We start from the raw sequence: 55,636 nt of genomic DNA, 5'->3' as shown, positions 1-55,636 counted from the left end.
GGGATCTTCGAGCGCTTCCAGTCCCTGCCGATCGCGCGGTCGGGCGTGTTGTGGGGCCACGTGCTGACCTCGCTGGTCGCCAACCTGATCTCACTGGTGATCGTCGTGGGCGTAGCCCTGCTGATGGGCTTCCGCACCGGCGCAGGAGTGGCGGCCTGGCTGGCGGTGGCCGGAATCCTGGTCCTCTTCACCCTCGCGGTGACCTGGCTGGCCGTGGTAGCGGGCCTGTCCGCCAAGTCGGTGGACGGCGCGAGCGCGTTCTCGTACCCGCTGATCTTCCTGCCGTTCCTCAGCTCGGCGTTCGTGCCCACCGAGACCATGCCCGGTCCGGTGCGCGCCTTCGCCGAGAACCAGCCGGTGACGTCGATCGTCAACACGATCCGCGCGCTGTTCGCCGAGCAACCGGTCGGCTCTGACATCTGGATCGCCCTTGCGTGGTGCGTCGGTCTCCTGCTCGCCGCCTATGCCTTCGCGGTCGCGCTGTACCGGCGCAAGATCAGCTAGACACCCTCACTGGTCGGTGTCTGGAGCGTGTCAGCCGCGTGTCAGGGCGGTCGGCAATCGTCGTACGCAACAACTATGCGTCTTTGCAGGCAACAAATTCCCGAAAGGACCCGAGCATGTTCGCACGACTGGGGTCGCTGGTCGTTCGCCATCCGTGGCGGACGATCGGCGCCTGGGTGGTGATCATCGTCGCGGTGGTCGCGACGGCCCCGGCGCTGACCGCGACCACCGACCAATCCGATTTCCTCCCTTCGCACTACGAATCGATCCAGGCAGCCAAGCTGCAGGAGAAGGCCTTTCCGAACGCCGCCGCGCCCGCCGCGATCGTGGTGTTCGAACGAACCGACGGCGCGCCGCTGAGCGCGCCCGACACGGCAGCGGTCGGATCGATCGCCGACCAGCTGAACCAGGCACACCTGAAGGATGTCACCGGAATCCAGGCGGTCCCGCCGTCGGAGAACCGGCTCATCCAGATCGCCGCGGTACAGATGACCAAGGTCACGAACCCCAGTGACACCAGGCAGAACGACGCGGTCAAGGCTCTGCGTACGGCGTTGCAGGACAACCTGCACGGCACCGATCTGAAGGCCGGCATCACCGGTTCGGCCGCGCAGACGCTCGACGCGCAGGAGTCGTCGACCAAGGGCCTGGCCATCATCGGGATCGCGACCGTTGCACTGATTCTGGTGCTGCTGCTTCTGATCTTCCGCAGTCCGGTGATCGCGCTGTTGCCGATCGTGGTCATCGGCGCGATCTCGACCGTCGTCAACGGACTGATCGCCACGGTGAGCAAGGCGTTCGATCTGAAGATCGACAGTTCGGTCAGTACGATCCTGCTGGTGGTGCTGTTCGGGGTCGGCACCGACTACATCCTGTTCCTGATGTTCCGCTACCGGGAACGGTTGCGGGCCGGGGAGGATCCGAAGACCGCGATGGTCAGCGCAGTCACTCGGGTCGGTGAGGCGATCACGTCCGCGGCCGGCGCGGTGATCATCGCGTTCATGGCGCTCACGCTGTCCACCCTGGGCTTGTTCCGCGCGCTTGGACCGGCGCTGGCGATCGCTGTGGCGGTGGCGCTGCTGGCCGGCCTGACTCTGGTGCCGGCGATCGTTTCCCTCTTGGGCACCAAGGTGTTCTGGCCGTCGAAGGCGTGGCGTGTGGAGCCGAAGGGTGCCTTGTTCGCCGCACTGGGCCGCGGGCTCGGCCGCCGTCCGGCGGTGTTCGCGGCCGCGTCTGGCGGCGTGCTGATCGTGCTGGGTGTGTTCGCGATCGGGTTCAACCCGACGTTCGACCTCACCTCCGGCTCGACCTCCAACGCCTCCGAATCCACGGTGTACAGCAAGGAACTGCTCAAGGGCATGCCGGCCGGCGTCACCCAGCCGTCCGATGTACTGCTGCAGTCGCCGAACCCGCTGAACAAGACCCAGCTCGACGCTTATCGCACCGAGCTGACCCGAGTGGACGGAGTCGGCGAGGTCTCGGAACCCGCGCTGTCGCGGGACACAACGGTCGCGCACTTCCAGGTCACGCTGAAGAGCGCGCCCGAATCGGACCAGGCGATCGAGACTGTCCGGGGACCGCTCCGTACTGCGGTCCACGAGGCCGCACCGCCCGGGACCACCGCGGTGGTAGGCGGTCTGACATCGGTGTTCGTCGACTTCCAGGACGCGATGAACCACGACTACGCGGTCGTGTTCCCGGTGGCGGCGATCCTGATCATGATCGTGCTGGCGCTGTTGCTGCGGAGCCTGGTGGCGCCGTGGTACCTGATGGCCTCGGTGTTCCTGGGGTTCGGGGCCACGCTGGGTGCGACCGTCATGGTGTTCCAGCATCTGCGCGGTGAGAGCGGGCTCATCTTCACCCTGCCGGTGATCATGTACCTGTTCGTTGTTGCCCTAGGCACCGACTACAACATCCTGATGGTGGCCCGATTGCGGGAAGAGGCGCGGGAGGGCCGCAATCCCAGGGAATCCGCCGCCCTGGCTCTGCATCACACCGGGCCGACCATCGCCGCGGCCGGTGTCATCCTGGCGGGCACCTTCGCCTCGATGATGCTGGCAGGCAACTCGACGCTGGCGCAGATGGGCTTTGCCATCTCGGTCGGCATCGCGATCGCGGCGTTCGTGATGGCGATGTTCTTCACCCCGGCGCTGACCGCCCTGATCGGCCACCGCGCCTGGTGGCCGGGCCACGGCGACACCCACCAGAAGCCCCGGCAAACCGAAAACCGAGAGCCGGTGAGCATCAGCTGATCCCACCTCCCGGATGCCGGGCTGTCCTCCACGGGCAGCCCGGCTCCGTCACGTTTACCCAACGGTGCGCCCCGACGTACTCGCGGCCTTCCTGAGCTCAGGCTCGTTGGGCGGCGAGTTTGATGCCTAGTAGGACCATGACCGTGCCGGTGGTGCGGCGGGTCCAGGTGTGCCAGCGGGGGCTGCCGCGGATGCGGCGGCCGAGCAGGTCGCCGGCGAAGGTGATGATCACGTTGAAACACAGGCCGATCGTGCAGAACACCACACCGAGGACGAGGAACTGCACGATCACCAGACCACGTGCGGGCTGGACGAACTGGGGCAGGAAGGCGAGGAAGAACAGCGCGACCTTCGGGTTGAGTACGCCGATCATCACCGCCTGCCGATAGTTCGTCGCCCACCCAGCGTCCGGAGCCGCATCACCAGAACCATGTGATGCCGATCGACCGAAGAGGGATCGGAGCCCGATCCCGATCAGGTACGCCGCCCCGATGACCTTGACGACAACGAACGCCACCGGGACCTGGGCCAGGACAGCGGACAGGCCGAACGCCGCCAGCAGGCAGTGCACCATCGTGCCGGTCTCGAGCCCCAGCGCCGTGGCAAAAGCCGCGGATCGTCCCGCGCCGACGCTCTTCGCGATCATCACCGCCTGCCCCGGTCCGGGGACGACCGTGATCACCGCGACAGCCGCGACGTACGCCGCCACGAGCGAGATCTCAGGCATGCCCAGATCCTGCCGCGGCCTCTCACGGCCCCGCCAACCTTTCAGCCACGCCTGAATCCACAGGACCTTGACACTCGGCGCGGCCCTCGCCCAGCCTATGTGTTCCATAAACGGCGCTGGGTTCAGCATTCTGAACAACGGAGGTTGCACTCGTGAAGCTGCCCGTGTTCGCGTACCTGTCGCGACCTGGCAGGACGCCCCGTTCTTCACCGGGGCCGAACGAGTCGCACTCGAGCTCATCGAGGCAGTCCCCACTCCGAACCCGTTCGGCGAACGAGTCTCCGACGAACTGTTCGCCAAGGCATCCGCCCTGTACGACGACGAGGAGCTCTGGACCATCACCATGGCCATCGGCCACTTCGGCATGTTCGTCCCGGTCGCCCTCATCGCCAAGCCCATCCCCGGCCGGCCCATCGGCAAGAACTACAGCAGGTAGCACCAACATCCTCAGGCCGGCGGGGTCGTCGGGCGGCTCGACTCGCGGACGATGATCTCGTGGGGGACGGTGTAGACGCGGGCGGGGTCCCGGTTGCCTTCGATTCTGCTGATCAAGGCCTCGAACGTCTTGTCCGCAAGGAGATCCAGGTCGGTGGCGACGCTGCTCAGACTGGGGGACAGGTAGCGTCCGTCGATGATGTTGTCCCAGCCGATCACGGCCACGTCGTCGGGGACCCGGACCTGGTGCTCGATGAAGGTCCGGATGGCGCCGATCCCCAGCAGGTCGCTGGCGCAGACCAACGCGTCGATCTCGCCGATCCGGGGCAGTAGCTGCTCGGCCACCGCCGAACCCGACTCCCGGCTGTACCGGTCGCAGCGGAGCAACCAGTCGTCACGGCTCTCCAGGTCCAGCTCCCGCACCGCGGCGCGGTAACCCTCGAGTCGTAACTGGCCGACGCTCGACGGCCGGGACGGATTGCCACCGACGTACGCGATCCGCCGCCGGCCGCCGTCGGCCAGATGCCGGACGACGTCCCGGGCGGACTGCTCGTTGTCGATCGCGACGTAGTCCGCGGTGCCCTCACTCAGGTGCTCACCGAGCAGCACCATCGGGGTGAATCGGCTCATGTCTGCCATCCGTTGCGGATCCACGGCCAGCGGGCTGTAGATCACCCCGTCGATGCTGTGGCCGGGGTACCCGCCGGCGGCGCGCAGTTCGTGCTCGTCGCTGCGCCCGGTTTCGTCGGTGAAGACGGCGTACCCGTGCCGCTCCCCGGCCATGATCAACGCGTGCGCCAAGGCGCCCAGGTACGGCTCGTCGATGCGCGGTACGGCGAGCGCGACGATGTTGCTGCGGCCGCTCTGCAGTTGCCGGCCGACCAGTGAAGGGGTGTAGCCGAGTTCGGCGATCGCGGCCTTGACCCGGGCCCGGGTCTCGGCCTTCACGTGCCGCCGCTCGTGGACCACGTTGGTCACCGTCTTCAACGACACCCCGGCCAGCTCCGCGACGTCCTTCAGCCGGGCCGGACGACCCGGTAGGCCGTTCTCAGGCGTCATCGTTCTCCCTTCGACTACATCAGCCACATCTTGACAGAGCCCACGAGCCCGGTCAGCATACTTCTAACGTTAGAACTTCTAACGTTAGAAACGCTTCCGATGCAGTGCCGCCGCCGACAGGGAAGTGGGCTCGTGAAGAAGATCGCGTACGTCGCCTCGATCATGCTGACCACCGGAGCACTCTTCGCCAGCGCGGCCTGTACCGGCGGCGCGCCAGGCACCGGGTCCGGGACCGTCGAGCAGGACACCGGCAGCCGGCAGGAGATCCGGTACATGATCGGGCAGCCGGAGGATCCGGCGGACCTGGAGTTGATCAAGTCCGACCTGAAGACGTTCGAGTCGAAGAACCAGGGCATCACGGTGAAGCTCGACGTCATCCCGAGCGAGAACGTCCGGACCGTCCTGCAGACCCAACTGCGCTCCGGTGAGGGTCCTGACGTCTTCGGATACGACACCGGACCGGGCTTCGCCGGCGCCCTGGCCAAGGCAGGGCTGGTGTACGACCTGACCGGTGCGTACGCCGAGCACAAGTGGCCGATCTACGACTTCGCCAAGAAGCGCGTCACCTTCGACGGCAAGATCGTCGGGGTGCCGAGCCAGATCGAGGAAGTCGGCATCTTCTACAACAAGACCCTGTTCGCGAAGCACGGGATCGCCCAGCCGCAGAACCTCGCCGACCTGACCGCCGCGGCCGAGAAGCTCAAGCAGAACAACGTCGTCCCGTTCGCCGTCAGCGACAAGGAAGGCTGGCAGGGCGGCCATCTGCTCAGCATGGCGCTGTCCAGCGCGGTCGGGTCGAAGGGCATGGACGACCTGCTCAACGGCCGTACGTCGTGGAACACCCAGCCGGTGGTGGATTCGCTGGCGGTCTGGAAGCAGTGGAACGACAAGGGTCTGCTGACTCCCTCACCGGCAGCGGTCAGCTACGACAACGCGAACGCGCTGTTCTACTCCGGCAAGGCCGCGATGGACCCGACCGGCAGTTGGCTGGCTCTGGACATCGAGCGGAACGCCAAGTTCGACGTCGGCTTCATTCCGTTCCCGGCCCAGGACGGAGCGGGCATCTTCAGCGGTGGTCTCGGGGCGGGCACGTTCGTCTCCGCGTCGACGAAGAAAGCGGACGCGTCGATCAAGTTCCTGGACTACCTGCTCACCGCCGAACACGGCCGCTGGGCCGCCGAGAAGCTGCAGGACATCCCGGCCTATCCCATCGACACCGCCGGCATGAAGGCGTCGCCGTTGTTCAAGCAGGTCCTGGACGACTCGGCCAAGATCGCCAACGGCACCGGTGACTTCGGGTACAACATCGACGTCCTGACCACCGACGTGTTCAACAACGCCATGTGGAAGGGCATCCAGGGCATCCTGAGCGACCAGTCCGAGCCGGCGAAGGTCGCCGCCCAGCTGCAGACGGCGTACGAGAAGTCGGCGAAATAGGATGGGTGCCGTCAGCAACGTTCCTCCGGTCACCCGCAGGGCCCAGGCGCGACTCGGCATCCTGCTCGCGCTTCCGGTGGCGGTGATCACCGCGGTGTTCTTCGTGTTCCCGATGGTCAACGCGCTCTACTACGCGGTGGTCGACTTCGACGGCCTCGATCCAACCCCGCCGTTCGTCGGGCTGAACAACTTCACCGAGATGTTCACCGACTCCGCGACCTGGCACGCACTGGGCAACAACGCGATCTGGATCGGGATCGGCACCGCCGCGCCGATGATCATCGGGCTGCTGGTGGCCGTCCTGATCTGGTCCAGTCGCGGCGGCGGGGCGGCGTACCGGCTGCTGTTCTTCCTGCCGTTCATGCTGCCCGGGGTGGCGATCGGCATCGTCTGGGGCTGGATCTACGACCCGGTCAACGGCTGGATCAACCGGGTGCTCGGGGCCGTCGGTCTCGGCAGTTGGAGCCGCGGCTGGCTCGGGGATCCGGACACCGCGATCTTCGCCGTCCTCGCCACCGCGATCTGGGCGACCTGCGGCTTCGTCATCATGATCATCCTGTCCGCGCTGCGCAACGTCGACGTGGAACTCGTCGACGCCGCCCGGATCGACGGTGCGAACGCCGGCCAGCGGCTGTGGCACATCCTGTTGCCGCAGATCATGCCGGTCTTCCTGATGGTTCTGACCCTGACGCTGGTCGGCGGGTTCAGCGTCTTCGACATCATCTTCATCATGACCGGCGGTGGACCGGCCGATGCCACCGAAGTACTCGGGACGTACGCGTACTCGAGCGCGTTCCAGCTCAACCGGATCAGCTACGGCACTGTGCTGGCGCTGCTGATCACGGTCCTGGCTGTGCCGTTCACCATCATGCTGAACCGCCTCCAGCGACGGCTGTCCCTGCAAGGGCTGGGGGCTTGATGGCCGATCTGCCTGTCGCCGTGTCCCGCCGCAGTCGATCCAGCGAGCAGGTGGAGTTCCGCCGGCATGCAGTCCGCCGGTCCACGGATCTCGCGGTCCGTCACCTGGCGCTGATCGCGATGGCGGCGCTGACACTGTTCCCGGTGCTGCTGATCATCTCCACGGCACTCAAGACACCGCAGGACGTACGGAGCGATCCGTTCGGATTGTTCTCCTCGTTCTCACTGGAGAATCTGCGCTCGGCCTGGACGGTCGGGGGGTTCAGCAGCTATCTGCTCGACAGCGTGCTGCTGACCGTGCCGAGTACGGCGGTCGTGATCGTGATCTCGACGATGGCCGGCTACGCGTTCGCCCGCCTGCCTTTCCCGGGACGGACGGTCGTCTTCTATCTCGTCGTACTCGGGCTGCTGGTGCCGTTCTTCACCTACATGATCCCGCTGTACTTCCAGCTCCGGTCGATGGGCCTGCTGGACAGCCTGGTCGGCGCCAATCTCGTCCTGATCTCGACCAACCTGTCGTTCGGGACGTTCTTCATGCGGGCCTTCTTCTCCGATCTGCCCGAAGAACTGGAGCAGGCGGCGCGGATCGACGGCGCCTCCGAGAGCCGCATCTTCGCGCAGGTGATGGTGCCGATGGTGAGCTCGGGTGCCGCCGCGCTGGCGGTCTTCACGTTCCTGAGCAACTGGAACAACTTCCTGGTGCCGTTGCTCTACCTGCCCAGCGGGAAGTACCGGCCCCTCACGGCCGGTCTGTACAACTTCACCGGCGGCCGCTCGATGGACATCGGACCGCTCGCGGCCGGCACCTTGATCACCATCGTCCCGGTGATCGTGATCTTCGTCGTCCTCCAACGCCAAGTCACGCAGGGATTCATGTCCGGCGCCGTCAAGGGCTGACCCATCGCACAACGCAGTTCCGAAGGAGACCTATGCCATCCCTGGTCAGATTCAGCTCACCCCGCGTCGCGGAGGTCGTGCCCGACATCGAGCGCACCCCGCAACCGGACGAGGTCCTGATTCGCACCCTGTACTCCGGTATCTCCGCAGGCACCGAACTGACGGCGTACCGCGGCAGCAACCCGTACCTGAACAAGCGATGGAACGACGACTCCCGGCTCTTCGTCGAGGGGGACACGTCGGTCAGCTACCCCGTCGACGGTTGGGGGTACGAGGAGGTCGGCGAGGTCGTCTCGCTCGGTGCTGCGGCTGAGGGCGTCAGCGTCGGCGACGTGATCTGGGGAACCTGGGGACATCGCAGCCATACGGTCAAGAAGGCGGCCTGGGCCGCGCAGCGGATTCTCGACGCGACTGTTGATCCGCGAGTCGGAATCTTCAGCCAGATCGGTGGGATCGCGCTGAACCTGGTGCTCGACGCCGACATCCACATCGGCGAGACGATCGCGGTCTTCGGCCTCGGCGTACCCGGGCAACTGGCTGCTCAGCTGGCCCGGCTGAACGGCGGCCGGGTGATCGCGGTCGACGGACTCCCGGCCCGCCGTCAACTGGCGCTGGACCTCGGCGCCGATGCTGTGCTCGATCCCGCGGATGGTGGGGTCGCCGAGCGGATCCGTGACCTGACCGAAGGCCGCGGCGCCGATGTGTGCCTAGAGGTGTCGGGCAGTTACCACGCCCTGCACGAGGCGGTCCGGTCGGTCGCCTACAGCTCCCGGGTCTGCGTCGCCGGCTTCATGCAAGGCGAGGGCGCCGGCCTGCGGCTGGGCGAGGAGTTCCACCACAACCGAGTGTCACTGATCGGCTCGCAGATCTCGGGTGTCGCGCCGGCGTTGCAGCACCGCTGGAACTACGACCGACTGGCAAGAACCGCGATCCAGCTCGCCGCGGACAAGCGGCTGAACGTGACCGACCTCATCACCCACACTGTCCCGATTGCTCAAGCCGCGGAGGCCTTCCAGATGCTCGATGAACGTCCACAGGATGCGTTGCAGGTCGTGCTCAGCTTCGACCAGGAGGTGACCGCATGAGCTTCCGGCTCGCGGCCGCCGAGCTGACGCTGCCCGGCGAGACGCTGGAGGAGAAGTTCGCCTTCGTGCGGACGGTCGGCTTCGACGGCATCGAACTGTCCGCCCGCGGCGACGGGATCTTCGGAGCCCGGATCGACGAACTGCGACGGGCCCGTGACGCCGGCGTACAGATGCCGACCGCGGTCGTTCACATGGACCACTTCATCGGCGACTTCGACGCCGACCGTCGCCGTGATGCGATCGAGCAACTCAAGATCCAGTTGAGCACGATCGTGGCAGCGGGCGGCACCGGCATCGTGTCGCCGCACGCCTTCGGTCTGTTCTCCCGGCGGTTGCCGCCGTTCGTCCCGCCGCGCTCGGTGGAGGACTCGCGGACGGCACTGGTCGAGGCGTTGCGTGAAGTGGGTGAGCACGCCGAGTCCGTCGGCGCCAAGGTCTACCTGGAACCGTTGAACCGGTTCGAGGACTTCGTGATCAACCAGTTGGCCGATGCGGTCTCGGTGGTCGAGGAGGTCGGATCGCCCGGAGTCATGATCACCGCGGACACCTTCCACATGTCGATCGAGGAAGCCCGCGTCGGCGAGTCGATCAGGCGGGCCGGTTCGCGGATCGGCCACGTCCAGCTCGGCGACAGCAACCGCCTGGAGCCCGGTGCCGGTCACTACGACTGGCCGGAAACCCTGCAAGCTCTGGAAGCCATCGGCTACAGCGGCTGGCTGGCGATGGAATGCGGCCTCAGCGGACCGGTCGACCAGGTCCTGCCAGGGGTTGCCAAGCTGCTGTCCCGCTGACCATCTTGTTGTTCTAGGCAACAAAGGGGAAATGACACGGTTTTCCTTCCGGTTGAAGTTAATGCCGGTCCGCAGGGATGTCAACCCTTGGCGCCAGTGGTTGACAGGGTCGGTGCGGGGAATTAACTTCAGCTGGAAGTAAAGCCGCTGACCCCCTGACAAGGTGAGACGTGTGACCGACCGTCTGAACGTGCTCGTCGTCATGGCTGACGAGCAGAGCTGGAACACGATGGGCTGGACCGGCAACCCCGCGGCGCGGACGCCGTACCTGGACGACCTGGCGGGGGAGTCGACCGTCTTCGACGCGTGCTACACGCCGTTCCCGCTGTGCTGCCCGGCGCGGACGAGTCTGTGGACCGGCCTGATGCCACGGCATCACGGCGTACTGGGGAACTGGCGGCCGATCGAGCCGCAGTTGCGTACCGCGGGCGTCGCGCAGGCGTTCGCCGCCGCGGGCTATCACACGCACTACAACGGCAAGTGGCACGTTCCCGGTACGACGCCGGAGCAGATGGGGTGGGCGGACAGCAGTGCGATTCCCGCCGTACTGCGTGGTCAGGATCGTGGCCGGTACATCGAGGAGTACCGCTCCTGGGCGGGCGAACGAGGGTATGCGTTCGACCCGGACCACATCGAGAACCTGACCGCGCCTGACCTCGAGGCGCTCGCCGAGCGGCCGTACGCGACCTCGAGTGTCCCGCTGGAGTCCTTCCTCGAGAACTGGCAGTGCGACACGTTCCTGGCCGCGCTCGACCAGCGTCCCTCGGACAAGCCGTGGCTGGCCGTGTGTTCGTTCAACGCTCCGCACTTCCCGATGCTGGTGCCGAGCCCGTACGACAACCTCATCGATCGCGATCAGGTGCGGCTCCCAGAGAGTTGGTCGACGGGTACGGCGACCAAGCCGCGCGAGGTACGGGAGTCACACTTCGCCCGCGACTTCGAAGACCTCACCGAACAGGACTGGATCGAGGTCACCAGCCACTACCTCGGGCTGTGCGCTCTCGTCGACAGCCAGTTCGGCCGGATCCGCCAATACCTCGAGGACGCGGGCGAGTGGAACCGGACGGTCGTCGTCTTCACGTCCGACCACGGCGACCTGATGGGCGCACACCGGCTGATGGAGAAGGGCCACTGGCTGCACTACGAGGAAGACCTGCGGGTGCCGTTGATCGTCCGTCACCCGGACGGCCGGCAGAGCCGCAACGCCAACTTCGTGTCGCTGTGCGACATCGGACCGACCTTGACCGAGGTCGCCGGCGTGCCCTGGCACGAGGTTCACGACGGGCGTTCGTTCGCGGCGATGCTCGGCACCGACTCCGCGGCACCGACGCGCGACTACGTGACCGCCGAGACGATGCTGCACGACGGTCGTCCCGGTGGAAACGGAGACCCGTTCCATGCAAGCGACTGGCAGTACCCGAGAGACAGTCTGAACCTGTCCGTCCGCACTGCCGATCATCGCTACATCTTCCGGTCTCACGACGAGGCCGAGCTGTACGACCTGGCTGCCGACCCCTGGGAGCAGCACAACATCGCGGCCACGGCCGAAGGAGCACCGACGGCGGCGTCGCTGGCCAAGCTCCTCGCGGACGAGGTGGCCGACGTACTTCCCGACGCCGCGGCCCTGGTCCGCGCCGGCTCATCGAAAGCGAAGGCCACATCATGACCCGCACACACCTGTCCCGGCGTACCTTCCTGCAACTGGGTGCCGCGGCGGCCGGAGTCGCCGCCGTCTCCTCCTGCTCCCGCGGCCTCGGTGGTTCCTCGTCGGGCGGCGGCGGATCCAGTTCGGCGCTCGAGGTGATGTTCTGGGGCGAGGGCGACCAGAACAAGAAGCTGATCGAGGCCCTCGACGTCTACCAGAAGAGCGAGGGTGCGGCGAAGGTCAACCCGCAGTACTCCGGGTTCTCGGGGTACTACGACAAGCTCGCCACCCGAGTTGCCGGCGGCAACCCGCCGGACGTGTTCCAGATCCACCTGCCGTACCTGATGGAGTACGTCAAGCGCGGTGCGGTGCAGCCGCTGGACCAGTACAAGGACGACCTCGGCCTGGACTCGATGCCGGACTACGTGTCGACGACGATCAAGGCCGATGACAAGTACTACTTCGCCCTGCTCGGCGCCGCGACGCAGCCGGCCATCATCGTCAACACCACGAAGCTCAAAGCTCTCGGCCTGGCCGCGCCGAACCCCGACTGGACGCTCGACGAGTACAAGGCCACGATGGCGGAGGTCTGGGGCAAGAGCGGTCACAAGCTGGCCGGTACGGCGGATCAGGGCGGCAGCCCGATCGCCCTCGAGTCCTTCCTGCGCGGTCGCGGCAAGGCGCTGTTCGGTGACGCCGGCTCGCTCGGGTTCAGCCAGGACGACATGGCGGCCTGGCTGCAGCTCTGGCAGGACCTGCGGGGCAACGGAGCCGCTGTCCCGATGGCTCTGACGGCGGCGGCGACCGGGTTCCAGAACGACCCGGTGACGGTCGGCAAGGCGGCGTACACCGGTACGGCGACGTCGCGAGGCCTGCCGTCGATGCAGAGCCTGACGAAGGACACGTTGAGCCTCGGGACGTTCCCGTCCGGTGGTGCGGGCTCCCAACCTGGCACCAACATCATCCCGGCCGGCTGGTTCGCGATCTCGCCCAAGTCCAAGAACATCGAGGGCGCGGTGTCGATGCTGAAGTTCCTCACCAGCAAGCCGGAGGCGGCCAACGCGATGGGCTTGGCCCGCGGCGTCCCGATCCCCGAGGACATCCGCGCCACGATCGCGAAGTCCGCGACAGGCCTGAACAAGCTGGTGCTCGAGAACTACGCGCTCGTCGCGTCGAAGGGCCCGGCGGCACTGCAGATGTACCCGCCCGGCGCGAGCAAGCTCCTGCAGACCTCGCTGCCGAACGCGAACCAGGTCGTCGGCTTCGGCAAGAGCACGGTGGCGCAGGCGGTGACCAAGTTCTTCGCGGACGCTCAGGCCGCGCTCAAGTGAGCACTGCCTGCCAGGGCCGGCGGCTGCGGTCGGCGCAGCCGTTCGACGTCCGGCAGCAGAACTACTCGGCGATCCTGCGTGCGGTGATGCAGCACGGCCCGATCGCACGGTCGGAGCTCTCCGGGCTCACGGGGATGGCGACGGGCACGATGACCAAGCTCACCGGGCTCTTGTCCGAGGCGGGTCTGCTGCGTGAGTTGCCGGCCGAGTCCGGTCAGGGCGCGCTCGGCCGGCCGCGAACCCCGATGGTCGTCGACGACCGGGATCATCGGGTGGTCGGCGTACATTTCGGACTGCGCCGTACGACCGTCTGCCTGCTGGATCTGCGCGGCGCGTTGCTGGCGGAGGTACGGCTCCCGCATCGCCGGCGTGGCTTCGAACCGCTGGTCGCCCAGGCGGTGGAGGGGATCCAGGAGCTGACGTCGCGAACCCCTGGGAGGATTCTGGGTGTCGGAGCGAGCACCGGCGGCTGGGTCGATCGTGAAGCCGGTGTGGTGCGTGACCATCGAGTACTGCGGTGGCACGACGCCCCGCTGCGAGACGCGCTGGCGAGCGGTCTGGGGTTGCCTACGGAGGTCGACTCCAGCTTCCGGGCGCTGGCCATGGCCGAGCGGTGGTTCGGTGGCGCCCAGGGTGTGGACGATCTGATCGGGCTGTTCGTCGGGAACGTCGTGGGTGCCGGGTTCATGCTCGGCGGCCGGGTGTTCCCGGGGTACTGCGCAGCCGCGGGAACTGTCGATCACCTGTCGGTAGGTGTGACGGCCGACGAGGCCTGTTCCTGTGGACGGCGAGACTGCCTGCACGTGGCGGCCAGCGATCTCGCCGTACTGGCGCGGGCCCGCAAGGAGGGCTTGATCGGGACGCGGGGGACGCTGGAGCGTCTCGTCCAGGCGGCAAGGGACGGCGATATTCGTGCTGATGGTCTGTTGGTCGCGAGGGCGGAGCTGGTGGGTGTTGCGGCTGGCACGTTGATCGACATGCTCGACCCAGAGGTGGTTGTCGTCAGCGGCGGCGTGGTCGATGCACCGGAGTACCTCGAGTCCGTCCAGCGGGGAGCCCGCGCTTACCTGCGGGACAAGCGCCCGGTGGATGTCGACTCGGTGGTGCGACTGAGCGCGTTCGGCACGGACGGCGTCGCGGTCTCGGCGGCGAGCGTGATCCTTGATCGAATCTACGCGGCACCGGCGGAGTTCGTCCCCGGGCTGCTCGAGCTGCGCTATGGGTGACGTCGACTCGGTGAACGTGTGGTCGCACCAAGCGTCGCGGCGCAGCACGTGGGTGCTGGTGGAAGTAGTTGCCGACGGCACCCGAGGTGTCGGCGAACTTTCCGACGGAGCGCCGCTGGACGCCTTGGTGAACGCCGCGTGCTCGGTCAGCTCGGTGGTGATGGGGCTTCCGCTGGACGTGGCCCGGACGACCCTGCGTCGGCAACTGGAGAAGCTGAGGACGGCCGGTGAGAACGCGTTCCTGTGGTCCACCGTCCTCGGTGGCTACGAGGCTGCCTTCGCGGACCTGCAGGCACGCCTCGAGGGCAGACCGCTCTCGACGTCCCTCGGCCTCGGCGAACCGCAGCCCGTGCGCCTGTACGCGAACCTCAACCGCCGGTACGGCGGCGACGGTCCGGACGCGATCCTCGCGGCGGCAGCAGATGCCGTGAGCAACGGATTCGCCGCCGTGAAGGTCGCGCCGTTCCTGGACAACCACGCCCGCGGCATGACCGGTGCCCAGTTGGTTGATGCAGGCATCGAGCTGGTCGCACTCGTCCGGGACGCGCTTCCGAGCGGCGTACCGCTCATGGCCGACTGTCACCACTTGGTCCCCGCCGATCTGCTGAACGTCGTCGTCCGGGAGCTGGCGCCGATGCGACTGCACTGGGTCGAGGACCTCGTGCAGATCGGAGACCGGTCCGGGATGGAAAGCGCGGCGGCCGGCGGACTCGCGCTGGCTGCGGGGGAACACATCTGGGATCCGGAGATCGCCGCGGCCGCGTGTGCCAGTGGCGCGCTCCGGTACTGGCTGGTCGATCCCAAGCACGCCGGCGGACCTGTCGGCGTCGTACGGATCGCCGAAGCGGTTGGAGCTGCGCAGTTGACCTTCCACAATCCGAGCGGCCCGGTCGGTACCGCGCACGCGGCTCATCTCGCCGGACTGGCCGGTACGACGACCTGGCTCGAGTACGCGTGGGGAGAAGCGGATCGCACCGCCTTCCTCGAGCCTGCCGAACCCGTGAACGACGGATTCATCCGGCCGACCGGCCCCGGCATCGGCTGCCGGCCCCGTTCCCGCCGAAAGGAGTGATCCATGGCAATCACCTATCCGACGATCCGCGGCGAGCGGAAACGTCGTACCCGCTATCAGAACGGCTGGGCGCTGGCCTTCCTCGCACCATGGCTGGTGGGCTTCCTGGCGTTCACCGCTGGTCCGATGCTGATGTCGCTGTATCTCGCCTTCACCGACTACGACCTGTTGTCGGCACCGAAGTGGATCGGCGCGGGCAACTTCAGCCGGATGTTCGGGGCCGACCCGCTCTTCCTGCAGTCCCTGAAGGTGACCGCGATCTATGTCTTCGTCGGTACGCCGCTCAGTCTGACCTTCGCCCTCGCGGTCGCGGTGGTCCTCAACCGGGGACTGCGCGGTCTCGACTTCTATCGCTCGGCCATCTACCTCCCGTCGCTGTTCGGTGGGAGCGTGGCGATCGCGGTGCTGTGGCGGAAGGTCTTCAACGGCGACGGGCTGGTCAACCAGATGCTGGCCCTTGTCGGGATCCACGGTCCGTCCTGGATCTCCGAACCACACACCGCGCTGGGCACGTTGATCGCTCTCGAGGTGTGGCAGTTCGGTGCACCGATGGTGATCTTCCTGGCCGGGCTCCGGCAGATACCGCGGGAGTTCTACGAGGCTGCCCAGGTCGACGGTGCGAGCCGGTGGCGTCAGTTCTGGAGCATCACGATGCCGTTGCTGAGCCCGATCCTGTTCTTCAATCTCACCCTGCAACTGATCCGGTCGTTCCAGGCGTTCGCGCCGGCGTTCATCATCAGCGACGGTTCGGGCGGGCCGGCCGACTCCACGCTCTTCTACTCCCTTTACCTCTATCAGGAGGGGTTCGTGAACTTCGACATGGGCTACGCGGCGGCGATGGCCTGGATGCTGGTGCTGCTGGCCGGCGCGGTCGTCGCGGTCAACTTCATCTTCAGCCGGTACTGGGTGCACTATGGCGACTGAACGACTCGCCGCGATCCGGGACGACGCCGACAGCCGTCCGGCCGTCCGCCGCTGGGCGCCGGGACGGCGCCTGCTCGCCCACTTCGCGCTCATCGTGGTCACACTCGTCATGCTCTATCCGCTGGTCTGGATGGTGGCGAGTTCCTTCAAACCGACCGACGAGATCTTCTCCCAGCCCGGCCTGATCCCGCGGCACCTGCAGCCGTCGAACTACGCCGAGGGCTGGCGGGGAGTGTCCACCGCGTTCAGCATCTTCATCGAGAACTCTCTGCTGATCTCGCTGTTCGCCATCGTCGGCAACGTGATCTCGTGCAGCCTCGCCGCGTTCGCGTTCGCGCGGCTCCACTTCATCGGGCGGCGGATCGCCTACGCGACGATGTTGGTGACGCTGATGCTGCCGACCCACGTCACGCTGGTGCCGCAGTACATCTTGTTCAACAAGCTCGGTTGGGTGAACACGTTCTACCCCTTGTTCGTGCCGCACTTCTTCGCCGTCGACGCGTTCTTCGTGCTGTTGATGGTGCAGTTCATCCGGTCGCTGCCGCGGGAGCTGGACGAGGCCGCCCGGCTGGACGGCTGCAATCCCTGGAAGACGTACCGCTACATCGTGTTCCCGTTGCTGCGGCCGGCCTTGGTCACCACCATCATCTTCACGTTCATCTGGACGTACAACGACTTCTTCAAGCAGCTCATCTACCTCAACGACGTCGAGCTGTTCACCGTGCCGCTGGGGCTGCGCCAGTTCCTCGACTCGACCGGCGACTCGTCGTGGGGGCCGATGCTTGCCATGAGCACCGTTGCCCTGTTGCCGCCGCTCGTGCTGTTCATCACGTTCCAGCGGCGGATCGTCGACGGAGTCGCCACCTCGGGCCTGAAGGGATGAGATCCGTCGCCCTGGTGACCGGTGCCGGCGGCGGCATCGGCTCCGCGGTCGCCTCGACTCTCGCGGCCCGGGGTTGGGCGGTGGTCGGCGTCGACCTGGTCGAGCGGCCTGCCTGCCTCGATGCCGCGGATGCGGTGGAGTGGGTTGTCGGTGACGTCCGCGACGAGACGAGCGTGATCCGTGCAGTCGAGTCGGCGGCTGGCTTGGGACGGTTGAGTGGCTTGGTGACGGCGACGTTGACCGAGCATCGGGGTGCACTCGAGAGCCTCGACCGGCGTGCCCTCGCGGAGGTGTACGACGTGCAGGTCGCCGCGGCCTGGGCCTGGAGTACGGCAGTCGCCGCTGCGGCGTCGGGCGACGGATCGATCGTCCACATCTCGAGCGTGCACGCGCGGCGGGCAGCACCTGGCATGGCGGCGTACGCGATGGGCAAGGCCGCTCTGGACGCTCTCGTCCGGGCCGGCGCGGTGGAGTGGGGTCCGCAGGGTATGCGCTGCAACGCCGTCCTCCCGGGCTTCGTGCCGGTGCAGCGGAACAAGGAGCGGTGGTCCGATCCGAGTGCTGCCGAAAGTCTGCTGGCCGAGCATCCACTCGGCCGTTTCGTCACCGCCGAGGACGTGGCGCAGGTCGTTGCCTTCCTCCTCGGACCGTACGCCCGAGGAGTGACAGGGGTGTCGCTGCCGGTCGACGGAGGAATGCTCGCCACCTTGCCACGGTGGGCCTGATGCGAACACCTGAACTCTTGGAGGATCTGCGATGGAAACGAATGTCCTCATCATCCTCGTCGATGACATGGGGTACTCCGACATCGGCTGCTACGGCGGCGAGATCGGTACGCCGAACATCGACCGGCTCGCCGCGAACGGCGCCCGCCTGACGAACTTCTACAACACCGCGCGCTGCAGTCCGTCGCGCGCGTCGCTGCTGACCGGCCTGCACCCGCACCAGACCGGCGTCGCCGAGCTGGTGAACAACGACGGTCCTGGTGGCTATCCGGGCAGCCTCACCGAGCGGTGCGCGACGTTGGCCGAGACCTTCCGGGCCGCCGGGTACCACACGCACATGACGGGCAAGTGGCACCTGTCCAACGAACGCGAGCAGCCGGATCAGAGCTGGCCGACGCGTCGTGGGTTCGAGCGCTTCTGGGGGACGATCAGCGGCGCCGGCAGCTACTTCCAGACCACCACGTTGCACGACGGCGAGACGCCCGTACCGCTGTCCGAGCTCGGGCCGGACTTCTACTACACCGACGAGATCGGTTCGCACGCGGCGGCGGCGATCCGCGACGCGGCCGAGGGCGAGCGACCGTTCTTCGGGTACGTCGCCTTCACCGCGCCGCACTGGCCGCTGCACGCGAAGGAATCCGATCTGGCCGACACCCGCGGCCTGTTCGACGAGGGCTGGGACGTCCTGCGGACCCGCCGTCGGCAGCGCCAGCTCGACGCCGGCATCTGCACGGAGGACGCGACGCTCGACCGCCGCGATCCGGCCGTTCCGGCGTGGACGGACGAACCGGAGCAGAAGTGGCAGCTCGAGAGGATGGAGGCGTACGCCGCTCAGGTGCGCGCCATGGACCGAGCCGTCGGCACGATTCTCACCGCGCTGGACGAGACCGGACAGGCCGGCAACTCGATCGTGCTCTTCCTGTCCGACAACGGAGGCTGCGCGGAAGAGCTCCGCAGCGATCCCGAGGGCGCGGCCCGGTTCCGGCAGCACCACCTGATCATCCCGCCCAGCGCGCCCGACGGTACGCCGATGCGCGTGGGCAACTCACCGGACATCAGCCCGGGAACCGCGGACACCTACACCAGCTATGGACAGGCCTGGGCGAATCTCTCCAACACGCCGTTCCGCCTGTACAAGCGGTGGGTGCACGAAGGCGGCATCTCGACCCCGCTGATCGTGTCCTGGCCGGACGGTGGCTTGTCCGACGGCGTGGTCGACGCGCCGCACCAGCTGACGGACATCGCGCCGACGTTGCTGGAGGCAACTGGTGTCCCGCCGCTTGCCGAGCGCGACGGGCACGCGATGCCCGCACTGCCAGGCGTCAGCATGCTCGATCTGCTCCGCGGTGGCGAGGCCGAAGCACACGACCTCTGCTGGGAACACATCGGCAACGCGGCGATCCGCTCCGATCGCTGGAAGCTCGTCCGCGAGTACGAAGGACCGTGGGAGCTGTACGACCTGGCGGCCGACCGGAGCGAGAGCAACAACCTCGCCGACGCGCAGCCCGAACGAGTCAAGGACCTGGCGGACCGGTGGCAGAGCTGGGCGAACACAGTCGGAGTCATCCCGTACGGCGACGTACTCGCTGCCCGCGCGACGAGGCCCAACCAGCCCGCCTGAAGGAGGTGCAGACATGAGGAGAACGACAGGGGCGATCGTCGTCGTACTGGTCGCCGCCGGACTCACCCAGGCTGCCGCCCGACCGCCGAGTCGGGTGGAGATCCGGGTCGATCGGGCGCCACTGGTGATGGCGGACGGAATGCCCGCGCCGAAGATCGAGCCGGAGATCTTCGGTGCCAATGCTCGGTGGATCGACGACGAGCTCGGTGCCTGGGATCCGGCGACCCAAGCGCCGGCGGCTGGGTTCCCCGACGCGGCCGCGGCGGCGCAGCTCAACCTGATCCGCTACCCAGGTGGAACGGTCGCGAACTTCTTCGACTTCAAGTCGGCGATCGGGCCGGTGGGGCAGCGCGGGTGCCAGACCTCAGGCGGCTTCGCGGCGGTTCGCTTCGGTGCGATTCCCGGTGCGCGGAACGGGTTCGGGCCGGACGAGGAGCAGACCCTGGTCTCGGCGATCGGCGCGAAGACCATGGTGATGGTGCCGTCGATCAACCAGACGTCGGCGGACGCGGCCGACTACGTCGAGTACATGAACTCACCGAGCGACGGTACGGCGACCAATCCCAACGGCGGTACCGACTGGGCCGAAGTACGCGCTGCGAACGGCCATCCGGCGCCGTACGGGATCAAGACCTGGGAATACGGCAACGAGCCGTTTCTCGACGGTCAGCGCTACTGGCGCGACGAGGACCAGCAGGTCCGGGTGAAGCAATTCATCGAGGGTGGATGGAGCCGGCAGACAGCGGCGTCGGTGACCTACCAGAACGACGACGGGCTGTTCACGGGCTGCGATCTGGTGAACCGGCGATCCGGTACGGGGGCGGCTGATCAGACCTACCGAACGCGCTACCGGCCGATCGCGTTGCCTGCGGATGCGACAGCTGAGTCCGGCCCGATCGCGGAGCCGGTGCTGACCGTGAACGGCGTGCAATGGACTCGGGTGGGTTCTCTGGCGGCGGCCGGACCGAGCGAGCAGGTGTACAGCATCGGGGAGGCCGACGGCACCGTCAGCTTCGGCGACGGGGTCCACGGTGCGGTGCCGCCGAAGGACGCCAAGCTGAGCATCGAGTACACCACCGGCCGTCAGGACGGCTTCCTCGACTTCGTCCGCGCGATGAAGGCGGTCGATCCGAAGATCACGGTCTGCTCCGGCTGGGGCAAGGCGGAGTTCGTCGATGCCATGGGCAACCGTCCGTACGACTGCCTGGGCATCCACTCCTACACCGATCAGCAGGGTGGTGACGCCGACGGCGCCTACACGCCGACCGAGCTCTATCAGCGCTTGATGAGTGTGAGTGACGTCCCGACCCAGGAGCTGACCGATCTGCGCAAGCAACTCGGCCAGTACTTCCCCGATCCCCGCAAGCGGCCCGCGCTTGCCGTCACGGAGTACGGCACGATCAGCCAGAACGGTCCGACCGGAGTCAGTACGCCGGGCAACTTCGCGGCGATGCAGATGCACAACGTGTACGAAACCGCGTTGCTGATCGGTCAGCTCACCAACGGCGTACGCCTGTCGATCAACTCGAACCTGAACGGTGGGCCGAACGCCGATCCGGCGAAACGGGACTGGGGCAACATCCTGGCGTCACCGCCGGGCTTCGGCATCACCGGACGGGCGCTGTCCCTTACGCTCGCCGCGCCGATGATCGGCGCCGCGCCGCGGAAGGTGACGATGACGGGCAATCCGGTGCCGCCCGGCCAGGACTACTCGGCCGTTGTCGCCGCGGCGACCCGGACGAACGACGGCGTTCAACTGCTGGTCGTCAACCGGAGCCTCGACCAGACAGTCCCGATCACGGTCGATCCGGGCGGCGGTCCGGCGGTGAAGTCGGCACGTCGTACCACCGTGACCGACGACGACATCACGGCGTACAACAACGACGTGGCGCAGCCGGTGCAGCGGACGACGACGCCGCTGCATACGAAGGGGCAGAAGGTCGATGCCGAGCTGCCGCCGCACTCGGCGAACCTGATCGAGCTGACGTATCGGTGAGTCAGCTAGTGCCCCGGGTCACTTGCGGTGGCGGTCAGCGCCGGCACGAAGGCCTCAGGGGAGCGGTAGACGGCGTCCAGCATGATCGCGCCGGCGGCGATGCCCAGAGCGTGTGGTCCGAACGCGCTCGCCAGGATCCGCGCTGTGGCATCGCCGCCCCGGCTGGCCGCGAGCCTGTCCTGCGCGGCGTCCCGCACGACCGCGACGTGGTCGACCGGGGCGCTGACCCCACCACCGATGACGACGAGCTCGGGATCGAGGAGCTCGATCAGGGTGGCGGTCGCCGTCCCGACCACGCCGGCGCGATCCTGGAGCAGCCGTCGCGCCTGCGGATTGCCGGCCACCGCCAGTGCGAAGACGTCGTACACCTCCTGATCGTCGGTGATCAGTCCGGCGGCGCGGGCCCGGCGGGCGGTTTCGAGGTCTCCGGCGACCATCGCGAAGCAGCGCCGGCTGCCGCAGACACAGGTCTGGCCGGAGCGGCCGGTGACCGGCAGGTGATCCAGCCCGCCCGCGGCCGAGTGCGCTCCCCGGTACGGCGACCCGTTGAACACGAAGCCCGCGCCGACGACGTTGCCGACGAACAGGTGGATGAAGTTGTCCACGCCGGCCGCCGCGCCGAACCAGTGCTCGGCGAGCGCCAGCGCCCGCACCTGCGAATCGACGAGCACCGGCAGGCCGACCAGGTCGTGGAGCGCCTCCGCCAACGGGGCCTCCTGCCACCCCAGCACTGGCTGGGTGTGCACCTGTCCGCTCGAGCTGTCGACCCAGCCACCTGTGCTCGCGCCGACGCCGAGAACAGTCAGGCCGTGGCTGTCGATCATCTTCCGCACCGATCGGGCTGCGCCCCGGAGCAAGGGTTTGAGGTTCGTCGTGCGCTCGGTCGCCGGGAGCTCTGCGACGAGCTGTCCGCGCAGATCGATCAGGCAGGTGTTGATCCGGTGCAGGCCGAAGTGCACGCCGATGACGCCGTACGTCGACTCGTCGATGGCGACCGGGACCTTCGGCCGGCCCATGCCACGCGGAGCGGGCTCCGCCGCCTCCTTGACGAGCCCCGCCCGGGCGAGTGCACCGGTGAGCCTGGTCACCGACCCCGTGGACATCCCGATCGCGGACGCGAGATCCGTCCGGGCTGTCGGTCCGGACCGCATGAGCTCACGCATGATCGTCGAGTAGTTCTGCTGCCGGACATCGCTGAGCTGGGCAGAACGCATGAGCTCCTTCATGCCGTCGGTTCTAGCACTGCCCGAGGGGTTCGGCCAACTGTTGACACGCAGGCACGGGATATTTATCTTCAAGGCAGAGATAAGTCGACGAAGGGACTCCTGCCGGTGAGTACACCAGCGACGTTCAAGCTGCGGGGAACTGTCAACGGGACGATCCGGCCAGAGATCTACGGGCAGTTCCTGTCTCGCCGTCGCTGGGTGGCCGACGAGGCCCTGCACAATCCCGGTCATCCCGACGCGGACGAGTCAGGCCTGCGACGGTCCGTCGTCGACGCGATCGGCGAGCTCGGGGCACCGGTCGTCCGCTGGCCGGGTGGCTGCACCGGAACGTCGTACGAGTGGGAGCGCGGCGTCGGTCCGAGCGAGCAGCGCGCGCGGACGGTCGACTGGCACTTCGGGTACGACGTCGGCAACGGCTTCGGTACGGCGGAGTTCGTCGCGTACTGCCGGCGGATCGGTGCCGAGCCGCAGATCAACCTGACGACCGGCACCGGGTCCTTGCGCGAGGCGCTCGCGTGGATCGAGTACTGCAACGGCACCGGCGACTCGGTGTGGGCCAACCTGCGGCGCTCCCACGGGTACGACGAACCCTTCGATGTCCGCTACTGGCAGATCGGCAACGAGGAGTGGGGGTCGTGGGAGCTCGGCCAGGTGGGTCCGCAGGACAACGCCGTACGCTGCCGCGAATGGGCCAAGGCGATCAAGCGACTGAACCCCGAGCTGAAGGTGCTCGCGATCGGGTGTTTCGAGCCGTCGCAGGCACTCGACTGGAATCTCGCCCTGCTGCGCGAGGCGTGGGATCACATCGACTACCTGACACTGCACACGTACTGGCCGTTCGATCCCGAGGCTGAAGGTGGCGACTACGCGCGGGTCCTCAGCGGTCCCTACCGCACGGAGAGCGCGATCGTCGCGATCCAGGGACTTGTGGACCTGGTGGCGCGGGAGAACCCTGGTACGCCGAAGCCGGAGCTGGCGTTCACCGAGTGGAACTGCGCGGACGCGACCCGGTTCGAGATGAGTCCGAAGTGGCGCCCGACCGACACGCGCTACCGGACGGTCGATGCGCTCGCGGTCGGATCGTTCCTCAACGTCATGCAGCGGCAGGCCGACAGCGTCACGCTGGCGAACTTCGCCCAGACCATCAACGTCGTGGGGGCCCTGGTCGTCACCGATGACGAGTTGGTGCGCGAGACGGTCTACTGGCCGCTGTGGATGCAGCGTCGGTACAGCGGTGGGATCTCGCTTGCGGGTGACACCATCTGCTCCACCATCGCCGGTGAGTCGCTCGAACGTACTGCGATCGAACTACCGGCCGTCGACGTGAGCGCCTCGACGGATCGGGCCGGAACGACCGTCTGGTTGTCGGTGGTCAACCGGGACCGCGACCAGTCGGTACGCCTGTCCGTCGAGCTAGGGCAGCCGCTCGCGACCAACGTGGTGCGCGTCCATCAGCTTCACACGGAGGATCCGCTGGACCGCAACAGCCTGGCCGAACCGAACCGCGTGGCTCCGCGGTCGGACGAGGTCAAGCTGGACGACGACCTGGCCCTGGTCCTGCCACCAAGCTCCTACTCGATCATCGAGCTGACCACAACCGCGCCTCTATGTACGTCATAGGGCGTACGCCGGGTGCCGCCGCCGAGCCGATGCGGCGGCACGGTGGTGCGACGGACTCTTGGATGGATGCGACGCGGTCCGGCGTCGCCACCGGAAAGGAGGAGGGTCATGAGTCAGCATCACGTCAGCCGGCGCTTCCCGGCCACGGATCTGCCGACGTGGCTGATGCTTGTGCTGGTCGCGCTCGCGGTGCCGCGGACGGTCCTGGAGGACCTGGGCGTCGTCGAACCGGAAGGCTCGTTGTTCTACTACTTCCTCGCGTTGGTGCCGTTCGCGGTCTGGCTGGTCGTGGCGGTCGTGCGCAGGAGTGGTCGCCCGTTCCTGGATTTCCTGATGGTCGGCGTCCTCTACGCACTGTCCCTGGTGCTTGTTCACCAAGTGCTGTGGAACGTCGGGCCCTCGCTCGGCCACAACCCACCCGCCGGTGCGGTCGCCTTCGCCGACCACTTCAGCGCAGGCTGGCAGGACCTCGCGCTGCGCGGGTACACCACCGGCATCGCCTTGATGATCGGCATCGGCTCGGGGCTGGTTGTCGGCATCGTTGCTCTGGGCGCCAATGCCTGGAGGTCGAGGCACCGGTCACGCGCGAACGTCGCGTGACACGAGCCAGGACTCCAGTTCACTCTGAAGATTCTGGCAGGTCGCTGCATGTTCCGGGCGACCTGCCAGATCAATGAGTTCGAACGGATCGGTCGACAGGTCGAAGAGCTGGACGGTGCCAGCTGCGCCGGCCAGCAGCTTCCACCGGCCGGACCGGACCATCCGCCGTACGCCGGCTTGGGTCACCTCGTTGACGGTGTCGATCGCCACCCGCCCGTCCGCTCCCCGTCGTACACCGGGTGTCCGGTCGCCGAGGTCTTCCTCGCGGTACGGCGCACCGTACCCCTGCTCGACGTACACGCTGGAGAAGTCGCTCGTCTGATCCGGATCGCGCAGCAGCGGAACGAGGCTGCGTCCTTGGACACCGGACGGGACGGGCGTACCGATGAGTTCGCAGATCGTTGGCAATATGTCGGCGATCGATACGTGGGCCGGGCTGGGACCGCGATCCGGACGGATACCCGGACCGTGGAACACCATCGGGATCCGGGCGAGTACTTCGGGAAGTCCGGGGCCCTTCCGCATCAGGCCGTACTCGCCGGCGAAGTCGCCGTGGTCGGCCAGGTGCACGAACAGCGTCGTCGCGAGCCGACCGGTCCGCTCGAGGTGGGCGACGAGCCTCGCCAGTTGGTCGTCGACGAGCCGGAGCATGCCGACGTAGTTCGCTCGCGCCCGGGCCAGGACGTCGGGCTCGGCCTCCCCGCTCTGCTCGGCGAGCTTGCCCGCGTAGCGCCAACTGAAGTCGCGGTCTGCAAGGGCGTCAGCGGTCGTCGCTGCAGGCGGCACGGTCTCATAGGTAGAGAAGTACGGCTCAGGCACCTGATAGGGAACGTGCGGCTCGGGAATCGACAACCAGAGAAAGGAGCGGTCGTCCGGACCGGCGGTGTCCAGCCAGGTGATCGCCTCGTCGACGATGCGTGCCGGCAACTGGTGCTCCAGCGGGAACGGGCTCGGGGTTGTCGTCGTACCAGGATGGGCGCGTAGCCAGTCGTCGAACTCGCGGTCGGTGCCCGTGGCGGCCGACGGTGGTACGCGACCGAAATGGCCGAACTCGACCCAGTGATCCAGCCGTTCGGGCGTCAAGTGGGAGTGGTTCTTGCCTACGAGCGCAGTACGGAATCCGGCGGCGCCCAGTACGTCGATCAGGTCGTCACCGCGGGCCGGATCGTCGTACCCGCTGTTGCCGAGAACTCCGTGTGCACTGGGAAACCGGCCGGTCAGCAGACTGATGCGGGCGGGGACGCAGAGCGGTGTCGTGGTGTAGGCGCGGTCGAACCAGCGGCCGCCGGCGGCCAGGCTGTCGAGGGTCGGGGTGCAGTCCCTGGGGAATCCTTCCCGCGCCGTGAGGTCCGCTCGCTGCTGGTCTGTCATCACGAGGACGATGTCTCTGGGCGTCGGGTCGGTCATCCTTCGGTGCTCTCCCGGACCTCGAGGTGGAACCCGGCGATGAACTCGCGGGGTGCGGACGAGAAGCTCCCCTTCAGCCGGTCGGCGAGCAGGCCGACCGCGGTTTCGGCGATGTGCCGCTTGTCCGGCGCGACGGAGGTGAGGCTGGGCCGGCTGAACCGGCTCTCGGCGATGTCGTCGATGCCGACCACCGCGACATCGTCCGGCACTCGTACGCCGTGGTCGTGCAGCGCCCGGAGCGCGCCGAGGGCCAGCAGGTCGTTCGAGCAGAACAGCGCGTCGGGCGGCCGGCTCAGGGCGAGCAGACGACCGACGGCCTCGACGCCGCTCTCGTGGCGCCAGCGTCGCTGCGGCACCACGAGCCTGGCCGACGGCCGGTGACCGGCGGCGACGAGGGCGTCGTGGTATCCCTCGTACCGGCCGCGGGAGACGGCGTCACCGCTGGGGGTGGCACCGACGGCGGCGATCCGGGTCCGGCCGAGGTCGATCAGGTGCTCGGTGGCGGCGCGGGCCGCCGCGTAGCTGTCGATGGCCACCCGATCCGCGACTCTCGTCAGCCGTTCACCCAGCAGAACCATCGGCGTGGTGTCCGTCCGGGCGGCGAAGTCGTCCGCGCTCAACCGGCCGGGCACGAACAACAACCCGTCGATCAGATGCGACCGGATCCCCTGCAGCACCAGGCGTTCGCGATCCGGGTCGGCGTCGGTCTGATCGATCAGAACCGTCCAGCCGTAGCCCTCGGCGGCCTTCACGACCAGCTCGGCCAGCTCCGCGAAGTACGGGTTCCCGATCTCCGGTACGGCGAGCGCGATCACGCCTGACCTGCCGTGCCGCAGGTTTCGCGCCGAGACGTTCGGACGGTAGCCGAGCTCCTCGATCACCCGCTCGACCCGGTCCCTGGTCTCGGCTCCGACCCGGCCGGTGCCGTTGACGACGTTCGACACCGTCTTGATCGAGACGCCGGCGCGCGCCGCGACATCGCTCAGTGTCGCTGCCATCGGCACCTCCCATCCCGCTGGATCGTCGCATCGAACGATACAACGTTAGATCGCCCTGACCCGCATCTCGCCGCCGGATCTCGACCGGACTCTGTACAGCTGGCCCCAGTTCTTGGTACAACGTTGTACCGCGCGGTCGACCGCCCACCGCTCCTCGAGGAGGACTCATGATCAGCAGACGAAGGTTCCTCGGCGCATCCGCCGGCGGCGTGCTCGGCGCGCTCGCCGCGAGTGCGTGCAGCACCGCCCCGAGCGGCGGCGGTCAGGCCGCCGGCGCGAAGTCGCTGCGCGTCTGGGACCACTTCCAGCCCCGCGAGGACCTGCACAAGAAGCTGTTCGCAGACTTCCAGAAATCGTCCGGGACCGCCGTGGAATACACCGTCTACAACCCGAACCAGCAGGGCCAGGCGCTGCAGCTGGCGTTCGGCAGCAAGCAACTTCCGGACATCTTCACCACGGCCGGCGTGAAGTTGCCGCAGGCCCGGTTACGCAAGGACGGCTGGATCGCGCCGATCCAGCTCAGCAAGGAAGACCTTGCCGCGATGCCGCAGGACGCGTTCCTGAACGGCTTCACGCACTTCGACGACAAGCTCTACTCGCTGCCGATGGTGAGTTTCCGGCAGTACGGGACGCTGACCTGGTACAACGTGGAACTCGCGGAGAAGGCCGGGCTGGACCCGGACCGCGACCTGGCCACCTGGGACGGGTTCCGGGCGGCGGCCGCCAAGATGGAGTCGGCCGGCGGCGACGGCGTCTCCGGCTGGATCGCTCCGTTGCAGTTCGCGGAGCGGATGGGTGAGCACGTCACCGATCTGGCCATGGCGGCCGGTGGCTCCGGCGCCACCGACCCACGCACCGGCGAGTACTCCTACGGGACCGACCCGTACGTGCACGCGATCGAGTTCCTCGTCTCGCTGAAGAAGGACGGACTGCTGTTCCCGGCCTCGTCGTCGCTGGACGCACGGACGGCGCGGGCGCGCTGGTCGACCGGAGTGGCCGGCCTGTTCTTCGACGGCCCGTGGAACATCGGAGTGGTCAAGGACCAGTTCAAGCCGTTCGTGGACAAGGTCGGCGTCACCTCGATGCCGTCGTCCGAAGCGGGCCGGCCGATCTTCGTCTATACCCCGCCGAAGGCCGGCGACTACTGCTTCGCGGCCACGTCGAAGCAGCCCGAGGCGGCCGCGGAGTTGCTGAAGTTGTTCACCACCAAGGAGGTCATGCTCGCCGAGACCGAGCAGATGGACGGGATGCCGGTCGATCTGTCCCTGGTGGACAAGGCGAACGTCCACCCGACGTACAAGACGGCGGCAGCGATCTTCGGTCGCCAGATCAAGCTGCGGCCCGCGCCCGAGGTCCGCAATCCGGGGATCAGCGAAGTCGTCGCGGAGATGAAGCAGATCCAGCCGGACCTGGGTTCGATCGTCCAGGGCGTGCTGAGCGGTCAGTTGCCGGATGCCCGCAAGGCGCTGACGGACCTCGACCGCAAGCTGACCGCGGAGCGCGAGCGAGCGATCAAGGCGGTTGCGGCCAAGGGCGTCAAGGTCGCGGCCGGCGACTGGGCATTCGACAACTGGACCCCCGGTCAGGACTACGGCCGGGACAAGTACAAGACGTCGTGAGGATGGGAAGAACCTGTGGCTGTCACCGTTGTCCCCGACGCGCCGCCGGAACGCCGCAGCGGCTCGGCGCGCCGTACCTCGATGAACGGCAGCGGTCCGCGACTGGGCCGCAACCGGCTGTGGGTGTGGCTGTTCCTCACCCCGACCATCGTCCTGTACGGCGTCTACACCATCTACCCGGTCGTCGCGAGCTACTGGTACTCGTTCGTGGAGTGGAACGGCTTCGACGCCGCGAAGACCTGGGTGGGCCTGGCGAACTACCGCGCGGTGGTTGCCGATCCGCTGTTCTGGAACTCGTTCAAGATCACCGTGCTGTTCATGGTCGCGGTGGTGCCGGTGAAGGTCCTGCTGACGTTGCTGCTGGCGCTGGTGCTCAACTCGCCGAAGCTGCCGCTGCGGACGTTGTTCCGGACCGCGTTCTTCCTGCCGGTGGTGACCACGACCGCGATCGTCGGAGTGGTGATGCAGTTCGTCTTCGACCCGGCGTCCGGTCCGGTCAACGTCGTACTGCGCAAGCTCGGTGTTGTTGCTGACGGCATCAACTTCCTGGGTGACCCGAAGGCGGCGTTGTGGACGGTGGTCGGGGTCTACATCTGGAAGTGGTTCGGCGTCACGTTGATCTACTGGCTCGCGGCGTTGCAGACGGTGCCCGACGAGGTCTACGAGGCCGCCGCCATCGACGGTGCCGGACCGTGGGGCCTGCTCCGGCATGTGACGCTGCCGCTGCTGAAGCCGTTCGCGGTGATCATCACGTTGCTGACGCTGGAGAGCACTCTGAAGATCTTCGACCTGATGCTCACGATGACCAACGGCGGCCCGTTCTACGCCACCGAGGTGGTGGAGATCTACATCTACCGGTGGGCGTTCGCGGCCACGGTTCCGCAGTTGGGCTTCGCCTCGGCCGCTGCTGTGGTGTTCGGGTTGTTCGTCGGACTGATCGGCGTACTGCAACTGCTCGGGATCCGGGCCGCCCGCAAGGCGAGGAGTGAGCGATGACGGACGTCCTGATCGGCCGCACGCGCGGCAACCGGTGGAGTCCCGGCCGGATCCTGCGCAGACTGCCCTGGTGGGGAGCGGCCGTCGTGATCGGGATCGGCGGGCTGCTCTGGATCTATCCGTTCCTGTGGATGCTCGGTGCGTCGTTGAAGGACCCGCTCGAGGTGTTCACATCTGGTCTGTCCCTGCTGCCGAAGCACGCGGAGTGGGGCAACTACAGCCGGGCCTGGGGTGACGCCGGGTTCGGCAAGTACCTGGTCAACACGGTCATCGTGACGGTGACGACGGTGGTGCTGGTCGTCCTGCGGTGTGCGATGTCGGGCTACGTCCTGGCCAGGCACCAGTTCTTCGGCCGGAAGATCGTGATGGGCATCCTGATCGCCACGTTGTTCGTGCCGACGGGGTACACGATCATTCCGGTGGTCGAGGTCTCGCAGCGGCTCGGGCTGCTCAACTCCCTGACCGGGATGGTGCTCGCCCTGTCCGGCGGTGCCCACGTGGCGTCGGTGCTGCTGTACCTCGGCTACTTCCGGCAGTTGCCGCGCGAACTCGAGGAGTCCGCCGTCATCGACGGTGCCGGGTTCCTCAGCATCTTCGGGCGGATCATGCTGCCGCTGGCCAATCCGGTCACCGCCACCGTCACGCTGCTGACGTTCCTGGGCACCTGGAACGCGTTCTTCCTGCCGCTGGTGTTCACGTTCTCGCGGCCGGATCTGCGCACACTGAGTGTCGGGATGCTGGCGTTCGTCGGGGAGAATTCGACCGACTGGTCCGGTATGGCCGCGGCCGCCTCGATCTCGCTGCTGCCGGTGGTCGTGCTGTTCGTCGTACTCCAACGCTACTTCGTCGAGGGAATCGCAGGAGCCATCAAGTCATGAGATCCGAACGCCCGAACATTCTCCTGATCTGCACGGACCAGCAGCGCTACGACACGATCGGGGCCTACGGCAACGAGCATGTGCAGACACCGAACCTGGACCGGCTGGCCGCCGACGGTGTTCTGTTCGAGAACTGCTACGTCCAGAATCCGGTCTGCTCGCCGTCGCGCGCAACGCTGATGACCTCGAGATATCCGCACGCGCACGGCTTGTGGGCCAACGGCGTCCAGCTGCCCGATCACGAGCAGTTCTTCACCAAGACGCTCGCGGACGACGGCTATGACTGCGGACTCGTCGGCAAGCTGCACCTGTCGGCCTGCAAGGGCGGCCGGCTGGAGCCGAGGCACGACGACGGGTTCCGCGTGTTCCGGTGGGCGCACGACCCGTACCCGGGCTCGTCGGAGAACCAGTACCACCGCTGGCTGAAGACAGCCTTCCCGCACCTGTACGCCGAGGCGCAGGAGCCCGACCGATCCGGGTTCGACAACCTGCCGACCGAGGCGCACTACAGCCGCTGGATCGGCAACGAGACGATCGACTTCCTCCAGTCCTCGCGGGACCGGTCGAAGCCGTTCTGCTTCGTCGCCAACTTCTTCGACCCGCACCACGGCTTCGGTGCGCCGAAGGAGTACCTCGAGCGATACCAGCCGGACGAGCTGCCGCGACCGGTGACGCGGGCCGGGGAGTTGGACGAGAAGCCGCCGATCCTGACCGAGGCGTCGAAGGAGTCGTACGGCGGTCATGCGCGCGGCTACCTCTCGTACAGCGAGGACGAGCTGCAGCAGGTCAAAGCGGCGTACTGGGCAATGCTCAGCCTGGTCGACGACGAGGTCGGCCGGATCCTGGCGGCGTTGGAGGCGGAGGGGCTGGCGGACAACACGATCGTTGTGTTCACCAGCGACCACGGCGAGATGCTCGGCGACCACCAGCTGATGCTCAAGGGCCCGATGATGTACGACTGCGCCGTACGCGTCCCGCTGATCGTGCGGTGGCCTGGGCAGCTGCCCGCGGGGGAGCGGCGGTCCGACCTCGTGCAGTGGATCGACCTGGCGCCGACGTTCCTGGAAGCAGCCGGTGCTGCACCGCTACCCCGCGGTCAAGGCACGAGCCTGCTGCCCCTGGCTCGTGGCGATCGGGACGCAGTCACCCGCGGCTGGGCCCTCTGCGAGTACCGCAACAGCGGCCACCCGTACGACCCCGCCGTACACACCACCATGCTGCGCACCGACCACTGGAAGCTCGTCGTCTACCACGGCCGCCCGTCCACCGACCGCGACCGATCCGGCGAACTCTACGACCTGGCAGCCGACCCCCAAGAACTGGACAACCTCTGGGACACCCCCGACCACGCCCCCACCCGGCTCCGACTACAGGAAATGCTCATCGACGTCGTGGTGGCCACCGAAGACCGTACCCAACCTCGCCTAGACCACTTCTGACCTGGTTGGCGCCTGTGATGGGGTGAGGGCATGAAGATCGAGGAGATCGACCTGGTGGCGTTGCCGGCCGCCGACGACTGGCCGGCACTGGTGGCAGTGGTCAGGACCGACGACGGTCTGACCGGCCTCGGCGAGGTGGGGATGCGCGGCCGCGAGCGGGCCGCGGCAGGTTTGGTGGAGGACCTGCGCCCGCTGCTCGTCGGGGTCGACGCGACCAGGATCGAGCACATCTGGCAGCTGGGCTTCCGGTCGGTGTTCTTTCCCTCCGACCGCCACCACGCGTCGGTGCTGGCCGGGATCGACATCGCGCTGTGGGACATCCGCGGGCAGTCGCTCGGCGCACCGGTGCACGAGCTGCTGGGCGGGCGGTCGCGGGACTACGTTCCGGCGTACGCGCACGTGCGCGGTGGGTCGATGGACGACGTACTCAACCATGCCTCCGACCTGGCCGGTCAGGGGTGGAAGCACCTGCGGCTGACGGCGTGGGACCCGCAGGAGCCGGAGTACGACGCGCGTCGTGCGGTGCGCTGGTCGGTCGACCTGATGCGGGAGCTGCGGGCCGGACTCGGGGACGACGTCGAGTTGCTGATCGACGTACACACCCGGCTCGACCTGGCCGAGGCGGTGCAGCTGTGCCGCGAGCTCGAGCCGATGCGGCCGTTCTTCGTCGAGGACCCGCTGCGTAGCGAGCATCTGTCGGCGTACGAGTCGCTCCGGAGCCGGGTCGGCGTACCGATCGCGGCGGGGGAGCAGCTCTGCACCAAGTGGGAGTTCCGGCAGCTGGTCGAGGACGAGCTGATCGACCACGCCCGGATCGACCTCGGCCACACCGGGCTCACCGAAGGGCGCAAGATCGCGGCCCTGTGCGAGACGCACCACGTGCAGCTGGCGCTGCACAACTCGATCGGCGCGCTCTGTACGGCGGCGTCGACCCAGTTCAACACCGCTCTGCCCAACGTGAGCGTGCAGGAACAGGCGCACCGTGCCACCGCGCCGCTGGGCGCCTTCACCTCAACGATCGTGGCCGAGCCAGGCCGCCTGACCGCGTCCGACGCCCCAGGCCTCGGCATCACAGCGGACCTGTCCCAGGCGGTGCCGCCCGAGACAGCCACCATCCCCCGCCTCCACCGCCCCGACGGCTCCGTGACGAACTGGTGAGACTCACAGCGTGCGGCTCGACAGGAGGTGCCGGGCCGACCGTAGTGCAGCTGAGCGCGGGTGTGTTCCTGTGTACGGTGTATCGCCGGTGCACTACCTGTTGGTCTGTACACCATCGAGCTGGAAACGGGGGTGCGGGCCGGTGACGTCTACCAGTTGGTGATCGACTTCGGCTGACTAAGGCGTGTAGCGGGCGATGAGGGTGTCCATCGCTTCGTTGATGGCGGGGTCGATGTGGTGCCGGGCCGGGTCCTCGTCGTGCCAGGCGACGATCTCGCGGGCGCCTGCTTCGAAGGGGATGGTGGCGACGAAGTCCGGGACCACGCGGCGGAGTTTGGTCAGGTCGAAGACCGCCGCGTGGGCCTTGTCGCCGAGCAGGCCGTCGCCCCAGGAGGGATGTACGGCGGCGATGGCGTCGGAAGGGACGTGGACGATCTGTGCCGTCGTCCCGGCCGCGGTGGCGAGTGCGTGCGCGATCTGGTCCCAGGTGAGGACGTCGCCGGAGGTGATCTGGAACGCCTCGCCGACTGTGCGGGAGTGGCCGAGCAGCGGGACGAATCCGCGGGCGAAGTCGCGGTGGTGCGTCAGCGTCCACAGCGAGGTGCCGTCACCGTGGACGACGACGGGTTGGCCGCGACGCATGCGTTCGACGATGGTCCAGCCGCCGTCGAACGGGACCAGGGTGCGGTCGTACGTGTGCGACGGCCGGACGATCGTGACCGGGAATCCCTCATCCCGATACAGCGTGGTCAGGAGGTCCTCGCAGGCGATCTTGTTGCGCGAGTACTGCCAGAACGGGTTCCGCAACGGCGTCGACTCGGTGATCGGCAGCCGGGCCGGAGGTGTCTGGTACGCCGAAGCGGAGCTGATGAACACGTACTGGCCGACATGTCCGCGCAGCGCATCAGTGCGAGCCTTCACCTGATCCGGCGTGAAGGCCACCCAATCCACCACCACATCGAAGTCCTGCCCGGCAACCTCCGCGAACGCCGCCGGATCATTCACATCAGCCGTGATCTGCCGCACCTCCGCCGGTATCGGCCGGACAGAGGTCTTCCCACGGTTCACCACCGTGAGCTCGAGCCCGGCCTCAACCGCCCGCCAGGAACACGCCGAACTGATGATCCCAGTCCCACCGACGAACAAGACACGCAACGCAGTCATGCGAACAACTCCTCAGAACTTGATCTCGATGTGGGTGCCGGTGGGGATGCCGGGGTGCCGCAGCCACAGGACGCCGGCGTCGTACCGGAAATCTGCGAGGTTGGCGTCGTTGGCTTGAACGGTCGTGGGGTTGGCGGGGACGCGTAGGGCGGTGATGACCTGGACGCCGCTTGGGGCCTCGCAGGTGAAGTGGATGGTGGTTTGGTCCTGTTGCCAGTTGACGACTCGGCCGGCGGAGGCCAGGACGGGTTCTTCGTCGTAGGTGAGGTCGCGGTGCCAGGTCAGTTGGCCTGGGCCTAGCTCGCGTCGGCGGACGATGCTCAGTTGGGGGTCGAGAAGGTCGAGATACTTGCCCTCGACAACGTGTGAGCCGCCGGCCTCTTCCAGTACGGCGCCGATGAGGTACGGACCGCGCTGCACGGACAGCCAGTTGGTGGACTTCCAGGGGTGACCGCCCGCTTCGGCCAGCTCGCGGATCGCCGCGACCAGCTCGGCGGCGCGGTCCGGTGATTCGGTGAAGTCGGCGGGCCGGAACGGAAGGAAGCGGACCCGGCCCTGACCGATCGGCTGGATGCCGTCGCGGCTGCGGTCCGCCCCGAGCGCCTCGGCCAGGTGGTCGGCGCAGCTGTCGTAGCGGCCGGTCCACCAGGAGCGGATCTCGTGGTACGGGTCGGCGCCGTCGCCGACGTACAGCAGGCTGCCGCCGCGGCTCACCCATCCGGCCAGCGCGAAATGGATGCCGGGGGCAAGCGGCTTCTGGAATTCGTAGCTCAGGACGAGTACGTCGACATCGTCCAGCGCATCAGGTGTATCGATCACGTTCTCCAGCTGGACCGGGCTGACTCGCTGCCCGTCGTACAGCGGTGGCAGCGCCAGGCCGTAGAAGTCGGAGAAGTGCAACTGCTCGCGGCCTTCGAGTGCCAGCGCATCCTGCAGGCCGTCGTAGTGTCCGCTCTCGCCGCCGGGCGACCAGCGTTGGAACATGGCGGTGTCCGAGAGCGCGATCCCGATCCGCGGTCCCTCGCCGGGCCAGCGCACGTCGGGCTGGTCCAGGTCGCGCAGGCTGTTCATGGCGATCAGGTAGCTGGTAGCGGTGTCCGGCGGAATCGGCTGCCGTTCGGTGGATCCCTCGCGCAGGTAGGGGCGGTTGAAGATCCGGTTGGGCCACGGCGCCACCTCGTACCGCGAGACGCCCGGGTGCAGCAGTGACGCGACGAGGGTGCGCTGGTAGTTGGCCAGATAGTCCTCCCAGGTGCGGTCCGGGTGGTCCTCGATCGGGTCGTGCAGGAACCACATCCGCCGGTCGGTCCCGCGGGTGAGGTCCTGCGCGATGCCGTACTCCAGGTACGCCGTCTCGAACGTGCGCTCGGCGACCTTTCCGGCGTACACGTTGGGCGTCCGGGAGGTCCCGGTCCACACCTGCGCGATCGCGCCGTCGATCGAGGGCAGCGTCCGCAGGCGTGATTCGGGGCTGATGATCTGCCACTGGGTGTAGTTCAGGAGGCTGTGCGTCGGGACGTAGAAGCGGACCTGACGACCCTGCTGGAGGGCTTCGTCGCGCAGTACGGACGTGACCCGGTCGAGGCTGCGGGAGAGCAAGTGCTGCTTGAGTTGCCCGGCGCGGAAATGCGCTTCGGGCGTGCTGTGCGGAGGTTGCCACGGCTCACCGAAGTACGCCTGCCACTCCCGCTTGAACGATTCCGAATACCCGGCGCGGGCCCAGAACTCCGGCTCCTCGAGATGGATGCCTTCGACACCGAGCTCGATGATCGGGCGGAGTTTCTGCACCAGGTACTCGGTGAAGCCGAACGTCGGGACCATGTACGGGATGTCGGTGCTGCTGCCGTGCAGGATCGCCGACCCGTCGCCCGCGGCCTGCGCGTCGGCCCAGTGGTCGGACCCGTCCCACCGCCCATCCAGATAGTCCTGATAGTTGCCCCACGAAATACCGGTCATCAGATGCACGCGATACCCGGCCTCACGCCACCGCGCGATGCGCTCCGGCGTGGTCTCGTTGAGCCCGTAGACCATCACGAAGTCGGTCCGCAGATCGATCGATTCGTCGTACGGCGCCTGCTCCTGAAACCCGGTCGCCTCACGGTCCTTGTCGGCGTTGCTCTTCGTCATACGCCCTTCCCGTTCCCTCGACTACCTCCAACCCTGGCCGGTCGGCGTTGGAGGCGCCACCTCACTGTCAGGAACTGGACACCGCGTCCGTGGTCACAGGTTCGGGTAGCTGAGTCGGCGGGCGTGGGGGATGTTGAGCTTGTCGTGGGGGGAGAGGAGCCAGAGGGGGTTGCCGAAGCCGATGAGGGTGTTGGTGGCGTCGTACACCTCCAGGCGCAGGTAGCTGCCGAGACCGCGTTCGAGGGTGAACGTGGTGGAGCCGTGGGAGAAGGCGTCGGCGGGTACGGCGTGCTTGTTCTTCGTCGCCTGCTCCAACCGCGAAAGCATGCTGGCGCCGCCGCCACCCGAGGCGCGGGGGAACGTTCACCAACGCCACGGGCAGCCTTCACGTTTGAAAAGGTCTGACCGTCTGCCCGGTGGTGATCGCCTGCTCGATCGCGCAGATGATGTCCGTGACCAGTACGCCGTGATCGATGCCCGGCCCGAGGTCGCCGCCGTCCACGAGTCCCGCAGCGAAATCCTGGACCATCCACACGGCTGGGCCGACCTGTGACCGTCCGATCCGGCCGGAGACCGGCCAGGCCGATCGGTACTTGTCGCTCACCACGGTGAGGCCCTGGTGCGACAGGTCCGCGGTCACCGAACCCTCGGTGCCGATCACCTGGAACCGGAAGTCGACGATGCCGTCACCGGCATCCGGGAGCGTCCACGCCGACGAGAGCGTCGCCGTCGATCCGTCGTCGAAGGTGAGCAGGGCATGTACGACGTCCCACGTGTCGATACCGCGCTTCGCGAGGACGCCACGAGATCCCACCGCGCTCACCGACACCGGCTTGCTGCCGGTGAGCCACAGGAGGAGGTCGACAGTGTGTGGCATGAGAAACCAAGCGGGTGACGACTGGCCCGCCCACGACAGCATCGTGGTCGGCACGAAGAAGGAGTTGCTCAGGGTGGCCGATGCCGTGATCGGTTCGCCGACGGACGCCATCGCTGCTTTGGCCTGTACGACGTGCGGGTTCCAGCGGTTCTCGAAGCCGACGAGGCATCGAACGCCCGCGCGGTGAACGGCCGCGGCAATGGCATGGGCGTCATCCGAGGTGGTGGCGACCGGCTTCTCGATCAGCAGATGCTTGCCGGCCTCGGCCACCTCGACGGCAATCTCGCGGTGGGCGAAGTCGGGGGTCGCCACGATCACCGCATCCGGATCGAACTTCTCGAGCAACTCGGAGTGCGACGCGGTGACGGGAAGGCCAGTAGCGTCACGCGCCTCCTCGGCCACCGTGGCCGAGGGCTCCGCCAGGCCGACGACGGTGACGTCCGGCTGTCCTTCGAGAGCTCCGGCGAACAGCCTCCCGCGCAGCCCGGCGCCGACGATGCCAATGGTGACCATGAGCGCCCCTTCAGGGAACGTAGTGGATCAGAACAGGGTGAAGCCGCCGTCGACCTTCACGATCGAGCCGGTCATGAAGCTGGACGCGTCGCTGGCCAGGAAGATTGCCACCGGCCCCAACTCCGGCGGCAGCCCGTAGCGCTTCATGGCGGCGGGATCGACGCACCATTCCTTGAACTCCGGCTGGTCGACAGGCGACATCTCGGTGAGGAAATACCCGGGCGCCATCGCGTTCACGCGGATTCCGTGCGGCGCCCACTCGGCCGCCAACGCCTTGGTCAACTGATGGACGGCGGCCTTGGAGGAGAGGTACGACGCCTGCCAGCGGGGCTGGTTGACGATCTCGGCCGACATCGAACCGACGTTGACGATCGTGCCGCCACCTCGCTCCGCCATCCGGCGCCCGACCGCGCGACTGCAGTACCAGATGCCGTCGACGTTGACGGAGAACACCTCATGCCAGGCGGAGTCGGGGGTTTCGAAGGCCCGCCCGGCGACGCCGATGCCGGCGTTGTTGAGCAGTACGTCGATCTCGCCGAACTCGGTGCTCACCTGTTCGACCGCGCGTTCGACGTCGTCGACATCGGACACCTCGAGCTGTACGCCGTACGCGCGAATCCCGAGCGCACTCAGTTCGTCGGCGGCGGCCTGGGCCGAGGCGAGCGTTCGCGCTGTGACCGCGACCGCGGCACCGGCATCGCCGAGTGCTTCGGCCATCGCGCGTCCCAGGCCCCGGCTGCCGCCGGTGACGAGAGCGACCTTGCCCTCGAGTGAGAACTTCTGCAGGGCGTTCATGGTGTCCCTTCGGTGGCATGCGGGGTGCTGGCCTACATCTTCCACCGAACACTCCTGGGAAGAGGGACAGCGTCTCGCCCCTGCGGGGTGATGCCGCGGTCGCCGTACGACGCGACGATGGTGACCCTGCGAGACAGAGGGGGAGCACGATGTCGTCGGTGCGCGTGATGCGGGTGGTCGTTCTGGCCGTGGCGGCTCTCGTTCTCTGCTCGTGCGGCGACGGCGGTTCCATTGGTTCGCCGACGGCCGCGCCTTCGCGCTCACCGGGCGAGCGGCCGGAAGGGACGGCGTCGGTTCCCAGCCCGACGCGGTCGGCCCGTGCGGAAACCACCGCGCCAAGTCCCGAGGACACGCAGACAACCCGGACGCCGGCACGTCCCGAAAGCACGGCCCCCAGTCCGGATGACACCCAGCCGAACCCCACCGAGACAGTGACCCGCACCGAAACCACCGCGCCGCCTCCAGCGCCGACCCAGACAGAGACTCGCACCGAAACCATCACGCCGACCTCAACGCAGACCCAGTCTCAACCCGCGTCTCCGACCTCGCCGCCGATAGCGCCCACGTCGGCCGAGACATCCGATACGCCGGCCTGGCTGTGGTGGGTGCTGATCGCGTTCCTGGTTGCGCTTGCCGTCGCGATACCGCTTGTGGTCCGGAGCCGGCATCGCCGGGCCTGGCAGGACGACCTCGCCTCCGCGGAGGAGGAGGTGGCGTGGTTCGCCCGGTCGCTGATCCCCGACCTACGCCGGACAGGTTCAGTCGAAGCAGCCGCCGGCGGCTGGACCATCGCCGCAAGTCGCGTGACCGCGGTCGAGGACCGCCTGACTGTCCTCGAGGCGTCCGCACCCGACGACTCCACCCAAGCCCGAGCAGCCACCCTCCGAGACGCCGTACGCTCCGCGCGGCTCCGCATGGAAGCCCTCCGCGATTCCAGCACCGCCGAAACGCTGTCGCAGGACCTGGACGCAGCGGCCGGCGACCTGGAATCAGCTCTGACCCCACCAACTCCGACGGAGTAACCGCATCCTTCGTTCGGGCTTGGCCGAAATGTTTGGTGGGGGTGTTGCGGCGCAGCAGGATCGGGAGCGATTTCGCCGTTGAGGAGACGTGCATGGTTGCCGATGTTGTGATTGCGGGTGCGGGGCCGAACGGGTTGATGCTGGCGTGTGAGCTGAGGCTGGCCGGGGTACGCCCGGTGGTGCTGGAGCGTCTGCCTGAGCCGCGTCCGCAGAACCGGGCCAACGGCCTGGTCGGTCAGGTGGTCCGGATGCTCGATCGCCGTGGTCTTTATCAACCGTTGGCCGGGAAATCCGATCCACCGCAACCGCTGCCGGCGTTCTTCTTCGGCGCCATGCCCCTGGACCTGCAGGTGCTCGACGACAACCCGTTCTATCTGCTGCCCGTACCGCAGACCCGGATCGAGCAGGTGCTGGCCGAACGTGCCGCCGAGCTGGGTGTCGAGGTCCGCAGGGGCCACGAACTGACCGGGCTGTCCCAGAACGCCGACACGGCCACCGTCGAGGTCGCCGGCCCGGACGGGAGTTACGAGATCAGCAGCCGGTACGTCGTCGGCGCGGACGGTGCGTCCAGTACAACGCGCAAACTCGCCGGCATCGACTTTCCCGGCGCGACCAGCGATCACATCGTCACCCGCATCGCGGAAGTCGCCGTACCCGATGGGTATGTCGACCCGGCCACCGGTGGGCTGACCGTGCCTGGCTACGGCTACATCCCACCGATGTACCACCGCACCGAACAGGGCGTCTTCGCCTACGCACGGCTGGCGTCCGGACCGGATCTGGTGTTCACCGTCGAGTGGACGGCCGGCGGGCTCGATCCCGATGCGCCGCTGACGCTCGAGGAAGTTCACGACAGCATCGACCGCGTCATGGGCGTTGACCTGCCGCTGCGGTCACCGGACGGCGGGGGACAGTATCGGTTGGATCGGTCGATCGGGGTCAATACCCGCCTGGCCGACCGGTATCGCGACGGCCGGGTCCTGCTGGTCGGAGACGCCGCCCACGTGCACTTCGTGATCGGCGGACCAGGGCTCAACCTCGGTTTGCAGGACGCGGTCAACCTCGGCTGGAAGCTCGCGGCGACCATCCACGGCTGGGCGCCATCGGGCCTGCTCGACACATACGACGCCGAGCGGCGGCCGGTCGGTGAGCGAGTGTCCACGCTCAGCCAGGCCCAGCTCGCGCTTCTGGCGCCGGGCAGCGAGGTCACGGCACTGCGTGAGCTGTTCACCGAGCTACTGCGCGAGCGTCAGACCGTCGCCCAGATCGCGAGCATGATGTCGGGTGCGGACATCCGTTACGAGATGGGAGCCCGCGATCCCCACCATCTGATCGGCCAGTGGGCTCCCGACCTGATGCTCGACACCGGCAGCGAACCTGTCCGGCTCGCGGACCTGACCACGACCGCCCGGCCGCTGCTGCTCGACCTCACCGACGACGGGTCGCTCTCGACAGCGGTGGACGGGTGGCGCGACCGCATCGACACCGTCATCGGCCACACCAAGGACACCTCGACCACTGGCCTGCTCCTGCGCCCGGACTGCTACGTCGCTTGGGCGACCGACACGCCTCACCCAGATCAGCACGACCGGGAGGCGCTCCGTGCGGCCCTGACTGCCTGGTTCGGGCCATGCTGAATCGACTACGAGCTGTTGAGTCTGGTGAGATCCAGGCCCAGGACAGTCGCGCAGTGGATCACCGCCTTGCCGTCGCGGCGGCTGGAGATCAGGCGGGCCTGCCGCAGCGACCTACTGTGCTCGGACGCCGATGCCGCACTGATGCCGAGCTCCCGCGCGATGTCACCGGTGGTGTGCTCGGTGGACAGCAATCGCAGTACCGCCGCCCGGGTCACCCCGAGGATCGCTGCGAGGGAGTCGGACTCGGCACCGACCCGGATGCTCAGCTCGGCCGGAGCGGGATAGGCCAGCAGGACCGGTTGGTCGGGCAGCTCGCCTACCAGCGGCGGTCCGGTCCAAAAGGCGGTGGGGGTGATTACCAGTCCGCGTCCGGCCAACCGGACCGTGCGGTCCTGCGGACTGTCGATCTGCAGGCAATCGTCGTACCAGCTCGCCCCGGGGATGACCGTGGTCAGCGCGTCCCTGACCCCTCGGCATGCCAGCAGCCGCCCATGCTGCGCCAGTTCGCTGTGGTGGTTGGCGCGGATGTCGGGCCAGTACGGTTCCACCGTCGCCGTGAACGCGGTCTTCGTCCCGTGCACCAGCGTCCGTCCGGCGTCGCGGTCTCCCGCGAAGGCAGACCACATCGCTACACCCGAGTTGGGGGCGCTGAAATACAACGCCATCTCCTCGCGCAACCGCTCCGCGCCGAAACTCAGGAACGTTTCCATCCCTTCGTCGAGGTCCGGGCTGGCGGCGAACGTGGGTGACACCGCCCAGGAGAAGTGCCCACCGACGTGACGCACCGTCGGTCGCGCCGACAGCGGGATCGCCGCCAGTGCGCGGTTGCGCCACCGCTCTCCCCACGGCGCGCGAATCCCCTGGCGCAGCCCGACGGCCGCGAACTTCAGCTCCAGGATCGGAGTGGGCTCGGGCAGGAACCGCGTCGACGCGAGGTCGTCCGTGGTGAACAGGATTCTCAGCATGCCGTCCTCCAGACAGTCACACTATCGCCGTACCCAGAATCCCCGTCCACGTGCGCTGTGTGAGGGTTCAAACGATTGTCGGAGGTGCGTTTTAGAGTGCACGCATGACTTCCACGAGGTACGACGGAGACACCTGGGACCTGGCCTCGAGCGTCGGCACGACCGCCACCGCGGCCGCGGCAGCCCGGGCGATCGCGACCCGGACGGATCGACGGCTCATCGACGACCCGTTCGCCGAACCGCTCGTCCGGGCGGTCGGCATCGACCTTCTGACCGGGCTGGCGACCGGCGAAGTCCCTCCCGGCGACCTGGTCGAGCAAGTCTGGATCGACGTCGCCAAGGTGCGTACCAAGTTCTACGACGAGTTCTTCCTCGCTGCGACGAGCGCGGGCATCACACAGGTCGTGATCCTGGCGTCGGGGCTGGATTCCCGCGCGTACCGGTTGCCCTGGCCGGCGGGGACCGTGGTGTACGAGCTCGACAAGCCGGAGGTCATCGAGTTCAAGACCCGCACCCTGGCCGAGTTGGGCGCTGCGCCCACCGCCGACCGGAGAGTGGCCGCGGTCGATCTCCGCGACGATTGGCCCGCCGTACTGCGCGCCGCCGGATTCGACCCGGCCCGGCCGACCGCCTGGAGCGCCGAAGGGCTGCTCGGCTACCTGCCGCCCGAGGCGCAGGATCGCCTGCTGGACACGATCACCGAGCTCAGCGCACCGGCAAGCCGGGTCGCGACCGAGAGCAAGCCCAACCCACAACCGGGCGACGAGGAGAAGACGAAGCAACGCCTGGACCGCATGTCCGACCAGTGGCGCGAGAACAACTTCGACCCCGGCATGGCGAGAGTGCGCTACTACGGCGAGCGCAACGAGGCTGCTCCCTACCTCACCGACCACGGCTGGATCCTGAACGGAGTCACCATCCGGGATCTACTCGCCGCCAACAACCTCCCGCCCGTCAACGACGACGACATCCATCTGGGCGAGGTGGTCTACGTCAGCGCCGCCCTTCGGCGAGGACCCAGCGCCGGAAATCGGCCGTCCTGATGTTGCTCCCGCACACGATCGTCGCAACGCTGCGCCCGGCGAACCTCTCACGGTCCTCGAGGATCGCCGCGATGCCGAGCGCGGCTGACGGCTCGACCAGAAGGCCGGCGTGGTCGAAGAGGTAGCGCATGCCGCGTTTGATGCTGTCCTCGTTGACCAGAACGACGTCGTCGACGACCTCGAGGAGGTCCTCGAGCACCTCTGGAATGGGAAAGCGGCCGGCCACGCCATCGGCGATGGTGTCGATGGTGTCCGTAGTGACCACAGCGCCCTGGCGCCACGACAGCGCCATCGCCGGCGCGCCGGTCGGTTGGATTGCGATCACCTCTGTCCCAGGTGACAGTTCGCGGAGAGCAAAGCCGACACCACTTGCCAGCGCTCCGCCGCCAAGCGCAACCAAGACGACGTCGAGGTGCGTGGCCGCGCCGTCGACCAGTTCGAGCCCGATCGTGGCGGCGCCCTCACAGCTGCCGAGGTCGAGGCTGTCCTCCACGAGGTAGCTCCCGGTCGCATCTGCGGAGATGCGTGCCAGCTCACGAGGCCGTTCGATGTCGACACCCTCGAGGTGCACCGTCGCCCCAGCCGATCTCATCGCTTCGACCTTGAGAGGATTCGCCGTCTCGGCCGCGAAGACGGTGACCGGAATCCCACGCCGAGCGCCGCTGTAGGCCAGGGCCAGTCCGAGGTTCCCGGCGCTCGCGCAGACCGCAGACGTGTGGCACGCCCGATCGAGAAGGGTCGACATGATGGTCTCGGTGCCTCGACCTTTGAAGCTGCGGACGGGGTTCAGCGTCTCGACCTTCAGTACGACGGAGCACCCCAACGCCGCACTGAGAGGGGCAGACTCGTACTGCGGGGTGTCCAGGAAGGCCGGGTCGATCAATCGCTGCGCAGCCCGGATGCGCCCCAGGTCAAGGCGCACTGTCGCGTTCCGCATCGGATTCTCTTCTCTATAGATCTTGGTCAGGGCGCTAGGTGGCGGTTCGCATCGCGTCCAAGGTGCTGGCGAGCCACTTCTGCTCGGCCGAGGAGGTCGCGCGGGCGATCTGCTGGATGCCGGCCCGGAACGGGGAGCTGAGTTCGTCGCGGCGCAGCACGCGGTCGTTGTCGACGAAGAACCCGCGCTGAGGGTCTTGCAGGAAGTCCAGCCGACGCCGAAGAATCTCGGCCTGCGCCTGTCGTGAGGGCACGAGGTGGAGGAACGCCAGGACCACGAAGTACTTGTTCCGGTCGGTGATGTCCAGTTCGCTGGGCTCGGTCAATCGGTGCTGGAGTTCGGCGCGGCCGGCGCCGGTGAGCTCGAGGACCTGACGGGTCGGCCCCCCGGCCCCCGGCTCAGGGCGCCGTACCACCAACTGCTTTTGCTGGAGGCGCTTCAGCGCCGGGTACAGTGCGCCGTCGCTGACAGGCCGCACATGTCCCAGCAGTACGGCGAGCCTCCTGCGCAGCTCATAGGCATGCAGTGACTGCTCGGCCAGGAAACCGAGAATCGCAAGCTCGAGCATGGCGCGTACCTCCAGGGACTGGCTGGGCCGGGCGGTCGAGCGGGTCAGGACGACGAACGCCGCGACAGACACCAGGACGACCCCGGCTGCTTCCAACTGGAGGTGCGACAGGCGTTCACGCAGGACGATCGCGCCCAGGAGAACCGCCACCACAGGTGCCGCGAACGACACGAGCGAGGCACGGACCGCGCTGACACGCTGCAACAGAAGGGTGTTGGCGAACCAGCCTAGCCCGGAGCACACGACTCCGAGGACCGCCACGGCCGCCCAGGGACCGGCCTCCCACCGGACGCTGCCGACCCGAGCCGCGGCGAACGGCGCGGACACGATGGTCGCGACCCCCATCTGAACACAGGTGAGCGTCAAAGCCTCGGCCGTGCGGAGCCGGCTACGGACGAGCAGGTTTCCGACCGCATAACTCACCGCCGCGAACAGCGGAAGGAGCGCCCATGGCATCGCTCCGCCGGCGCGACCGGCGTTCCCGGCCAGCAACGCCGTACCGCACAACGCGGGCACCAGACAGGCTGCCTGGTGCCACCGCAGGCGCTCGGACGGCAGCAGGATGTGGCTGCCCACGGCGATCCACAGGGGAGTGGTCGACAACAGCAGCGACGACAGACCGGTCTGCACATGGTGCTCGCCAACGGTGATCAGGACCGAAGGCAACGCCGCGCTGCACACTCCCACACCGATGACCTCGACCGGCTTCTCCCTGATCAGTACGCCGGCGCCCCTGACCGCTCGCGCGAGGCCCGTTCTGGCCGTCGACACAGTGACCAGCGTCGAGAACGCGAGCCCGAACCGCAGACACGTCACGACGGCCGCCGGCAAACCACTCCCGGCAACCGAGATCAAGAGGAACGGAACGCCCAAGGTCAGCGTCACCCACACCCCGAGCAACCCGTTCCACCGGCGATGAGCCATGAGCACATACTAACTCGATTCGAGGTAGTACGTCGATCCAGTTTCGCGGTCAACGTGCTGTGCTGGCGCCTGTCGGATCTGGGACGGCGTGCTCGTAGTAGAGGTGAGCGGATGTCCAGGAGGGGCGCCGTCTGAGCCACAGGAGATGATCGAGATGCAGTATCTGGTTTCGGCGATCGACGACGAGACGAGCTCTGCCAGCCCGGGTGACCCGGCTGCGTACAACAGCCGGCTCGCGGCCGAGGGGCATCTGGTCTTCGTCGGCGGACTCGCGGCGCCCGGCACGGCCACGGTCATCGACAACCGGAATGGGAAGCCGCTGTTCACCGACGGCCCGTACCTGGAGTCGAAGGAGTACCTCGGTGGCTTCTGGGTCATCGAGGCGCCCGACCTCGACACTGCACACAGGCTGGCCGCCGAGGCCTCCAAAGCCTGCAACCGCAAGGTCGAGGTCCGCCCCTTCCAATGACCGGAACAGCACGAACGTCGATCGCGACCCCACAGGCTGTAGAAAGAGAGTGTGTCGGCGTTGGGGAGGCCAACGGGGAGCGGCAGCGCGGTGTTGCGTGTGGCTGATGAACTGCAGGCACGCATTCCTGCTCTGTTGCACGAGCACGAGCTTCCGAGTGTGGCGGTCGGGGTTTGTGATTCGAGGGCCGTGTTGTGGTCGGCTGGGTTCGGAACCACTCCGGGTCAACAGCTCCTTCGAGGATCGTCCCGAAGGCCGGATCACCCTGCGCCACCTGCTCAGTCACACCGCCGGATTCACCCACGAAGCGCCGGTCGGCTCCAACTATCTCGTCGGCCGTAAATCCTTCCAGGCGCACTGCGACAGCATCTCCGACACGTGGTTGCGCTTCCCCGTCGGCCGCCATCACCAGTCCTCCAACCTCGGCATCCGGCCACGCGCGGTTGCCGGTGCGGGTCCCGATGGTTGCCGCCGGCGGTCTGTACACGAGCGTCAACGACGCATGCGGCTATCTGCAGTTCCATCTCACCGGTGGCGCGTCCTTGATCGATCCCGCGCCCCTCGCCGAGATGTACGCGGCGCCACACAGTGACCCGGACTACCGCCTGGGACTTGCGCTGGCGCGCGGACGGCGTACCGGTCCGAGGCCACGGCGGAGGCGGCTTCGGATTCCTGTCCGCTGGCCGAGGAGATCTTCCGCGACCTCATCCCGACCCGCCCACAGCGAAGCGCACCGACTCCCGAACCAGTCGCCGTGCCCGCGACGTCCCTGGCTGGTACGCCGACCGCGGCAGAAGGTCCGTGGAATCGGGACTACGTCATCCTGGCCCACTGTGGGTCCGTCGTCGTACCGGCCCGCTGACGGCAACGGCCTGCTGACCGGGACGGTCGTGGCCCAGGACGGTCACCCCGTACCCGGTGCAGCCGTCGGCTTCGGTTCCGGCAGCACAACCACCGACGCCCACGGCCGCTACGTGATCGAGGCCCGCGCCGGCAAGTACACCCTGACTCCGTCGGCCGAGGGGTTCGAGGACGGACACGGCGTCAAACTCCGAGTCCGCGATGGGGCGATGCTCAGCGCGGACCTGACTCTCGGCAGCGCAGCAGGCAGCGACGGCTAGGTCATTCCAGGCCGGCGGTGCTCATGGTTGTCACGGCGGCGGTGCGGCTGGTGACTCCGAGGCGTTCGTAGATGTGGTTGAGATGCGTGCGTACGGTTCCCTCGGACAGCTGCATTCGCCGGGCGATCTGGGTGTTGGTGTAGCCCTGGGCTACGTATTGGAGCAGCTCGAGCTGGCGTGGAGTGAGTGGCGCGGGTGCTCGCCGGCGCCGCTCGGCGCTTCGGTAGGCCGCGATCAGGTGCGGCCGCAGCAGCGTGAGCACCAGCCGGTCCCGCTCGTCGAAGTCCCGGCCCGGGCCGCGCCACAGATACAGCCGGGTGCTGTGTCCCGGTTCGTCGGGCAGGTAGACCATCAGCGCCCGCATCCGGCCGCCGCCGTAGTCGATGCCCATCGGGCTGGCCCGCCACTGGCGGTCGGAGACGAAGTCGCTCAGCTTGGTCACGCTGACGATGTCGCCGGTGCGCTGCCCGTAGTTGCAGGCGTCCGAGGTCTTGTCGAGCTCCCAGTAGTGCGGGTCCGGAGGGTCGTTGCCGATCTCGACGTACTGGGACTCGCCGAGGGCTTGTTCGAGGAGGAACTCTTCCTGGGCGGGCCGGGCACGGGACACCTTCATGGAGTCGCTGTGGAACAGGTCGCGCAGGCACTCCATCAATTCCCACGGCAATGCGGGGCCGGGATCGTCCGCCTTCAAGGTGAGCAGGTCGCGCATCGCATTCAGGTCCCGCCCGCTGATGCCGTCGGCCATGACGCCCTCCCACTGGCGACGCTACGCCGCCGCCACGCGGGGTGCCATACGCGACAGCGCGTATTCTAGCCCGCCGACCGCCGTACCTAGCGTCGAAAGGAATCCGGGATCCGAACCCGGAACCTTGCGCCAGGAGGTTGGTCATGAACCACACACGCACAGCGATCTCAGTCGCAGCGCTCGCCGTGAGCGCGACCGCACTCGGAGCGTCCACCGCGGCGGCAAATCACCCCGCCGAGAACGGCACGGTGTCGGGTGCGCTGATTCCCCACGATCCTCCATCACCGAAGACCGTCGAGATCGCGGTCGACGACACCACCTCCGAGGCCGTACAGGCCGGCGCCTCAGCCCTCGGCGGTGCCGGCATCGCGCTCGGAGCAGTCCTGCTCTACCGACGCCGTCAGGTGCTGGACCGCTAGGCCTGCGTCCCGTTGCTCTCGCTTCTTTGGGCGAGGCGCTGGAGTTGGCCTGCGTGTACGTCGCTCACCCATTCCCAGCCCACCTGGGGCGATGAGACTCGCGGGTCGCGGGTGTCCTGGCCGTCGCGCAAGGCCTGCACGTAGGCCCGATCCTGGTCGATCCGTGCGTGCAGCTCGTCCGCTCCGCCGACGGACCCGTGGCCCGGGACGACGACAGTGACGTCGTCCGCGACGGCCGCGAAGAGCCGCAGCCCGCCGAGGTAGTCCTCGAGCGGGTCAGCGGCGGCGCCGTACAGGTCGGGCATCGGAACCAGGACATCGGACAGCATGTCGCCGGCGACGAGAACGCCCTGATCCTCGACCAGCAGTGCCGCATGGCCGGTGGCATGTCCTTGATGCTCGATCACCCTGACCTTCGGGCCATCCCAAGGAAGCTGGGTGGTTCCGGCGGGTAGAGCGGTGATGCGGCCGAACAGGTCCAGTGGTACCTCGTCGGCGATTTCCTCCGGCAACCCCCCGGCGGCGCGTTCCTTCCAGTCCGCCTTCGACAGCAGCTCTCGCATGAACGCAGCGCAGCGGGCAGTGCCGTAACGGGGCACTTCACCGAACTCGGAGTGCCAGAGCACGTGATCCCAATCAGGATGCGTCGCGAATCCTGCGACCACGGACTGGCCCATTGCGCGAAGGTCGCTCGCGAGACAGGCCATTTCGCCGCCCGTGATTCCGGGGTCGACGAGCAGTACGCCGTCCCTGCCCTGCACGACAACGGCGTTGTTCTGGATCAACTCGCTCTGGTGGACCAGGACACCGTCCGCAACCTGCGTCAGCATCAGCCGGCCTCCTTCACATCGCGGATCGCGTAGCGGTGCATCGTGACGCCCTGCTTGAACGATCGCTGCTCGAGCAGCTCGAGGTCGATCGGCAGGTCGTAGTCGTCGAACAACGGCCGGCCGAAGCCGAGGATCGTGGGGTGGGTGGCGAGCAGCAACTCGTCCAGCAGTCCCGCGCGGAGCAGCTGCGTCGCGAGCGTCGCGCCGCCGACCCCGATGATGCCGTCGGTCTCGGCCCGGAGCGCGGCGAGCTGGTCGATCGCGTCGTCTCCGCCGATGATCCGGGTGTTGTAGTCGGCGCTGCGGCGGGTGCGCGAGACGAGCACCTTGGGCTTGGCGGTCCAGATCTCGGCGAACTCACGCATGAAGTCCGGCAGCGACGCGTCCGCGCGCCCGCGCGGCCAGTACTCCTCCATCGTCTCGTAGATGACCCGGCCGTTGACCATCAGCGCGAGTGCCTGAGCGTGGGCGTTGAACGCGCGGTGCAGCTCTTCGTCGATGCGCAGCCACTCGCCCGCGCCGTTGTCCCCGGGAACTTGCTCGATCCGCAGGTCGAGGGACACGTTCATCGAATACACGAAGCGGCCCATCATCCCCCTCTTCCCAATAGTGCTTGCGTTCTGCAATCACTATATTGGGATGCAAACAGCTGTCAAGGAGGAGTCGTGGAACCACGGTCCGGGTGTCCGATCAACGCCGCCGTCGAGGTGCTCGGGGATCGCTGGTCGCTGCTCGTGCTGCGCGACGTCATCTTCGCCGACCGACGCTACTTCCGGGGGCTGCTCACCGGGTCGATCGAGGGCATCGCCTCGAACATCCTCGCCGACCGCCTCGTCCGGCTCGTCGAGGCAGGGATCCTCAGCCGCGGCACGGCCGCCCGGGGACAGCGCGCGCAGTACAGCCTCACCGAAGCCGGCATCCAGACGCTTCCGATCATCTACGCCCTCGGCAACTGGGGCCTCGACTGGCGCCCCGGCACCGACGAGCTCCGCAGCCGGCAGCAACTCATGCGCGACGAGGGCCCGGCGTTCATCGAGGACCTCATGGACGAACTCCGCACCCGCCACCTCGGCGCCCCAGCGAAGCCGCACAACGGCCCAGGCCCACTGGAGCGCCTCGACGCCGCCACCACCCAACAACACGCCGACTAGGCCGATGAGGGCGGGATGTCGAGATCGCTGCGGCGGCTCCGTCTCAGGGGTAGATGCGGCCACCCTGGCCGCACCATCGCACCCAGGGAAGGTCAGCCATGCGGAAGCTCGTAGTTCAGCAGTGGGTCACGGTCGACAACATCGCGGCGGAGGAGGACGGCGGCCTCAGCTTCGTGTCGGGGGAGCCGTTCGACGACGCGGTGACCGACAACCCTTTCCAGAACAGCTTGATGGGTTTCATCGACTCGGTCGACACGTTGCTTCTCGGCGCCAACACCTACAACCAGTCCAAGGGCTATTGGCCGTACGCCGAGGACCAGGGTGAGTACGGCAGGAAGCTGAACAACCTGACCAAGTTCGTTGCCTCGTCATCATTGGATCACGCGCCATGGGGCGACTTTCCGGCCGCAACCGTGACGCGCGACCCGGTTGCCACCATCGGGGAGCTCAAGGAGCAGAGTGGTAAGGACATCTGGCTGTGGGGGAGCTTGAAACTGATGCGCTCCCTGCTGGCGGCCGGCGCCGTCGACGAGGTCCGGATGCTGGTCTGCCCGTCCACCCGCGGCAAGGGAACGCACCTCTTCGAAGGTCAACAGAACCTGAAGGTCGCCGAGGCCACCGCCTTCGACGACGGCGTCGTACTCCTGCGGTACGAGCTCAAGCCTTAGGCAACGGTTCGGCGCTGGGTACCGGGGGTCCATGGGTGCCTCCGCGGGGTTGACGTGGCTCGGGTGATGGGGCGGTGGGTGGTTTTCGGGCTGCTCTGTGCGCTTCTGCTGGGCGGATGTGGCAATGCCGATCAGCAGCTGACTGATGCTGCGGCCCAGTCGGCGCGGCAGGCGGAGTCCGAGGTCAACACGACGCGCCTCGTCGTCGAGCAGTTGCAGGTACGTCATCTGTGGCGGCGTACGGCGGTCGTCATGGTCACCGACGCGGAGAAGTCCGTGGCGAAGGCGGTCAGTTCGTTCGACGGTCAGCAGCCGTCGACGAACGAGTCCCGGCGGATGTACGAGCAGGTTGGCGAGGCGCTCGACAACGCTCAGAAGGCGGTCACGGCGACCCGAATTGCCTTGGGCAACGACGATCTCGCGGCGGCCTTGCGGCAGTTCGACGTACTGCGCCGATCGGCGGACGAACTGGATCGGATCGGGGAGCAGGCCACGTGAAGAAGGTCCTCGGTGTCGCCCTCGGGATCCTCACCGCGATCGGTGGATTCGTCGACATCGGCGACCTGGTCACGAACGCCCTGGTCGGCGCCCGCTTCGGGATGCGGATGGCCTGGGTCGTCGTGGTGGGTGTGATCGGGATCTGTTTGTACGCGGAGATGTCGGGCCGCGTGGTCGCGTTGTCCGGGCGACCTGTGTTCGATCTGATTCGCGAGCGGCTGGGTCGCCGGACCGGGCTGGTCACTTTGGTCGCGTCGTTCCTGGTCACCCTGCTGACCCTGATCGCGGAGATCGGCGGTGTCGCGCTGGCCTTCGAGCTGGCTAGCGGCGTGAACTATCTGCTGTGGATGCCGTTGGTCGCGCTGGCGGTCTGGCTGGTGATCTGGCGGGTGAAGTTCTCCCGGCTGGAACAGGTGTTCGGTCTGCTCGGGCTGCTGCTGATCGTGTTCGCGGTGGCGTTGTTCAAGCTCGGCCCGGACTGGGGCCAGCTGGTGCATCAGGCGACGAATCCGCATCCGGTCGGGCACGAGAGCTGGGCGACGTACACGTACTACGCGATCGCGCTGTTCGGTGCCGCGATGACGCCGTACGAGGTGTTCTTCTTCTCCTCGGGCGGGGTCGAGGAGAAGTGGAGCCGGGACGATCTGGTCACGGCGCGCACCAACGTGTTCGTCGGGTTTCCGCTCGGCGGGTTGTTGTCGCTGGCAATCGCCGGGTGTGCGGCGGTGCTGTTTCTCCCGGCCGGGATCCAGGTGGGCACGCTGGGACAGGTGACACTGCCGGTGGCCGTTGCCTTCGGCAAGATAGGGCTCGCGATCGTGCTGATCGGCGTGTTCGCGGCAACGTTCGGCGCCGCGCTGGAGACGGTGTTGTCCTGCGGGTACACGATTGCGCAGTACCGCGGCTGGCAGTGGGGGAAGTTCGTCCGGCCGCGGGAGGCCTCGCGGTTCCACGTGATCATGATCGTCTGCCTGGCAATCGCGGTCCTGACGTTGCTGACAGCGGTGGATCCGGTGAAGGTGACGGAGTACTCCGTGGTGTTCGCGGCGATGGCGCTGCCCTTGACCTACCTGCCGATCCTGATCGTCGCGAACGACCCGGACTACGTCGGTCGGCACACGAACGGGCGGGTGCTGAACTTCTTCGGGCTGATCTATCTCGGCCTCCTGGTGGTCGCCTCGGTTGCCGCCATTCCCTTGATGATCCTGACGAGAGCGGGGCAATGACCATGGCCGGACGCGTGCTGCACGCCCAGCTGCATCTGCTCGACCGGCAGTTGATCGACCAGGCCGACGGTCACCTGCTCGGCAAGGTGGACGACGTCGAGCTCGACCTGGACAGCGATCCGCCGGTGGTGTCCGCGCTGTTCTCGGGCCGGGAACGGATACCGGCCCAGCAGATCGCCGAGATCGACACCGCGGTGAAGGTCGTCAACCAGGGCCTGGATCTCGAGCACCACGACGACTGGACCGAGCGGCACATCATCGACAAGATCCCAGGAGCCGGCGATGCGACTGAATGATCTGCTCGGCTGGCGCGTGATCGATGGCGCCGGTACGACGATCGGCGGGGTCGCCGACGTACGCCTGGTCCAGGACGGACCCGTGCTGGCGTCGATGCAGAGTGCGTTGCGGGTCGACGGCCTGATCGTGGTCGAGCACCACACCACGAGACTGTTCGGGTACGAGCGTCACGTCGGACCCGCGTTGTTGCGGTGGCTGGTCCACCGCCGGCTCGGCGAGGTCTGGTACCTGCCGTGGAACGAGGTCGACGATCTGACCGACGGCACCGTGACCACCGGCACCCACCGCGCCGACCTGAAACGCCACGAGGAAATGGCCCGCTACTGAGGACCGGTAACGGGTTCGAACGGTTATCCGGGTTGTCCTTCAGCTCGTCGAAGAGGCGCGCTGCGCGGTCTTCTGGGGTCAGTGGTGCTTTTCGGCGAGGAGGGCGAGGCGGCGGAGGGTTTCGTGGTTGCGAAGGCGGAGGACCGGGTCGACGAGTGGGTGGGGGATGAGCGCGAGGGGGCCGCTGACGGCGCGTTCTCGCATCAGGAGGTCACAGTCGCCGTCGCGGTCGGTGAGCACGAACTCGACGATGCCGGCACCGGTGGGCCACGCGCGGACCTTCAGTTGGAGGAAGCGGTTCGGTTCGTACTGCGCGACCGTCGTGGTGTCGTTCAGGACCAGCGGCCAGATGCCGACCGAATGGTGAATGCTGTGGCCGGGCTGAGGCCAGCCGCCGTCGACGTCGCGGACCCGGGATGCGCCGACAACCCAGGCGGCGTACGTCCAGCCGTCGGTCAGGATCGCGAAGACGTCCGCCGTCGAGGCGTGGATCAAGCAGGTGGTCTCGGTCATGCCGCTGTCCGTCATGCGCCCCCGGTACCCGCCGCGGCTGGGATTACCAGGTCCTGTGCGGCCGCGGCGAACGCGTGGATCCGGGCGGTGGCACCGTCGGTGCGCCACAGCAGGCGCCACTGCACCGGCGGTGCGTCTCGGAAGAGAACGTAGGCGACATCGGGGCGCATGTAGTAGCGCCTCATGTGGGCGCCGATCGGGAAGACTCCCCGGCCGGCACCGACGAGGGTCAGGATCTCCTGGAACGACCCGGCCGCCGGCAGTACGGCCACCCCGGCGAGTTCCTCGACCGAGACGGACTGCTGGTCAGCAAACGGGTGTGCGGACGGTACTGCGAGCATCCGTGCCTCGGTCACGAGCGCGGGTCCGGTGACGAGGTCGTCCCGGTCGCTGAGGAAGCAGGTGAGCAGCACCTCCACCTCGCCGTCGAGCAGCCGCGGTACGGCGTCGTCGAGCTGCACCTCGCGTACCACGACCTCGCAGCCAGGCTCGCGAGAGTGCAGCAGCTCGGCGGCGTCAAGGAGCAGTTGGCCTCCGGCCGCACCGACGAAGCCCACGCGCAGGATGCCAGTGACGCCTCGGGCCGACCGGACCGCCCGTTCGACCCCGGCCGCGATCAGCTCTTGCGCGGGCCGCAGATCCTCGGCCAGCCTGTGCCCGATCGGGGTCAGCTCCACGCGCCGACTGGTGCGGTTGAACAACGGCGCGCCGACGCGACGCTCCAGTCCCTTGATCGTCTGGCTGACCCGGGCCGTGGAAACGTGCATCCGCTCGGCGGTTCGACCGAAATGAAGTTCCTCGGCGAGCGTCAGGAACGTCTCCAGCTCGTAGCGCTCCAGCATTCTCCGATCCCTTCGTTAAGGCACACTTCACGAGCGTTGCACAGGTTCGCGTTGATCGACAGAGCGGCTCGGACGAGGGTGAAGGAGTCCGAGCTTCGTACGACGTGAGCAGGAGAGTTCATGCACACCGCCCGTGATCAGGTCTCGCCCTTGCCGCTGATGGAGCTGTCCATCGGTTTCTGGTCGTTCAAGGCGCTCGCGACTGCACAGGAGCTGGATCTCTTCGGCCGTCTGTCCGGCACCGACGGTCACACCATCGATGAACTTGCCGAGCTGCTGGGGGTTGATCTGCGGCCCGTCGAGTTGCTGGTGACCGCGTGTGCGTCGATCGGGTTGCTCGAGCGGCGGGACGCGCGCTACGTGAACAGTGCGCTGGCCGATGAGTTCCTTGTTCCCGGCAAGGCGTACGACTTCGGCGGTTGGGTGCAGATGCTGGACCGCCGGCTCTACCCGGCGTGGGGCAGGCTGACCGAGGCGGTGCGAACCAAT

At 67.5% G+C, this 55,636-nt stretch carries 56 protein-coding genes (1 of these 56 cut by a window edge); 38 read left to right on the top strand and 18 right to left on the bottom strand.

Going from position 1 to position 55,636, the window contains the following annotated elements; translation table 11 throughout:
• Both E0H75_RS30945 and E0H75_RS30940 read left to right on the top strand, forming a co-directional pair.
• Positions 1 to 504: the 3' portion of an ABC transporter permease gene (locus tag E0H75_RS30945; RefSeq protein ID WP_131517249.1), read on the top strand. 258 nt of this gene lie to the left of the window's left edge; 504 of the gene's 762 nt are visible here — the last part of the coding sequence; the start codon falls outside the window, past its left edge; its stop codon occupies positions 502 to 504.
• Positions 505 to 542: 38 nt separating this feature from the next.
• On the top strand, positions 543 to 2,756 hold the full coding sequence (locus tag E0H75_RS30940) for an MMPL family transporter (RefSeq protein ID WP_238163359.1): 2,214 nt from the start codon (positions 543 to 545) through the stop codon (positions 2,754 to 2,756).
• Positions 2,757 to 2,853: 97 nt separating this feature from the next.
• On the opposite strand, the gene E0H75_RS30935 is transcribed toward E0H75_RS30940, so the two are convergent.
• A complete protein-coding gene (locus E0H75_RS30935; protein ID WP_165554141.1) occupies positions 2,854 to 3,483 on the bottom strand; it encodes a LysE family translocator in 630 nt (209 codons plus the stop codon).
• Positions 3,484 to 3,580: 97 nt separating this feature from the next.
• On the opposite strand from E0H75_RS30935, the gene E0H75_RS30930 reads away from it, so the two are divergent.
• The gene (locus tag E0H75_RS30930) at positions 3,581 to 3,919 is read left to right on the top strand and encodes a carboxymuconolactone decarboxylase family protein (RefSeq protein WP_202873256.1); all 339 of its coding nucleotides are present in this window, start codon (positions 3,581 to 3,583) and stop codon (positions 3,917 to 3,919) included.
• An 11-nt stretch (positions 3,920 to 3,930) separates the two neighbouring features.
• Here E0H75_RS30930 and E0H75_RS30925 read toward each other — a convergent pair whose 3' ends face one another.
• The gene (locus E0H75_RS30925; RefSeq protein ID WP_131517247.1) at positions 3,931 to 4,977 is read right to left on the bottom strand and encodes a LacI family DNA-binding transcriptional regulator; all 1,047 of its coding nucleotides are present in this window, start codon (positions 4,975 to 4,977) and stop codon (positions 3,931 to 3,933) included.
• 132 nt (positions 4,978 to 5,109) lie between these two features.
• Between E0H75_RS30925 and E0H75_RS30920 the strand changes: the two genes are divergently transcribed.
• From E0H75_RS30920 to E0H75_RS30855, 14 genes are all read left to right on the top strand, one after another.
• Positions 5,110 to 6,414 (top strand): ABC transporter substrate-binding protein, encoded by a 1,305-nt coding sequence (locus E0H75_RS30920; RefSeq protein WP_165554139.1) that lies wholly within the window; start codon positions 5,110 to 5,112, stop codon positions 6,412 to 6,414.
• A gap of 1 nt (position 6,415) precedes the next feature.
• Entirely contained in the window at positions 6,416 to 7,333 is a 918-nt protein-coding gene (locus E0H75_RS30915; RefSeq protein ID WP_131517245.1) for a carbohydrate ABC transporter permease, read from the top strand.
• Complete coding sequence (locus tag E0H75_RS30910; RefSeq protein ID WP_131517244.1) at positions 7,333 to 8,229, top strand: carbohydrate ABC transporter permease; 897 nt, start codon at positions 7,333 to 7,335, stop codon at positions 8,227 to 8,229. The genes E0H75_RS30915 and E0H75_RS30910 overlap by 1 nt, the downstream gene beginning before the upstream one ends.
• Positions 8,230 to 8,261: 32 nt before the next feature.
• The gene (locus E0H75_RS30905; protein ID WP_131517243.1) at positions 8,262 to 9,314 is read left to right on the top strand and encodes a zinc-binding dehydrogenase; all 1,053 of its coding nucleotides are present in this window, start codon (positions 8,262 to 8,264) and stop codon (positions 9,312 to 9,314) included.
• Positions 9,311 to 10,105, top strand: coding sequence for a sugar phosphate isomerase/epimerase family protein (locus tag E0H75_RS30900; RefSeq protein WP_131517242.1), 795 nt, complete (start codon positions 9,311 to 9,313; stop codon positions 10,103 to 10,105). The genes E0H75_RS30905 and E0H75_RS30900 overlap by 4 nt, the downstream gene beginning before the upstream one ends.
• Before the next feature lie 172 nt (positions 10,106 to 10,277).
• Complete coding sequence (locus tag E0H75_RS30895; protein ID WP_131517241.1) at positions 10,278 to 11,771, top strand: sulfatase-like hydrolase/transferase; 1,494 nt, start codon at positions 10,278 to 10,280, stop codon at positions 11,769 to 11,771.
• Entirely contained in the window at positions 11,768 to 13,081 is a 1,314-nt protein-coding gene (locus E0H75_RS30890) for an ABC transporter substrate-binding protein (protein ID WP_131517240.1), read from the top strand. Before E0H75_RS30895 ends, E0H75_RS30890 begins: the two co-directional genes overlap by 4 nt.
• Positions 13,078 to 14,307 (top strand): ROK family protein, encoded by a 1,230-nt coding sequence (locus E0H75_RS30885; protein WP_131517239.1) that lies wholly within the window; start codon positions 13,078 to 13,080, stop codon positions 14,305 to 14,307. Before E0H75_RS30890 ends, E0H75_RS30885 begins: the two co-directional genes overlap by 4 nt.
• Positions 14,300 to 15,379, top strand: coding sequence for an enolase C-terminal domain-like protein (locus E0H75_RS30880; RefSeq protein WP_131517238.1), 1,080 nt, complete (start codon positions 14,300 to 14,302; stop codon positions 15,377 to 15,379). Before E0H75_RS30885 ends, E0H75_RS30880 begins: the two co-directional genes overlap by 8 nt.
• A 3-nt stretch (positions 15,380 to 15,382) precedes the next feature.
• Positions 15,383 to 16,303, top strand: coding sequence for a carbohydrate ABC transporter permease (locus E0H75_RS30875; RefSeq protein ID WP_131517237.1), 921 nt, complete (start codon positions 15,383 to 15,385; stop codon positions 16,301 to 16,303).
• Positions 16,293 to 17,186, top strand: a complete 894-nt coding sequence (locus E0H75_RS30870; RefSeq protein ID WP_131517236.1) for a carbohydrate ABC transporter permease — start codon at positions 16,293 to 16,295, stop codon at positions 17,184 to 17,186. The genes E0H75_RS30875 and E0H75_RS30870 overlap by 11 nt, the downstream gene beginning before the upstream one ends.
• The gene (locus E0H75_RS30865) at positions 17,183 to 17,911 is read left to right on the top strand and encodes an SDR family NAD(P)-dependent oxidoreductase (RefSeq protein WP_131517235.1); all 729 of its coding nucleotides are present in this window, start codon (positions 17,183 to 17,185) and stop codon (positions 17,909 to 17,911) included. Before E0H75_RS30870 ends, E0H75_RS30865 begins: the two co-directional genes overlap by 4 nt.
• Positions 17,912 to 17,942: 31 nt before the next feature.
• The gene (locus E0H75_RS30860) at positions 17,943 to 19,532 is read left to right on the top strand and encodes an arylsulfatase (protein ID WP_131517234.1); all 1,590 of its coding nucleotides are present in this window, start codon (positions 17,943 to 17,945) and stop codon (positions 19,530 to 19,532) included.
• 13 nt (positions 19,533 to 19,545) lie between these two features.
• A complete protein-coding gene (locus E0H75_RS30855; RefSeq protein WP_131517233.1) occupies positions 19,546 to 21,528 on the top strand; it encodes a hypothetical protein in 1,983 nt (660 codons plus the stop codon).
• A 5-nt stretch (positions 21,529 to 21,533) separates the two neighbouring features.
• Here E0H75_RS30855 and E0H75_RS30850 read toward each other — a convergent pair whose 3' ends face one another.
• Complete coding sequence (locus E0H75_RS30850) at positions 21,534 to 22,754, bottom strand: ROK family transcriptional regulator (protein WP_165554137.1); 1,221 nt, start codon at positions 22,752 to 22,754, stop codon at positions 21,534 to 21,536.
• Between the two features lie 105 nt (positions 22,755 to 22,859).
• Here E0H75_RS30850 and E0H75_RS30845 point away from each other — a divergent pair, with 105 nt between their 5' ends.
• A complete protein-coding gene (locus tag E0H75_RS30845) occupies positions 22,860 to 24,374 on the top strand; it encodes an alpha-L-arabinofuranosidase C-terminal domain-containing protein (RefSeq protein ID WP_165554135.1) in 1,515 nt (504 codons plus the stop codon).
• A 108-nt stretch (positions 24,375 to 24,482) separates the two neighbouring features.
• On the top strand, positions 24,483 to 24,974 hold the full coding sequence (locus tag E0H75_RS30840; RefSeq protein ID WP_131517230.1) for a hypothetical protein: 492 nt from the start codon (positions 24,483 to 24,485) through the stop codon (positions 24,972 to 24,974).
• Here the strand turns inward: E0H75_RS30840 and E0H75_RS30835 are convergent.
• Together E0H75_RS30835 and E0H75_RS30830 are read right to left on the bottom strand one after the other, a co-directional pair.
• A complete protein-coding gene (locus tag E0H75_RS30835; RefSeq protein WP_131517229.1) occupies positions 24,954 to 26,381 on the bottom strand; it encodes a sulfatase family protein in 1,428 nt (475 codons plus the stop codon). The genes E0H75_RS30840 and E0H75_RS30835 overlap by 21 nt on opposite strands.
• Positions 26,378 to 27,379 carry a LacI family DNA-binding transcriptional regulator gene (locus E0H75_RS30830; protein ID WP_131517228.1) on the bottom strand — a complete coding sequence of 334 codons (1,002 nt, stop codon included), beginning with the start codon at positions 27,377 to 27,379 and terminating at the stop codon, positions 26,378 to 26,380. The genes E0H75_RS30835 and E0H75_RS30830 overlap by 4 nt, the downstream gene beginning before the upstream one ends.
• 167 nt (positions 27,380 to 27,546) lie before the next feature.
• Here E0H75_RS30830 and E0H75_RS30825 point away from each other — a divergent pair, with 167 nt between their 5' ends.
• The 5 genes from E0H75_RS30825 to E0H75_RS30805 are packed head-to-tail and all read left to right on the top strand — an operon-like array spanning position 27,547 to position 33,469.
• Positions 27,547 to 28,998, top strand: coding sequence for an ABC transporter substrate-binding protein (locus E0H75_RS30825; protein WP_131517227.1), 1,452 nt, complete (start codon positions 27,547 to 27,549; stop codon positions 28,996 to 28,998).
• 15 nt (positions 28,999 to 29,013) lie between these two features.
• Positions 29,014 to 29,994, top strand: a complete 981-nt coding sequence (locus E0H75_RS30820; protein ID WP_238163358.1) for a carbohydrate ABC transporter permease — start codon at positions 29,014 to 29,016, stop codon at positions 29,992 to 29,994.
• Positions 29,991 to 30,872 (top strand): carbohydrate ABC transporter permease, encoded by an 882-nt coding sequence (locus E0H75_RS30815; RefSeq protein ID WP_131517226.1) that lies wholly within the window; start codon positions 29,991 to 29,993, stop codon positions 30,870 to 30,872. Before E0H75_RS30820 ends, E0H75_RS30815 begins: the two co-directional genes overlap by 4 nt.
• Complete coding sequence (locus tag E0H75_RS30810; protein WP_131517225.1) at positions 30,869 to 32,311, top strand: sulfatase family protein; 1,443 nt, start codon at positions 30,869 to 30,871, stop codon at positions 32,309 to 32,311. The genes E0H75_RS30815 and E0H75_RS30810 overlap by 4 nt, the downstream gene beginning before the upstream one ends.
• A gap of 30 nt (positions 32,312 to 32,341) precedes the next feature.
• Entirely contained in the window at positions 32,342 to 33,469 is a 1,128-nt protein-coding gene (locus E0H75_RS30805) for a mandelate racemase/muconate lactonizing enzyme family protein (protein WP_131517224.1), read from the top strand.
• Between the two features lie 177 nt (positions 33,470 to 33,646).
• Here E0H75_RS30805 and E0H75_RS30800 read toward each other — a convergent pair whose 3' ends face one another.
• The 5 genes from E0H75_RS30800 to E0H75_RS30780 form a co-directional block, all read right to left on the bottom strand.
• Positions 33,647 to 34,633: an NAD-dependent epimerase/dehydratase family protein gene (locus E0H75_RS30800; protein ID WP_131517223.1), complete on the bottom strand. Its 987-nt coding sequence runs from the start codon at positions 34,631 to 34,633 to the stop codon at positions 33,647 to 33,649.
• Positions 34,634 to 34,645: 12 nt separating this feature from the next.
• The gene (locus E0H75_RS30795) at positions 34,646 to 36,760 is read right to left on the bottom strand and encodes a hypothetical protein (RefSeq protein ID WP_131517222.1); all 2,115 of its coding nucleotides are present in this window, start codon (positions 36,758 to 36,760) and stop codon (positions 34,646 to 34,648) included.
• Positions 36,761 to 36,853: 93 nt separating this feature from the next.
• The gene (locus E0H75_RS30790; protein ID WP_131517221.1) at positions 36,854 to 37,087 is read right to left on the bottom strand and encodes a hypothetical protein; all 234 of its coding nucleotides are present in this window, start codon (positions 37,085 to 37,087) and stop codon (positions 36,854 to 36,856) included.
• A gap of 58 nt (positions 37,088 to 37,145) precedes the next feature.
• Positions 37,146 to 38,150: a Gfo/Idh/MocA family protein gene (locus E0H75_RS30785; RefSeq protein ID WP_131517220.1), complete on the bottom strand. Its 1,005-nt coding sequence runs from the start codon at positions 38,148 to 38,150 to the stop codon at positions 37,146 to 37,148.
• Positions 38,151 to 38,177: 27 nt separating this feature from the next.
• Positions 38,178 to 38,945: an SDR family NAD(P)-dependent oxidoreductase gene (locus E0H75_RS30780; RefSeq protein WP_131517219.1), complete on the bottom strand. Its 768-nt coding sequence runs from the start codon at positions 38,943 to 38,945 to the stop codon at positions 38,178 to 38,180.
• 605 nt (positions 38,946 to 39,550) lie between these two features.
• Here E0H75_RS30780 and E0H75_RS30775 point away from each other — a divergent pair.
• Together E0H75_RS30775 and E0H75_RS30770 are read left to right on the top strand one after the other, a co-directional pair.
• Positions 39,551 to 39,967, top strand: coding sequence for a hypothetical protein (locus E0H75_RS30775; RefSeq protein ID WP_131517218.1), 417 nt, complete (start codon positions 39,551 to 39,553; stop codon positions 39,965 to 39,967).
• A 92-nt stretch (positions 39,968 to 40,059) separates the two neighbouring features.
• Positions 40,060 to 41,604 (top strand): FAD-dependent monooxygenase, encoded by a 1,545-nt coding sequence (locus tag E0H75_RS30770; protein ID WP_131517217.1) that lies wholly within the window; start codon positions 40,060 to 40,062, stop codon positions 41,602 to 41,604.
• A 5-nt stretch (positions 41,605 to 41,609) separates the two neighbouring features.
• On the opposite strand, the gene E0H75_RS30765 is transcribed toward E0H75_RS30770, so the two are convergent.
• Positions 41,610 to 42,569 (bottom strand): ArsR/SmtB family transcription factor, encoded by a 960-nt coding sequence (locus E0H75_RS30765; protein WP_131517216.1) that lies wholly within the window; start codon positions 42,567 to 42,569, stop codon positions 41,610 to 41,612.
• A 104-nt stretch (positions 42,570 to 42,673) separates the two neighbouring features.
• Here E0H75_RS30765 and E0H75_RS30760 point away from each other — a divergent pair, with 104 nt between their 5' ends.
• The gene (locus E0H75_RS30760) at positions 42,674 to 43,612 is read left to right on the top strand and encodes a class I SAM-dependent methyltransferase (protein ID WP_131517215.1); all 939 of its coding nucleotides are present in this window, start codon (positions 42,674 to 42,676) and stop codon (positions 43,610 to 43,612) included.
• Here the strand turns inward: E0H75_RS30760 and E0H75_RS30755 are convergent.
• Positions 43,563 to 44,549 (bottom strand): threonine ammonia-lyase, encoded by a 987-nt coding sequence (locus tag E0H75_RS30755; RefSeq protein WP_131517214.1) that lies wholly within the window; start codon positions 44,547 to 44,549, stop codon positions 43,563 to 43,565. The genes E0H75_RS30760 and E0H75_RS30755 overlap by 50 nt on opposite strands.
• 34 nt (positions 44,550 to 44,583) lie before the next feature.
• The gene (locus E0H75_RS30750) at positions 44,584 to 46,041 is read right to left on the bottom strand and encodes an EamA family transporter (protein ID WP_131517213.1); all 1,458 of its coding nucleotides are present in this window, start codon (positions 46,039 to 46,041) and stop codon (positions 44,584 to 44,586) included.
• Positions 46,042 to 46,195: 154 nt separating this feature from the next.
• On the opposite strand from E0H75_RS30750, the gene E0H75_RS30745 reads away from it, so the two are divergent.
• From E0H75_RS30745 to E0H75_RS43260, 3 genes are all read left to right on the top strand, one after another.
• Positions 46,196 to 46,510 (top strand): YciI family protein, encoded by a 315-nt coding sequence (locus tag E0H75_RS30745; RefSeq protein WP_131517212.1) that lies wholly within the window; start codon positions 46,196 to 46,198, stop codon positions 46,508 to 46,510.
• Positions 46,511 to 46,616: 106 nt separating this feature from the next.
• A complete protein-coding gene (locus E0H75_RS45100) occupies positions 46,617 to 47,102 on the top strand; it encodes a serine hydrolase (protein WP_131517597.1) in 486 nt (161 codons plus the stop codon).
• Positions 47,103 to 47,343: 241 nt separating this feature from the next.
• Entirely contained in the window at positions 47,344 to 47,631 is a 288-nt protein-coding gene (locus E0H75_RS43260; protein WP_165554132.1) for a carboxypeptidase-like regulatory domain-containing protein, read from the top strand.
• Position 47,632: 1 nt separating this feature from the next.
• Here E0H75_RS43260 and E0H75_RS44720 read toward each other — a convergent pair whose 3' ends face one another.
• Positions 47,633 to 48,376 (bottom strand): helix-turn-helix transcriptional regulator, encoded by a 744-nt coding sequence (locus tag E0H75_RS44720; RefSeq protein ID WP_272948943.1) that lies wholly within the window; start codon positions 48,374 to 48,376, stop codon positions 47,633 to 47,635.
• Between the two features lie 143 nt (positions 48,377 to 48,519).
• Between E0H75_RS44720 and E0H75_RS30725 the strand changes: the two genes are divergently transcribed.
• Positions 48,520 to 48,795 (top strand): hypothetical protein, encoded by a 276-nt coding sequence (locus E0H75_RS30725; RefSeq protein ID WP_131517210.1) that lies wholly within the window; start codon positions 48,520 to 48,522, stop codon positions 48,793 to 48,795.
• Here E0H75_RS30725 and E0H75_RS30720 read toward each other — a convergent pair.
• Together E0H75_RS30720 and E0H75_RS30715 are read right to left on the bottom strand one after the other, a co-directional pair.
• Entirely contained in the window at positions 48,792 to 49,625 is an 834-nt protein-coding gene (locus tag E0H75_RS30720) for an MBL fold metallo-hydrolase (RefSeq protein WP_131517209.1), read from the bottom strand. The two genes, E0H75_RS30725 and E0H75_RS30720, sit on opposite strands and share 4 nt — an antisense overlap.
• Positions 49,625 to 50,218: a dihydrofolate reductase family protein gene (locus E0H75_RS30715; protein ID WP_202873254.1), complete on the bottom strand. Its 594-nt coding sequence runs from the start codon at positions 50,216 to 50,218 to the stop codon at positions 49,625 to 49,627. Before E0H75_RS30715 ends, E0H75_RS30720 begins: the two co-directional genes overlap by 1 nt.
• 72 nt (positions 50,219 to 50,290) lie before the next feature.
• Between E0H75_RS30715 and E0H75_RS30710 the strand changes: the two genes are divergently transcribed.
• The 6 genes from E0H75_RS30710 to E0H75_RS30685 all read left to right on the top strand — a co-directional run bounded on the left by E0H75_RS30710 (position 50,291) and on the right by E0H75_RS30685 (position 53,792).
• Entirely contained in the window at positions 50,291 to 50,776 is a 486-nt protein-coding gene (locus tag E0H75_RS30710) for a winged helix-turn-helix transcriptional regulator (RefSeq protein WP_131517208.1), read from the top strand.
• Positions 50,777 to 50,874: 98 nt separating this feature from the next.
• Positions 50,875 to 51,444 (top strand): dihydrofolate reductase family protein, encoded by a 570-nt coding sequence (locus tag E0H75_RS30705; RefSeq protein ID WP_131517207.1) that lies wholly within the window; start codon positions 50,875 to 50,877, stop codon positions 51,442 to 51,444.
• A 66-nt stretch (positions 51,445 to 51,510) separates the two neighbouring features.
• A complete protein-coding gene (locus E0H75_RS30700; protein ID WP_131517206.1) occupies positions 51,511 to 51,942 on the top strand; it encodes a hypothetical protein in 432 nt (143 codons plus the stop codon).
• Positions 51,939 to 53,168, top strand: coding sequence for an NRAMP family divalent metal transporter (locus E0H75_RS30695; RefSeq protein ID WP_131517205.1), 1,230 nt, complete (start codon positions 51,939 to 51,941; stop codon positions 53,166 to 53,168). Before E0H75_RS30700 ends, E0H75_RS30695 begins: the two co-directional genes overlap by 4 nt.
• The gene (locus tag E0H75_RS30690) at positions 53,165 to 53,464 is read left to right on the top strand and encodes a hypothetical protein (protein WP_131517204.1); all 300 of its coding nucleotides are present in this window, start codon (positions 53,165 to 53,167) and stop codon (positions 53,462 to 53,464) included. Before E0H75_RS30695 ends, E0H75_RS30690 begins: the two co-directional genes overlap by 4 nt.
• Positions 53,451 to 53,792: a hypothetical protein gene (locus tag E0H75_RS30685; protein WP_131517203.1), complete on the top strand. Its 342-nt coding sequence runs from the start codon at positions 53,451 to 53,453 to the stop codon at positions 53,790 to 53,792. The genes E0H75_RS30690 and E0H75_RS30685 overlap by 14 nt, the downstream gene beginning before the upstream one ends.
• A 78-nt stretch (positions 53,793 to 53,870) precedes the next feature.
• On the opposite strand, the gene E0H75_RS30680 is transcribed toward E0H75_RS30685, so the two are convergent.
• Together E0H75_RS30680 and E0H75_RS30675 are read right to left on the bottom strand one after the other, a co-directional pair.
• Positions 53,871 to 54,305: an SRPBCC family protein gene (locus E0H75_RS30680; protein ID WP_131517202.1), complete on the bottom strand. Its 435-nt coding sequence runs from the start codon at positions 54,303 to 54,305 to the stop codon at positions 53,871 to 53,873.
• 11 nt (positions 54,306 to 54,316) lie between these two features.
• Entirely contained in the window at positions 54,317 to 55,147 is an 831-nt protein-coding gene (locus E0H75_RS30675) for a LysR family transcriptional regulator (RefSeq protein WP_131517201.1), read from the bottom strand.
• 120 nt (positions 55,148 to 55,267) lie between these two features.
• On the opposite strand from E0H75_RS30675, the gene E0H75_RS30670 reads away from it, so the two are divergent.
• Positions 55,268 to 55,636, top strand: a 369-nt coding sequence (locus tag E0H75_RS30670) for a methyltransferase family protein (protein WP_272948942.1), incomplete at its 3' end; no start/stop codon positions are given.

Origin of the sequence: Kribbella capetownensis (genome assembly GCF_004331485.1) — a bacterium.
GTDB lineage: Bacteria > Actinomycetota > Actinomycetes > Propionibacteriales > Kribbellaceae > Kribbella > Kribbella capetownensis.
The sequence above is the reverse complement of the archived record's forward strand: the minus strand, read 5'-3'. Positions and strand labels throughout refer to the sequence as shown.

Bases quoted from the DNA above. Each gene is read 5' to 3' on its own strand.
- E0H75_RS30935 (WP_165554141.1), bottom strand. From the start codon at position 3,483: ATGCCTGAGATCTCGCTCGTGGCGGCGTACGTCGCGGCTGTCGCGGTG.
- E0H75_RS30930 (WP_202873256.1), top strand. From the start codon at position 3,581: ATGTGTTCCATAAACGGCGCTGGGTTCAGCATTCTGAACAACGGAGGT.
- E0H75_RS30925 (WP_131517247.1), bottom strand. From the start codon at position 4,977: ATGACGCCTGAGAACGGCCTACCGGGTCGTCCGGCCCGGCTGAAGGAC.
- E0H75_RS30915 (WP_131517245.1), top strand. From the start codon at position 6,416: ATGGGTGCCGTCAGCAACGTTCCTCCGGTCACCCGCAGGGCCCAGGCG.
- E0H75_RS30910 (WP_131517244.1), top strand. From the start codon at position 7,333: ATGGCCGATCTGCCTGTCGCCGTGTCCCGCCGCAGTCGATCCAGCGAG.
- E0H75_RS30905 (WP_131517243.1), top strand. From the start codon at position 8,262: ATGCCATCCCTGGTCAGATTCAGCTCACCCCGCGTCGCGGAGGTCGTG.
- E0H75_RS30900 (WP_131517242.1), top strand. From the start codon at position 9,311: ATGAGCTTCCGGCTCGCGGCCGCCGAGCTGACGCTGCCCGGCGAGACG.
- E0H75_RS30890 (WP_131517240.1), top strand. From the start codon at position 11,768: ATGACCCGCACACACCTGTCCCGGCGTACCTTCCTGCAACTGGGTGCC.
- E0H75_RS30880 (WP_131517238.1), top strand. From the start codon at position 14,300: ATGGGTGACGTCGACTCGGTGAACGTGTGGTCGCACCAAGCGTCGCGG.
- E0H75_RS30875 (WP_131517237.1), top strand. From the start codon at position 15,383: ATGGCAATCACCTATCCGACGATCCGCGGCGAGCGGAAACGTCGTACC.
- E0H75_RS30870 (WP_131517236.1), top strand. From the start codon at position 16,293: ATGGCGACTGAACGACTCGCCGCGATCCGGGACGACGCCGACAGCCGT.
- E0H75_RS30865 (WP_131517235.1), top strand. From the start codon at position 17,183: ATGAGATCCGTCGCCCTGGTGACCGGTGCCGGCGGCGGCATCGGCTCC.
- E0H75_RS30860 (WP_131517234.1), top strand. From the start codon at position 17,943: ATGGAAACGAATGTCCTCATCATCCTCGTCGATGACATGGGGTACTCC.
- E0H75_RS30855 (WP_131517233.1), top strand. From the start codon at position 19,546: ATGAGGAGAACGACAGGGGCGATCGTCGTCGTACTGGTCGCCGCCGGA.
- E0H75_RS30850 (WP_165554137.1), bottom strand. From the start codon at position 22,754: ATGAAGGAGCTCATGCGTTCTGCCCAGCTCAGCGATGTCCGGCAGCAG.
- E0H75_RS30840 (WP_131517230.1), top strand. From the start codon at position 24,483: ATGAGTCAGCATCACGTCAGCCGGCGCTTCCCGGCCACGGATCTGCCG.
- E0H75_RS30835 (WP_131517229.1), bottom strand. From the start codon at position 26,381: ATGACCGACCCGACGCCCAGAGACATCGTCCTCGTGATGACAGACCAG.
- E0H75_RS30830 (WP_131517228.1), bottom strand. From the start codon at position 27,379: ATGGCAGCGACACTGAGCGATGTCGCGGCGCGCGCCGGCGTCTCGATC.
- E0H75_RS30825 (WP_131517227.1), top strand. From the start codon at position 27,547: ATGATCAGCAGACGAAGGTTCCTCGGCGCATCCGCCGGCGGCGTGCTC.
- E0H75_RS30815 (WP_131517226.1), top strand. From the start codon at position 29,991: ATGACGGACGTCCTGATCGGCCGCACGCGCGGCAACCGGTGGAGTCCC.
- E0H75_RS30810 (WP_131517225.1), top strand. From the start codon at position 30,869: ATGAGATCCGAACGCCCGAACATTCTCCTGATCTGCACGGACCAGCAG.
- E0H75_RS30805 (WP_131517224.1), top strand. From the start codon at position 32,342: ATGAAGATCGAGGAGATCGACCTGGTGGCGTTGCCGGCCGCCGACGAC.
- E0H75_RS30800 (WP_131517223.1), bottom strand. From the start codon at position 34,633: ATGACTGCGTTGCGTGTCTTGTTCGTCGGTGGGACTGGGATCATCAGT.
- E0H75_RS30795 (WP_131517222.1), bottom strand. From the start codon at position 36,760: ATGACGAAGAGCAACGCCGACAAGGACCGTGAGGCGACCGGGTTTCAG.
- E0H75_RS30790 (WP_131517221.1), bottom strand. From the start codon at position 37,087: ATGCTTTCGCGGTTGGAGCAGGCGACGAAGAACAAGCACGCCGTACCC.
- E0H75_RS30785 (WP_131517220.1), bottom strand. From the start codon at position 38,150: ATGGTCACCATTGGCATCGTCGGCGCCGGGCTGCGCGGGAGGCTGTTC.
- E0H75_RS30780 (WP_131517219.1), bottom strand. From the start codon at position 38,945: ATGAACGCCCTGCAGAAGTTCTCACTCGAGGGCAAGGTCGCTCTCGTC.
- E0H75_RS30770 (WP_131517217.1), top strand. From the start codon at position 40,060: ATGGTTGCCGATGTTGTGATTGCGGGTGCGGGGCCGAACGGGTTGATG.
- E0H75_RS30765 (WP_131517216.1), bottom strand. From the start codon at position 42,569: ATGCTGAGAATCCTGTTCACCACGGACGACCTCGCGTCGACGCGGTTC.
- E0H75_RS30760 (WP_131517215.1), top strand. From the start codon at position 42,674: ATGACTTCCACGAGGTACGACGGAGACACCTGGGACCTGGCCTCGAGC.
- E0H75_RS30755 (WP_131517214.1), bottom strand. From the start codon at position 44,549: ATGCGGAACGCGACAGTGCGCCTTGACCTGGGGCGCATCCGGGCTGCG.
- E0H75_RS30750 (WP_131517213.1), bottom strand. From the start codon at position 46,041: ATGGCTCATCGCCGGTGGAACGGGTTGCTCGGGGTGTGGGTGACGCTG.
- E0H75_RS30745 (WP_131517212.1), top strand. From the start codon at position 46,196: ATGCAGTATCTGGTTTCGGCGATCGACGACGAGACGAGCTCTGCCAGC.
- E0H75_RS45100 (WP_131517597.1), top strand. From the start codon at position 46,617: ATGAACTGCAGGCACGCATTCCTGCTCTGTTGCACGAGCACGAGCTTC.
- E0H75_RS44720 (WP_272948943.1), bottom strand. From the start codon at position 48,376: ATGGCCGACGGCATCAGCGGGCGGGACCTGAATGCGATGCGCGACCTG.
- E0H75_RS30725 (WP_131517210.1), top strand. From the start codon at position 48,520: ATGAACCACACACGCACAGCGATCTCAGTCGCAGCGCTCGCCGTGAGC.
- E0H75_RS30720 (WP_131517209.1), bottom strand. From the start codon at position 49,625: ATGCTGACGCAGGTTGCGGACGGTGTCCTGGTCCACCAGAGCGAGTTG.
- E0H75_RS30715 (WP_202873254.1), bottom strand. From the start codon at position 50,218: ATGATGGGCCGCTTCGTGTATTCGATGAACGTGTCCCTCGACCTGCGG.
- E0H75_RS30705 (WP_131517207.1), top strand. From the start codon at position 50,875: ATGCGGAAGCTCGTAGTTCAGCAGTGGGTCACGGTCGACAACATCGCG.
- E0H75_RS30700 (WP_131517206.1), top strand. From the start codon at position 51,511: ATGGGGCGGTGGGTGGTTTTCGGGCTGCTCTGTGCGCTTCTGCTGGGC.
- E0H75_RS30690 (WP_131517204.1), top strand. From the start codon at position 53,165: ATGACCATGGCCGGACGCGTGCTGCACGCCCAGCTGCATCTGCTCGAC.
- E0H75_RS30685 (WP_131517203.1), top strand. From the start codon at position 53,451: ATGCGACTGAATGATCTGCTCGGCTGGCGCGTGATCGATGGCGCCGGT.
- E0H75_RS30680 (WP_131517202.1), bottom strand. From the start codon at position 54,305: ATGACCGAGACCACCTGCTTGATCCACGCCTCGACGGCGGACGTCTTC.
- E0H75_RS30675 (WP_131517201.1), bottom strand. From the start codon at position 55,147: ATGCTGGAGCGCTACGAGCTGGAGACGTTCCTGACGCTCGCCGAGGAA.